We start from the raw sequence: 40384 nt of genomic DNA on the forward strand, positions 1-40384 counted from the left end.
TCCAGAACCCCCACCGTCACCCTCACCGCATGACCACCCCAAACAGCCCCATACCAGGCACCACGTCCTTGACGAAGGACATAGAGACACCCCCCGGCCCACAGGCTGCACCGCGTCCGCGTCCGCCCCCTCCCGGCCCACAGGCCACACCGCGTCCGCCCCCGCGCACCGGCCCCCGCGCCCCTCCCGCCGCCCCGCCCGCGCACCGCGTCCGGCCCCCCGGCCCACAGGCCCCCGCGTCCCGCCCACCGCCTCCGCGTCCCGGCCGGTCCTGGTCGCTCCGGCGGCGAGCGACAATGGACGGTATGCCTTCCGTACTGCCCGATGGTGAGCCCGTGCCCGACGACGGGGCGCTGCCCCGCCACGCCCTGGAAGGCGCCGCCGACCGCCCGCTCGGGTTCTACCTGCACGTCCCGTACTGCGCCACCCGCTGCGGCTACTGCGACTTCAACACCTACACCGCCACCGAGCTGCGCGGCTCCGGCGGCGCCCTCGCCTCCCGCGACAACTACGCCGCCCACCTCGTCGAAGAGGTCCGCCAGGCCCGCAAGGTCCTCGGCGACGACCCGCGCCCGGTGCGCACGGTCTTCGTCGGCGGCGGCACCCCCACCCTGCTCCCCGCCGCCGACCTCGTGCGGATGCTGGCGGCGATCAGGGAGGAGTTCGGGCTCGCGGAGGACGCGGAGATCACCACCGAGGCCAATCCGGAGTCCGTCGACCCGGCCTACCTCTCCGCCCTGCGCGAGGGCGGCTTCAACCGGGTCTCCTTCGGGATGCAGAGCGCCCGGCAGCACGTCCTGAAGATCCTGGACCGCACCCACACCCCCGGCCGCCCCGAGGCCTGCGTCGCCGAGGCCAGGGCGGCGGGCTTCGACCACGTCAACCTCGACCTGATCTACGGCACCCCCGGCGAGTCCGACGACGACTGGCGGGCCTCCCTGGACGCCGCCATCGGCGCGGGCCCCGACCACGTCTCCGCGTACGCCCTGATCGTCGAGGAGGGCACCCAGCTCGCCCGCCGCATCCGCCGGGGCGAGATCCCGATGACCGACGACGACGCGCACGCCGACCGCTACCTCATCGCGGACGAGGCCTTCGCCGCGGCGGGCTTCACCTGGTACGAGGTGTCCAACTGGGCCACCAGCGAGGCCGGCCGCTGCCTGCACAACGAGCTGTACTGGCGCGGAGCCGACTGGTGGGGCGCGGGCCCCGGCGCCCACAGCCACGTCGGCGGGGTCCGCTGGTGGAACGTGAAGCACCCCGGCGCGTACGCCCAGGCCCTGTCCGAGGGCCGCTCGCCCGGCGCGGGCCGCGAGATCCTCACCCCGGAGGACCGCCGGGTCGAGCGCATCCTGCTGGAGCTGCGGCTGCGCGAGGGCTGCCCGCTCTCCCTGCTCAAGCCCGACGGCCTCGCCGCCTCCCGCCGGGCCCGCGCCGACGGGCTGCTGGAGGCCGGACCGTACGAGGAGGGCCGCGCGGTCCTCACCCTGCGCGGGCGGCTGCTGGCCGACGCCGTCGTCCGCGACCTCGTGGACTAGGGGGCGTCCGGATCGTGCCGGGCCCTCGGGCCCCGGCACGTACGTCCGGGGCGTGTCGTCCGTGGTCCATGCCCTGCGGTGACTCCTCCGCCGCCTCGCGCCCGCACCGGTCCGCGCTCCCTGCTCCGCCCTGATCCGGACGCGAGGCGCCGGGCCCGCTCCGGCGGTCGTCGACGGCGTCGGCCGATTGAGGGCGGGGTCTCCCGGAGGCCGGCTGGAGTGCCAGGACGCACGAGGACGCCGCAGCGCGGGGCCGTATTCTGTCGCGGGCGGCGGGGGACGGCCGACGTTCCGCGGCCGCCCGCAGGAACCGGGCGCCGCGCCATTCAGGACGGCGGAGGCCCGGCTGACGATCGGGGGCGATCAGTGATCAGTCTGACGGCAGTGGGGGGAGTGGCCCTGGTCGCGCTGGGCATGGCGCTGACTCCGGGTCCGAACATGATCCATCTCGCTTCCCGTGCGATCACGCAGGGTCGCAGGGCGGGGCTGGTGAGTCTGGGCGGGACGGCCGCGGGGTTCGTGTGCTATCTCCTGGCGGCGGCCGCGGGCCTGTCGGCGTTGTTCGCCGCGGTGCCGCCGGCGTTCACGGCGGTGAAGCTCGCGGGGGCCGCCTATCTGGCCTACCTCGCCTGGGACATGCTCAGGCCCGGCGGCCGCTCGCCCTTCGCCCCGGCCCCGGACCTGCCTCCAATCTCCGACCTCCGCCTGTTCTCCACAGGGCTCCTCACCAACCTGCTCAACCCCAAGATCGCCCTCCTGTACGCCGCCCTCCTGCCCCAGTTCCTGGAACCCCAGGCAGGCCCGGCCTGGGCCCAACTCCTCCAACTCGGCGGCGTCCAGATCCTCGTGGGCGTCACGGTGAACGGACTGGTCATGCTGGGCGCGGCACACGTGTCCGGCTTCCTCGCCGCCCGCCCCCGCGTGATGACCACCCAACGACTCGCATCCGGCACCCTCCTCGGCTACTTCGCCCTGCGCACCGCCCTCTCCCGCACACCCACCCCCACCTGACCCCCACCCCGCGCGCCGCCCTGCGGCGAGGGCGCGGGGCAGCGGTCAGGGCCGGCAGTCCGCCTCCGTCAATGGCCGCGTCTCCCCGGCGGGCTTGCCGCAGACGACCGTCCGTACCGCGCGCGGTCCGCGGCGGACCACCTTGACGATGTCGAGACCGTGCACGTGGGCGGTGGCCGAGGAGTTCGCCCCGTTGAATTTGATCTTCCCCGTGGGCATTTCGGCGATGTTCACCGTGTGCAGTCTCGCCCACGTCTCGGCTGCGCTGCGGGGGGTGTCACCTGCCGTGGCGGCCTTGTAGAGGGCCGCCGTCGCACTGTAGGAGATGACCGTCTGCCCGCTGGCGAACAGCTCGTCCTCGTACGCCTTCTCCGCGAGCGCAGGGGCGGCCTCCTCGTCGGGGAGCAGCGCCCGCAGCGTATGGTGCGCGTCCGCGTAGAAACCGGGGTCCGCGCCCCTCCCCAGCGGCGCGAGCGAGCTGTGGTAGAGCGTGACGTCCTGGGCGATCGAGTCGCTGTCGTCGAACGTGCTCTTCGACAGATCGTCACCGGCGAACACGGTGAACGTCCGGTTCGCGCACCCGGCGGTGCTCTTCAACCCGTTCATCAGCGGCGGCACGTCCTCGACGCGTCCGGCGAAGTACAGCGCGTCCGGGACTCTCTCCTCGCCGCAGATCTCGGCCACCGAGCTGCTGAGCTGGGCGCCGCCCGCCACCTCGTACGTCGCGTCGGGCCCCAGCTCGAAGCCCGAGTCCACCAGCATCTCCCTGCCCGCGTTCCGCTGCTCGACGGTGTAGCGGTCCTTGTCCCCGTTACGCGTCTTGCGGGAGAACACGATCGCGTACGGGTCCTTGAGCCTCTTGGCGATCTGCCCGGCGATCAGCCCGAGCCCGTACGTCTGCTCCGCGTCCGTCGCCGCCAGGCCGAAGTAGACGTGTTTGAATCTGCGGTCCCTCGGCAGGTCGCTGCTGGAATTGGTCGTGTGCACCAGCGGCAGCCCGGCCACCCTCAGCAGGTCCGCCGCGTCGTCGCTCTCCTCGGTGTTGCGGCCGAGGCCCACGACCCCCACCACCGTCGGGTCCCGCCGGGCCACCTCGATGATCTTGCGGACGGCGGTGAGCTGCTGGAGCATGTCCTCCCCGCCGTTGGCGGTGAGCACGCGCAGCTTGACCGGCTCCGCGGAGGTCCTGTTCGTCTGCCGCTGCCGGAGGTAGACGCCGGTCAGCTCCTCCAGGCCCTTGCGGGTCGCCTCGCGGTCCTTGCCCGCCGAGGCCAGTGGACCGGCGTAGACGACGGTGACGTACGCGTCGTCCGGTCCGATGCCCGCGTTCTCCTCGCGGATCGCCTGCTCGATCCGCTCGAACGTGACGCCCTTCCCGGCCCCGCGCAGCTCCAGGTGGTTGCCCCGCGCGAAGAGCACCTCGGGCGCGGTCGCCACGCCGACGCACTCGCGGCGGCCCTCCGGCCCGGCCCAGACCGCGTCCGTGTTGCGGTCGGTCAGCGGGCCGTGGCAGTACGTCTGGCGCCAGTGCCCGGCCCACAGGAACGCCCCCAGCAGACTGCCCACGACGATCAGCGCGATGCTCGTCCGCGACATCACCCACCACGCCCAGGTCCGCCGCACCCGGTGGGTGACGAGCTGGGGGTGGGCGTGCTCGTGGTTCAGTTTCCCGGTGGACAGCGGCAGCCGCAGCACCCAGGCCAGGGTCGCCGCCGTCGCCGGCGACTGGCCCAGGCTCAGGTTCTCGACCCATCGCTCGTAGCGGACCCGGTCCGAGTCGGCGCCCGCCGCCTGCGGTTCGTGCGGCAGCGGCGGGGTGTGCCGCATGATCTGCGCGGCCGGCAGCGAGGCGAGCAGCAGCAGCGGATCGACCTCGCTGCGCCGCGACCGCACGTTGTTGATCGCGTTGATCAGCAGGATGCCGCCGTCGTCCTGGGTGGCCCGAGGCAGGAACAGCACCGGCGGGACCGTCCGCTTGCTGCGCCGCCAGTCCAGCGCGTGCGGCCGGTAGTTGTGCCGCAGGTCCTCCAGCAGCGCCTGCACCCGCAGCTCCAGATGGAACTGGCGCGCGTGCTCGTCGCCCGCCGCCGCGTCCGCCACCCGCTCCGCGACCGCCGCCGCCCGCGCCCGGATCACGCGCCACGAACCGCTCGGCGAGAACCACGACCAGCCGTCCGAGGGGTAACCGGTGCTGGAGGCGGCCAGCGAGGAGGTGGTGGCGAACCACCGGCTGGCCCGGCGCAGCCACAGCAGCGGTGGGGCGGCCCGCCCCACCAGGCCCACCACCGCGAGCCCGAGCAGGGCGGTGGCCGCCACCAGGGCCGTCAGCAGCCAGTCGATCTCCCCGAGCAGCACGCTGAGCAGGGCGATGAACAGCGCCCCGACGAAGGTCTCCGGCCGCACCGACTCGCGCAGCGAGTTCGGCAAGGAGCCCGGACGGGACCGGTCGACGCGCCAGCGCAGCCGGCCCAACTGCTCCAGGATCCTCTCCGCGCGGACCGCCGACGGCCCTCCGTCCGACTGCTCGACCACGTTCGCGGTCGCCTGCTCGATCGCCCCGAGCAGCCGTGAGCGGGGGAACGCGAACGGCTTGTACTGCGTGGTCTCGCGGGTCTCCCACGGCTTCCCGGAGAGCGTGCGCACCATGTCGAGCGCCGCGTCGTACGGGGTGGCGCCCTCCCCGGACAGCAACCGCACCGGCACCCGACGCAGCTCGTTGGCCCGGTGCACCTGGCGGACGATCTGCTCGACCCGGAGGTCGATCTCCGGCCCCGCGTCCGCGTCCGCCGCCTGCACCACCACCAGCGGCATCACCGGCCGGTTCACCCGGTACCGGTCGATCAACTGCTGTACCAGATGGAAGACGGCCGAGGCCGCCTCGTTCTCCGCACTGTCCCGCCAGACCTCGCGCGCCATCGGCCCGCCCTTCCCCCGTGAGCCCGTTGCCGTCCTCGACCTTCGATGGTGCAGGTGGGGCTCGGGGATTCCTAGGGGCTGATGGATGATCCTCTTCGCGGACCGGGGAACATCACTCCGGAAGGGTGACGAAGTCGATCAATTCCTCTACTCGGCCGAGGAGTTGGGGCTCCAGGTCCTTGTAGCTGCGGACTTTGGACAGGATGTGCTGCCAGGCCGCGCCGGTGTTCTCGGGCCACCCCAGCGCCCGGCACACGCCCGTCTTCCAGTCCTGGCCGCGCGGCACGGTCGGCCAGGCGTCGATCCCCACCGAGGACGGCTTCACCGCCTCCCACACGTCGATGTACGGGTGCCCCACCACCAGCACGTGGTCGCCGGTCACCCGGGCCGCGATCCGGGACTCCTTGGAGCCGGGCACCAGATGGTCCACGAGCACCCCGAGCCGGGCGTCCGGGCCCGGCGCGAACTCCGCGACGATCGCCGGGAGGTCGTCCACCCCCTCCAGGTACTCCACGACCACGCCCTCGATGCGCAGGTCGTCGCCCCACACCCGCTCGACCAGCTCCGCGTCGTGCCGGCCCTCCACGTAGATCCGCCCGGCCCGCGCCACCCGCGCCCGCGCGCCGGGCACCGCCACCGAACCGGAGGCCGTACGGGCGGGCCGCACCGGCCCGCCGGACGACGGGCGCACCAGCGTGACCACCTTGCCCTCCAGCAGGAAGCCGCGCGGCTCCATCGGGAACACCCGGTGCTTGCCGAAGCGGTCCTCCAGGGTGACCGTCGGCCCCTGGGCGGTCTTCTCGCAGCGGATCACCGCACCGCAGAAGCCGGTGGAGACCTCCTCCACGACCAGATCGGGTTCGGCGGGCACCTCGGGCACGGGGGCGGACCTCTTCCACGGCGGGGTCAGGTCCGGCTGGTAGCTGCGCATGGCACGACGATAATTCGCGGCCCGGACACGGCGGTTAGCGCCCCGCGCGCGACACGCGGGGCGGCGTGCGCCGGGCCCGCACCCACCGAGCCCGCGTGCCCCCGCCGGGTCCCCGCCGGGTCCCTACGCCCGTGCGCGTCCCACCGAGACCGCGCCCCACGCCCCACCGGGCCCCCATGCCGGCCCGACCGAGCCCGCGCCCTGACTCCCGCGCCGGCCCCACCGAGCCCGCGCGTCCCCGCTGGGCCCCCGCCGGGCCCCTACGCCCGCGCGCCCCCCACCGCGCCCCAAGCCCCACCGCGCCCCAAGCCCCACCGAGCCGCACGCCCCACCGAGCCCCCACGTCAGCCCCACCGGGCCCCCGCACCCGCTCTCACCGGGATCGCCCCCCCCCGCGTCCCCACCCCCCTCACCCCGCCGCGAACCGCTCCGCCAGCGCCGCGCGCTGCGCCCGGACGAACGCCGCGTCCACCACCGCCCCGTGCCCCGGTACGTACACCGCGTCCTCGCCGCCCAGCGCCAGCAGCCGGTCCAGCGCGGCCGGCCAGCGCGAGGCGACCGCGTCCGGGCCCGCCTGCGGCTCGCCGGACTCCTCGACCAGGTCGCCGCAGAGCACCACGGGCGGCTGCGGGCCCGCACCCGGCACCAGCACCGCGAGGTCGTGGCCGCTGTGCGCGGCGCCCATCCCGGCCAGCAGCACCCGGCGGCCCCCCAGGTCGACCCACCGCTCGCCCGCCACCTCGTGGCGCGGCGCCACCAGCGTCCCCACCGACCGGGCCGCCTCGTCCGGGGGCGCCCCGTGGTGCACCGCCGAGGCGTACAACTCCTCCGCCCCGTGCCGCAGCAGCGCGGCGAGGCCCGCCGCCCCGTACACGCGGGCCCCGGAGAAGGCCGCGGTGCCCAGCACGTGGTCGAAGTGGGGGTGGGTCAGTGCGATATGCGTCACTCTCCGGCCCAGCAGCCCCTCGGCCTGCCGCCGCAGCTCGACGCCCTCGCGGAGGGAGGAGCCCGTGTCGCAGAGCAGCGCACCCCCTTCCCCGGCGACCAGCGCGGCCGTGGCGTCCCAGCCCGGCAGGCGCCGGCGGCCGACGCCGTCGCCCAACCGCTCCCAGCCGAGGTCTTCCCAAGCGACGTCCATACGACGACGGTAAGGGTCCGGCCGCCCGGTCCGGCGGGGGCCTGGCCGGTCGCCCTTGCCCCGGCCCCACCCCACCCCCGTACACTGGCCGGTGGGATTGCTGGCACTCGAACGCACCGAGTGCCAGTCAGATGCCGGAGAACCCCAGCTTGGAGGTGTGCGCCCATGCTCAGCGAACGCAGACTGGAAGTGCTGCGCGCCATCGTCCAGGACTACGTCGGCACCGAGGAGCCCGTCGGCTCCAAGGCGCTCACCGAGCGGCACCGGCTCGGGGTCTCGCCCGCCACCGTCCGCAACGACATGGCGGTCCTGGAGGACGAGGGCTTCATCGCCCAGCCGCACACGAGCGCGGGGCGCATCCCGACCGACAAGGGGTACCGCCTCTTCGTCGACAAGCTCGCGGGCGTCAAGCCGCTTTCCTCGCCCGAGCGCCGGGCGATCCAGAACTTCCTGGACGGCGCGGTCGACCTCGACGACGTCGTCGGCCGGACGGTGCGGCTGCTCGCGCAGCTCACCCGTCAGGTGGCCGTCGTGCAGTACCCCTCGCTGACCCGTTCGACGGTGCGGCACGTGGAGCTGCTGTCGCTGGCCCCCGCCCGGCTGATGCTCGTCCTCATCACGGACACCGGCCGCGTCGAGCAGCGTATGATCGACTGCCCCGCGCCGTTCGGCGAGGCATCGCTCGCGGATCTGCGGGCCCGGCTCAACAGCCGGGTCGTCGGACGCCGCTTCGCGGATGTCCCCCGGCTGGTGCGGGAGCTGCCGGAATCCTTCGACAGCGAGGACAGGGGGACCGTCTCCACGGTCCTGTCCACCCTCCTCGAAACCCTGGTCGAGGAGACGGAGGAGCGGCTGATGATCGGCGGCACCTCCAACCTCACCCGCTTCGGACACGACTTCCCGGTGATGATCCGGCCGGTGCTGGAAGCACTGGAGGAGCAGGTCGTCCTGCTGAAGCTGCTCGGTGAGGCCACGGACCCCGGCATGACCGTACGGATCGGGCACGAGAACGCCCACGAGGGCCTCACCTCCACGTCCGTCGTCGCGGTCGGCTACGGTTCGGGCGACGAGGCAGTCGCCAAACTCGGCGTGGTCGGACCGACCCGCATGGACTACCCCGGAACGATGGGAGCGGTACGCGCAGTGGCACGTTACGTCGGACAGATCCTGGCGGAGTCGTAAGTGGCCACGGACTACTACGCCGTACTCGGCGTGCGCCGCGACGCATCTCAGGACGAGATCAAGAAGGCATTCCGCCGGCTCGCGCGCGAGCTGCACCCGGATGTCAACCCGGACCCGAAGACGCAGGAGCGGTTCAAGGAGATCAACGCCGCCTACGAGGTGCTCTCGGACCCGCAGAAGAAGCAGGTCTACGACCTCGGCGGCGACCCGCTGTCCGCCAACGGCGGCGCGGGCGGCGCGGGCGGTTTCGGGGCCGGCGGCTTCGGCAACTTCTCCGACATCATGGACGCGTTCTTCGGAACGGCCTCCCAGCGCGGCCCCCGCTCCCGCACCCGGCGCGGCCAGGACGCCATGATCCGGCTGGAGATCGACCTCACCGAGGCGGCCTTCGGCACCACCAAGGACATCCAGGTCGACACGGCGGTCGTCTGCACCACGTGCAGCGGCGAGGGCGCGGCCCCCGGCACCTCCGCCCAGACCTGCGACATGTGCCGCGGCCGGGGCGAGGTCTCCCAGGTCACCCGGTCCTTCCTGGGCCAGGTCATGACCTCGCGGCCCTGCCCGCAGTGCCAGGGCTTCGGCACGGTCGTGCCGACCCCCTGCCCGGAGTGTGCCGGCGACGGCCGCACCCGCTCGCGGCGCACCCTCACCGTCAAGATCCCGGCGGGCGTCGACAACGGCACCCGCATCCAGCTCGCGGGCGAGGGCGAGGTCGGCCCCGGCGGCGGCCCGGCCGGCGATCTGTACGTGGAGATCCACGAGGTGGCGCACGCCGTCTTCCAGCGGCGCGGCGACGACCTGCACTGCACGGTCACCATCCCGATGACGGCGGCGGCCCTGGGCACCAAGTGCCCGCTGGAGACGCTGGACGGCGTGGAGGAGATCGACATCCGGCCCGGCACCCAGTCCGGCCAGTCCGTCCCGCTGCACGGCCGCGGGATCACGCATCTGCGCGGCGGCGGCCGGGGCGACCTGATCGTGCACGTCGAGGTGATCACCCCGTCCAAGCTCGACGCGGAGCAGGAGCGGCTGCTGCGGGAGCTGGCCGTGCTGCGCGGGGAGGAGCGGCCCACCGGCCAGTTCCAGCCCGGTCAGCAGGGGCTCTTCTCCCGGCTGAAGGACGCCTTCAACGGTCGCTGACCCGCCGTCCGCCCGTCCCCGCACCGCCCGTCGGCCCCCTGCCGCCGGGCGGTGCGGGCGTACGCCGGGAGATCCGGCCGGGCCGCCGTCGGCTGATTCGGCCCCGTGCACCGGACATGGCACGATGCGGTCATGCCCTCCGACGTGACCGATCTCTGCCGGTATCCGATCGTGCAGGCCCCGATGGCGGGCGGCGCGTCCGGACCCCCGCTCGCCGCCGCCGTCGCCGAGGCCGGGGGCCTCGGCTTCCTGGCCGCCGGATACAAGACCGCGGACGGGATGTACCACGAGGTCAAAGAGGTGCGCCGGCTCACCGGCGGGCCGTTCGGCGTGAACCTCTTCATGCCGCAGCCCGCCCTGGCCGACCCGTGCGCCGTCGAGGTCTACCGCCACCAGCTCGCCGGCGAGGCCGCCTGGTACGAGACCCCGCTCGGCGACCCCGACACCAGCGGCGACGACGGCTACGAGGCGAAGGTCGCCATCCTGCTGGAGGACCCGGTCCCGCTGGTCTCCTTCACCTTCGGCTGCCCCACCCGCGACACCCTCGACGCCTTCGCCCGCGTCGGTACGCAGACCCTCGTGACGGTCACCTCGGCCGAGGAGGCCCAGGCCGCCCAGTGGGCCGGCGCCGACGCCGTCTGCGTCCAGGGCGTCGAGGCGGGCGGCCACCAGTCCACCCACCGCGACGACCCGCAGGCCGACCACACCGGCACCGGACTGCTCTCCCTCGTCACCCAGGTCCGCGCGACCGTGCAGATACCGGTCGTCGCCGCGGGCGGCCTGATGCGCGGCGCCCAGATCGCCGCCGTCCTCGCCGCCGGCGCGGACGCCGCCCAGCTCGGCACCGCCTTCCTGCCCTGCCCCGAGTCCGGGGCGCACCCGCTGCACAAGCAGGCCCTCACCAACCCCCTGTTCGTCCGCACCGAGCTGACCCGTGCCTTCTCCGGGCGGCCCGCCCGCGGCCTGGTCAACCGCTTCATCCGCGAACACGGCCCGTACGCCCCCGCCGCCTACCCCCAGGTCCACTACCTGACCAGCGGCCTGCGCCGGGCCGCCGCGGAGGCGGGGGACGCCCAGGGCATGGCGCTGTGGGCCGGACAGGGCCACCGGATGGCCCGCGAACTGCCGGCGGGCGAGCTGGTCGAGCTGCTCGCCGCCGAACTGGAGGCCGCCCGGACGGCCCTGAGCGTGAGGAGCCCCCGGTGACCGCACCGGTCTTCGTCGTCGAACGGATGCCCGGCGGGCCGGAGTTCGTCCTGGACGGCCCCGAAGGACGGCACGCCGTGTCGGTCCGCCGACTGGAGCCCGGCGAGGACGTCGTCCTCACCGACGGCCTCGGCCGCTGGGCCGAGGGCGTCGTGCGCGCCACCGAGGGCCGCGACCGCCTGCTGGTCACGGTCGGCGGGGTCCAGGAGGAGCCCGAGCCCGTGCCCCGGATCACCGTCGTCCAGGCGCTCCCCAAGGGGGACCGGGGCGAGCTGGCCGTGGAGACGATGACCGAGACCGGCGTCGACGCGATCGTGCCGTGGCAGGCGGCCCGCTGCATCACCCAGTGGAAGGGCGACCGGGGCGCCAAGTCCCTGGCGAAGTGGCGCGGCACCGCGCGGGAGGCGGGCAAGCAGTCCCGCCGGGTGCGCTTCCCCGAGGTGGCGGAAGCGGCCTCGACCAAGCAGGTCGCGGCGCTGCTGGCCGGGGCGGACTTCGCCGGGGTCCTGCACGAGGACCGGGACTGCGACAGCACCCCCCTCGCCACCGCCGCACTCCCCGCCGAGGGCGCGATCGTGCTCGTGGTCGGCCCCGAGGGCGGGGTCTCCCCCCAGGAGTTGGCCGTCTTCGCCGAGGCGGGGGCCCGCCCCTACCGGCTGGGCCGCAGCGTGCTGCGCACCTCCACCGCCGGGACGGCCGCCACCGCCCTCCTGCTGGGGCGCACCGGCCGCTGGGGCTGAGCCGCGACCACCGAAGCAACGCACCGCGCCCCGCACCCGATACCGCCGGGACGGCCGCCACCGCCCTCCTGCTGGGGCGCACCGGCCGCTGGGGCTGAGCCGCGGGGCGACCGGGGCGGGCGCACCGCGCCCCGCACCCCCCGGCGGCCCGGAGATACCATGCCCGTGTACTGATCACCAGCGACGAGGAGACCCGGCCATGGCGGGAGAACCGCAGTCCGACTGCCTGTTCTGCAAGATCGTCTCGGGGGACATCCCGGCGACCATCGTCCGCGAGACCGCGACCACCGTCGCCTTCCGCGACATCAACCCGCAGGCCCCGACCCACGTCCTGGTCATCCCGAAGGCCCACTACCCCGACGCCGCCTCCCTGGCCGCCGCCGAACCGCAGGTCGCCGCCGACGTGCTCCGCGAGGCCGGAGAGGTCGCCGCCCAGGAGAAGGCCGACGCCACCGGCTACCGGATCGTCCTCAACACCGGCGCGGGCGCGGGCCAGACCGTCTTCCACGCGCACGCCCACGTCCTGGCCGGCCGCGGCCTCCAGTGGCCCCCCGGATAACCAGGAGCGCACCCCCCATGTCCGTACGCGAGCTGGTGGTGCTCGGCACCGCCAGCCAGGTGCCCACCCGGCACCGCAACCACAACGGGTACCTGCTGCGCTGGGACGGCGAGGGCATCCTCTTCGACCCCGGCGAGGGCACCCAGCGCCAGATGCTCCGCGCCGGGGTCGCCGCGCACGACGTCCACCGGATCTGCGTCACCCACTTCCACGGCGACCACTCCCTGGGGCTGGCCGGGGTGATCCAGCGGATCAACCTCGACCAGGTGCCGCACCCGGTCACCGCCCACTACCCGGCGAGCGGGCAGCACTTCTTCGACCGGCTGCGGTACGCCACCGCCTACCGCGAGACCGTCGAGCTGACCGAGGCCCCCGTCGCCGCCGACGGGGTCCTCGCCGCCACCGGCGCGTACACCCTGGACGCCCACCGGCTCTCGCACCCCGTCGAGTCCTACGGCTACCGCCTCACCGAGCCCGACACCCGGCGTATGCTCCCCGCCCGCCTCGCCGAGCACGGCATCGCCGGACCGGACGTGGGCCGCCTCCAGCGCGAGGGCGTCCTCAACGGCGTCACCCTGGAGCAGGTGTCCGAGCACCGGCGCGGCCAGCGGTTCGCGTTCATCATGGACACCCGGCTCTGCGACGGGGTCCACGCGCTCGCCGAGGGCTGCGACCTCCTCGTCATCGAGTCGACCTTCCTCGACGAGGACGCCGCGCTGGCGGCCGACCACGGCCACCTGACCGCCGGGCAGGCCGCCCGCGCGGCGCGCGACGCGGGCGTGCGCCACCTCGTCCTCACCCACTTCTCCCAGCGCTACGGCGACCCGGAGCTGTTCGAGGCCCAGGCCCGCGCCGCCGGGTTCGACGGCGAACTGACCGTCGCCCAGGACCTGGCGCGCATCCCGGTCCCCAGCCGCCACCACTGACCTGCCCCACCCCCCCACCGGCACCACCGTTTGCGAGACACCGTGCACCTCCCCAAGGCAGAACTCCACCTCCACATCGAAGGCTCCCTCGAACCCGAACTGGCCTTCGCCCTCGCCGAGCGCAACGGGGTGGCCCTCCCGTACGCCACCACCGACGAACTGCGCGCCGCCTACCGCTTCGAGGACCTCCAGTCCTTCCTGGACCTCTACTACGCGCTGATGGCGGTGCTGCGCACCGAGGACGACTTCACCGAACTCGCCGACGCCTACCTCGCCCGCGCCGCCGCGCAGGGCGTGCGGCACGCCGAGATCTTCTTCGACCCCCAGGCCCACACCGCCCGCGGCGTCCCGATCGGCGCCGTCATCGAGGGGCTGGGCCGCGCCCTGGAGCGCAGCGAGGAGAAGCACGGCGTCTCCACCCAGCTCATCATGTGCTTCCTGCGCGACCTCTCCGCCGAGTCGGCCCTCGGCACCCTGGAGGCCGCCAAGCCGTACCTGCACCGCATCAGCGCCGTCGGCCTGGACTCCGCCGAGGCCGGCAACCCGCCCGCCAGGTTCCGCGAGGTGTACGAGGAGGCCGCCGCCCTCGGCCTGCGCAAGGTCGCCCACGCGGGCGAGGAGGGCCCGCCGGAGTACATCACCGAGGCCCTCGACGTCCTCGGCGTCGAGCGCGTCGACCACGGGCTGCGCTGCCTGGAGGACCCGGCGCTGGTGGAGCGGCTGGTCGCCGACCGGGTGCCGCTCACGCTCTGCCCGCTCTCCAACGTACGGCTGCGCGCCGTCGACACCCTCGCCGACCACCCGCTGCCGCGGATGATGGCCGCGGGCCTGCTGTGCACGGTGAACTCCGACGACCCCGCCTACTTCGGCGGGTACGTCGGAGACGCCTTCGACGCCGTCCGCGACACGCTCGCCCTGGACCAGGAGCAGTTGCGCACCCTGGCCCGCAACTCCTTCGAGGCGGCCTTCCTCGACCACGACGAGGAGCGCCGGGCGCGCTACCTGTCCGAGGTCGAGGCGTACGCGTTCGACTGACCGGCCCCGCCCGGACCCGCCGTCCGGATCGCGCTGCGCACCAGCCGTCCGCGGCGCAGCGCGGGCGCGGTCAGCTCCGTGACGGCCTGCTCCGGCGCACCGAGCTTCGGCACGGCGCCGGGCAGGCTGCCGGTGGTCGCGGCGAGCAGTGCCGCGGGGGCGCCGCCGCGGCGGCGGACCGAGCCCGGCACCAGCGGACGGCCGCCGGTGTGCAGCGCCACGGCGGTGACCGGGGCGGCGACCAGCAGGGTGGCCGCGCCCAGGATCAGCCCCATCGCCGGGTAGCCCGCCCGCTCCGAGAGCACGCTGCCCAGCAGCGGGCCGCAGGCCACGCCCATGGACGAGGCCGACCCCGCCAGGACCGCCCAGCGCCCCCGTACGTCCAGGGAGGCCGCCAGGCCGATCAGATACGACAGGACCACCGGGTAGACGGCGTTCCACAGCACCTCGCCGGTCGCGAAGGAGGCCAGGTCGCGGGCGGAGGAGCTGAGCCAGATGCTCGCCGCGATGACCACCGTCCCCAGCCCGATCGGCACCGCCCGGCCGACCCGCGCGCCGAGCATCCCCGCGCCCGTCACGCCGAGCAGCCCCGCGCCGAGCGCGGCGGCGAACACCGCGCCGACGGTGACCTCCGAGAGCCCCGCCTGGACCACGCCGATGCGGCTGCTGACGCCCCACAGCGCGTTCTGCGCCATGGACCACACGAGCATCCCGCCCGCCAGCACCAGACCGGACCGGCGGTGCGGGAGCCGCCCGGTGATCCGTGCCGCCGACTCCTCCGGCGCGTTCGGACCGCCGAGCCGGGCGGTCGCCGGCCACACGAGGAGCGCCACCAGGGCGATCGCGGCGAACGGGAGCCGGTGCCCGCCGCCGAGGTGGGGGATCGTCAGGTAGAGGGCGCCCGCGGTCGCGGAGACGGCGAGCAGCCCGAGCGAGGAGGTCCGGTGCGGGTCGCGCTGGGCGGCGATGCCCGCCGCGGCGACCGCCGTCGCCGTGCCCGAGCCCAGACCGCCGACCATCACGCCCAGTACGACCAGGGGCACCGATCCGGCCAGCGCCGCGCAGCCGTACCCGGCGGCGGCGAGCACCAGCCCGGCGCGCGCCGGGGTGCGGGCCCCGTACCGCTCGACCCGGCCCGCCAGGGCGAACCCGGCGGCGGCCGAACTGAGCAGCAGGGCGCTGCCGACCAGGCCCGCCTGGGCGGGGGTCAGGCCCAGATGGGCGCTGAGCCGGCCGACGACGGTGGGGAGCAGGTAGGAGGCGAGGTAACCGGCGGTGAACACGGCGACCAGAGGCCACGCGGCGCGCGGGCGCGAGGACATGGGCGTTCCTGATGAGGACATGCCTGAGCAGGCGGGGGAGGGGAGGGAGACGGGGGTGAGGCAGGGGAACGCACCGCGATACCCAGCGGGGAGACACGGGGAGACACGGGGGAAACCGGAGAAAGAGGGGAATGCGAGAAGGTGCGGCTCTCGTCGGACAACGTCCCCGAAGGTGCGCGCGGGCAATTTGTATCAAGCGCCCCCGGCCAGGAGAAAGCCGCCTCGCTGTGATCCGGGCCACTTATCGGTTTATGGGTCGAACGCGCGGGTAGCGGCCCCCGTTTGCGCAGGTCGGAGCGGGCTGCGCCGAACGGGGGAGTACCCCCGTCCGTGCACCCGGATCGGGCAGACTGGCGGCATCGCAGACTGTCCGAATCCCACGGGGTTCGCCGCACGACCGGGAGCGCACGGTGAGCACAGACACTCCGGGCATCGACCCCCTGCTGGCGCTGCGCGCCCCGCGGGACCCCGCCTGCGACGTCTTCCTGACGGGCCCGGTCTTCCTCGACATCGTCTTCACCGGCCTGGACAGCGCCCCCGTGCGCGGCACCGAGTCCTGGGCCCGCGGGATGGGCTCCAGCCCCGGCGGCGTCGCCAACATGGCCACCGCCCTCGCCCGGCTGGGCCTGCACACCTCGCTCGCCGCCGCCTTCGGGGACGACCACTACGGGGAGTACTGCTGGGACGCCCTCCAGCAGGGCGAGGGCATCGACCTGTCGATGTCCCACACCGTCCCCGGCTGGCACTCCCCGGTCACCGTCTCCATGGCGTACGAGGGGGAGCGCACCATGGTCTCGCACGGCCACGAGGCCCCGCTGCCCGACGGCGCGGCCGTGCCCGGCCAGGACTTCCCCCGGTGCCCGCCGCGCGCCCGCGCCGCGATCGCCTCGCTGACACCGGGCCGCGCCGAGCCCTGGGTCGCCACCGCCGCCCGCGACGGGGCGCGGATCTTCGCCGACGTCGGCTGGGACGAGACCGGCCGCTGGGAGCTGGACGCCCTGCCCGACCTGGAGCACTGCGAGGCCTTCCTGCCCAACGCCGAGGAGGCGATGCGCTACACCCGCACCGACTGCCCGCGCGCCGCCGCCCGCGCGCTCGCCGACCGCGTGCCGCTCGCCGTGGTCACCCTGGGGGCCGAGGGCGCGTACGCCGTCGACGGGCGCACCGGCGTCGACGCCGAGGTGCCCGCCATCGAGGTGGAGGCGCTCGACCCCACCGGGGCCGGCGACGTCTTCGTCGCCGGATTCGTCACCGGGACCCTCGCGGACTGGCCGCTCGCCGACCGGCTCGCCTTCGCCGGACTCACCGCCGCCCTCTCGGTCCAGGAGTTCGGCGGCTCGCTCTCCGCGCCCGGCTGGGCCGAGATCGCCGCCTGGTGGCAGCGCGTCCGCACCTGCGCCGACCAGGACCCGGCCGCACTGGAGCGCTACGCCTTCCTGGACGAGCTGCTGCCCACCGCGGCGCGCGCCTGGCCGCTGCGGCGGGCGGTCCCCACGATCGGCTTCCGCCAGTGAGCGGGCGCGGGGCCGGGGCGGGGCGGTCGGTAAAAGCCCTCGGGGTTGTCAGCGGCAGGTCGTACGCTTGGTGGTCCAGAGGTTGTCGAGCAGCGAGAACCCTGCAACGGGAGGTATGCGCAGGCCATAGGGCCGGCCCATGACTCACTCACCCATACCGCAGCCGCAGGCGAGCGCCCAGATCAGGGTCCCGGCCGCACACCCCATGGTGATGCTCCTCGGATCGGGCGACTCACTGTTGCGCGCGATCGAAAGGGCCTTCCCGGCGGCCGACATCCATGTCCGGGGCAACGAGATCAGTGCCACGGGCGAGGCCGCCGACGTCGCTCTCATCCAACGCCTGTTCGACGAGATGATGCTCGTGCTCCGCACCGGAGCCCCGATGACGGAGGACGCAGTGGAACGGTCGATCGCCATGCTCAGGGCGAGCGGCGACGGGACGGCGGGCCCCGCCGGCGAGACGCCCGCCGAGGTGCTCACCCAGAACATCCTCTCCAACCGCGGTCGCACCATCCGCCCCAAGACGCTCAACCAGAAGCGGTACGTCGACGCGATCGACCAGCACACGATCGTCTTCGGCATCGGCCCCGCCGGCACGGGCAAGACCTATCTCGCCATGGCCAAGGCCGTCCAGGCCCTCCAGGCCAAGCAGGTCAGCCGGATCATCCTGACCCGCCCCGCGGTCGAGGCGGGGGAGCGGCTCGGCTTCCTGCCGGGCACCCTGTTCGACAAGATCGACCCGTATCTCCGCCCGCTCTACGACGCCCTGCACGACATGCTCGACCCCGACTCGATCCCGCGCCTGATGGCGGCGGGCACGATCGAGGTCGCGCCACTTGCATATATGCGGGGCAGGGCGCAACCCGTCTTCACCAAGGTGCTGACCCCCGACGGCTGGCGCCCCATCGGCAGCCTCGCGGTGGGCGACCTCGTCATCGGCTCCAACGGTGAGCCGACCCCTGTCCTCGGGGTGTACCCGCAGGGTGAGAAGGACATCTACCGCGTCAGCGCGCAGGACGGTTCCTGGACCCTGTGCTGCGGCGAGCACCTGTGGACGGTCCGGACCGCCTCCGACCGCCGCAGGGACAAGCCGTGGAGGGTCCTGGAGACGAAGGAGATGATCGGCAACCTCCGCGCGGCGCACGCGCGCCGGTACGAGCTGCCGATGCTGACCGCGCCCGTCAGCTTCCCGGAGCGCGAGGTCCCGATGGACCCGTACGCACTGGGCCTGCTGCTCGGCGACGGCTGTCTCACCGGCTCCACCACGCCGTCGTTCGCCACCGCGGATCCTGAGCTCGTCGAAGCTCTGCAGGGAGCGCTCACCGGCGTCACCCTGCGGCACAAGGGCGGGCCGGACTACGTGCTGAACCGCACGAAGGCGCCGGGTGACGTGGTGACCCTGGAGAATCCCGTCACCGCCGCCCTGCGGCAATTGGACCTCCTCGGGACCCGGTCCTGCTCGAAGTTCGTTCCGGACGCCTATCTGCACAATGCGGCCGAGGTCCGCCTGGCGGTGCTCCAGGGTCTTCTGGACGCCGACGGCGGCCCGGTCACCCAGTCGGACCGGACCTGCCGCGTTCAGTACTCGACCTCCTCGATCCTTCTGCGCGACGATGTGATCGCGTTGGTGCGCTCGCTCGGAGGAGTCGCGTACACGCGCCGCCGGCCGGCGGAGGGCCGGGCGCCGGGGCTGGCCCGGGGACGGGCCGTCCACCACCGCTACGACGCCCACATCGTCGACATCCGTCTGCCCGAGGGCATCGAGCCCTTCCGCCTCGCCCGCAAGGCCGAGAAGTACCGCGCGGCCGGGGGCGGCGGACGCCCGATGCGGTTCATCGACAGCATCGAGCCGGCCGGACGCGAAGAGGCGGTCTGCATCCAGGTTGCGGCGGAGGACTCGCTGTACGTCACCCAGGACTACCTGCTGACGCACAACACGCTCAACGACGCCTTCATCATCCTCGACGAGGCGCAGAACACCAGCGCCGAGCAGATGAAGATGTTCCTCACCCGCCTCGGCTTCGACTCCAAGATCGTCATCACCGGTGACATCACCCAGGTCGACCTGCCGAGCGGCACCAAGAGCGGGTTGCGGCAGGTCCAGGAGATCCTGGAGGGCCTGGACGACGTCCACTTCTCCCGCCTCACCTCCCAGGATGTCGTCCGGCACAAGCTCGTCGGCCGTATCGTCGACGCGTACGAGAAGTACGACAGCCGAGACGGTCAGCAAGACGGTCGGGCGGACGGCCGGGCGGACGGCCGACGCGACCGTCGCAACGGGAAGTAGTCGCAGCGCACCATGTCGATCGACGTCAACAACGAGTCCGGAACCGAGGTCGACGAGCAGGCGATCCTCGACATCGCCCGCTACGCGCTGGCCCGGATGCGGATCCACCCGCTGTCCGAGCTCTCGGTGATCGTGGTGGACGCCGAGGCCATGGAGCAGTTGCACATCCAGTGGATGGACCTGCCGGGCCCGACCGATGTCATGTCCTTCCCGATGGACGAGCTGCGCCCGCCGGCCAAGGACGACGAGGAGCCCCCGCAGGGACTCCTCGGTGACATCGTGCTCTGCCCCGAGGTCGCGAAGAAGCAGGGCGAGGAGGCGCCGACCCAGCACTCCATGGACGAGGAGCTCCAACTCCTGACCGTCCACGGAGTGCTGCACCTGCTGGGGTACGACCACGAGGAGCCGGACGAGAAGGCCGAGATGTTCGGTCTCCAGGCCGCGATCGTGGACGGCTGGCGGGGAGAGCGCGGGCTCACCGGCGCCTCCCCCGCCCCCACCGTCTCGTGAGCGCGCCCCTGGTCGTCGGCGTCGTGCTGCTGGTCGTCGTCGGCTGGCTGGCCGCCTGCGCGGAGGCGGGCATCGCCCGCACCTCCAGCTTCCGGGCGGACGAGGCGGTCCGCTCCGGCCGCCGCGGCAGCGCGAAGCTGGCGCAGATCGCCGCCGACCCGACCCGCTACCTCAACGTCGCCCTGCTGGTGCGGGTCGCCTGCGAGATGTCGGCCGGGGTGCTCGTCACCTACGCCTGCCTCCAGGAGTTCCCCGAGACCTGGGAGGCGCTGGCCGTCGCGATGGGCGTCATGGTCCTCGTCAGCTACGTGGCCATCGGGGTCTCCCCGCGCACCATCGGCCGCCAGCACCCGCTGAACACCGCGACGGCCTCGGCGTACGTGCTGCTGCCGCTGGCCCGGATCATGGGACCCATCCCGCAACTGCTGATCCTCGTGGGCAACGCGCTGACGCCGGGCAAGGGGTTCCGCAAGGGGCCGTTCGCCAGCGAGGCCGAGCTGCGCGCCATGGTGGACCTCGCCGAGGCGGAGTCCCTCATCGAGGACGACGAGCGCCGCATGGTGCACTCGGTCTTCGAGCTGGGCGACACCCTGGTCCGCGAGGTCATGGTGCCGCGCACCGACCTCGTCTGCATCGAGCGGTACAAGACGGTCCGCCAGGCCCTCACCCTCGCCCTGCGCTCCGGGTTCTCGCGGATACCGGTCACCGGGGAGAACGAGGACGACGTCCTCGGCATCGTCTACCTCAAGGACCTGGTCCGCAAGACGCACATCAACCGGGAGGCCGAGGGCGACCCGGTCTCCACCGCCATGCGCCCCGCCGCGTTCGTCCCCGACACCAAGAACGCCGGGGACCTGCTGCGCGAGATGCAGCGGGACCGCAGCCACGTCGCGGTCGTCATCGACGAGTACGGCGGCACGGCGGGCATCGTCACCATCGAGGACATCCTGGAGGAGATCGTCGGCGAGATCACCGACGAGTACGACCGGGAGCTGCCGCCCGTCCAGGAGCTCGGCAGCGGCTGCTACCGCGTCACCGCACGGCTCGACATCGGCGACCTCGGGGACCTCTTCGGGCTCGACGAGTACGACGACGAGGACGTGGAGACCGTCGGCGGCCTCCTGGCCAAGGCGCTCGGCCGGGTCCCGATCGCCGGCGCCTCGGCCGTCGTCGAACTCCCCGACGGCCGAAGGCTCCGCCTGACCGCCGAGTCCCCGGCGGGCCGCCGGAACAAGATCGTCACGGTGCTGGTGGAGCCCGAGGAGCAGGCGGCCGAGGAGAAGGACGAGGAATGACGCCCGACCGGCTGCGCGCCTTCTGCCTGGGGTTCGACGCGAGCGTGGAGGAGTTCCCGTTCGGCCCGGAGACCTCGGTCTTCAAGGTCTGCGGCAGACTCTTCGCCCTCACCGCGCTGGACGCGCGGCCGCTCACGGTCAACCTCAAGTGCGACCCCGACGAGGCGGTCCGGCTCCGCGCGGCGTACCCCGCGATCGTCCCCGGCCGGCACATGAACAAGCGCCACTGGAACACGGTGACCGTCTCCGGCGTCCCGGAGAAGCTGCTGCGCGAACTGATCGAGGACTCCTACGACGCGGTGGTCGCCGGCCTCCCCAAGGCGCGGCGGCTGCGGCTCGACCGACCGTAGGACGGCCGGGCAGCGCCCGGTGGCGCGGGGGTGAGCGTCCCCGTGCCGCCGGGCGCTTCGTATGCTCGTGCCATGACTGAGACCACCGGCCTCGACGCCGAGGACAGCAAGATCGTCACGTTGGCGCGCAGCGCCCGCGCCCGCAACGGGGTGCCCGAGGGCGCGGCCGTACGGGACGAGACGGGGCGTACGTACGTCGCGGGCACGGTGGCGCTGGAGTCGCTGAAGCTGAGCGCCCTGCAGACCGCCGTCGCCATGGCGGTGGCCAGCGGCGCGACGTCCCTGGAGGCCGCGGCGGTCGTCTCCGCCGCCGGGGAGCTCTCCGCGGACGACCTGGCCGCCGTGCGGGACCTGGGCGGAGCGGGGACACCGGTGCTGCTCGCGGGCCCGGACGGCGCGCTGCGGCTCCGCGCGACGGCGGGCTGAGACCGGGCGCCGCCGACCCCGTGCGCGGACGTCCGGAGGCGTCCCGCGGGGGGCGGGCGCGGCCCACTGTGCGGCAGTGCCGCCGCGATCGGGGAGAATGGTCGCCATGAGCGCTCGACCGAACCAAGAAGCCGCTGCCCAGCAGGCGGAGCACACCTCCCCCCACCGGGCCGGCTTCGCCTGCTTCGTGGGCCGTCCCAACGCCGGCAAGTCCACCCTCACGAACGCTCTCGTCGGTCAGAAGGTGGCGATCACCTCCAACCGCCCCCAGACGACCCGGCACACGGTGCGCGGCATCGTGCACCGCGACGACGCGCAGTTGATCCTGGTCGACACCCCCGGCCTCCACAAGCCGCGCACCCTCCTGGGCGAGCGGCTCAACGACGTCGTGCGGACCACCTGGGCGGAGGTCGACGTGATCGGCTTCTGCCTGCCCGCCGACCAGAAGCTCGGCCCCGGCGACAAGTACATCGTCAAGGAGCTCGCGGGGATCAGGAAGACCCCCAAGATGGCCATCATCACCAAGACCGACCTGGTCGACTCCAAGACGCTCGCCGAGCAGCTCATCGCCGTCTCCGCGCTCGCCGACGAGCTGGGCTTCGAGTGGGCCGAGATCGTGCCGGTCTCGGCGGTCAAGGACCAGCAGGTGAGCCTGCTCGCCGACCTCATCGCCCCGCTGCTCCCCGAGAGCCCGCCGCTCTACCCGGAGGGCGACCTCACGGACGAGCCGGAGATGGTCATGGTCGCGGAGCTGATCCGCGAGGCCGCGCTCGAAGGCGTACGCGACGAGCTGCCGCACTCCATCGCGGTCGTCGTCGAGGAGATGCTGCCGCGCCAGGACCGCCCGGCGGACCGGCCGCTGCTGGACATCCACGCCAACGTCTACATCGAGCGGCCGAGCCAGAAGGGCATCATCATCGGCCCGAAGGGCCAGCGGCTGAAGGACGTCGGCACCAAGTCGCGCAAGCACATCGAGGCGCTGCTCGGCACGCCGGTCTTCCTCGACCTGCACGTGAAGGTCGCCAAGGACTGGCAGCGCGACCCGAAGCAACTGCGCAAGCTGGGGTTCTGAGCCGGGCCCCGTCGGCCGGTCGGAGGGCGGCGCGGCCGTGCGGAGCCGCTGAGGCCCCTGGGGTTGAGGGGCGCGGGGACGGCCGCGGGGGCCCGAAACGACTGCGCGGGCCGGAGCGCCGAGCCGGGCCGGGACCGCGCGCGCCGCGCTCGGAGCCGGGCCCCGTCCGGGGGGCGGCGCGGCCGCGCCGCCCCCCGCGCCCTGTCCTCACCCCGCCACCGGTCTCACGCGCCCTCCTTGAGGACGCGTGAGACCAGCGTGCGCTGCGCCTCGGTCAGGTCGGGGTCGGCGCAGTGCACGGTGCGGTCGTCGATGGTGATGCGGTAGCGGAAGCCGTCCGGCGTCCCCGGCGGCGGGGTCCGGGCGGCGGAGTCGAGCGCCGCCTCGGCGAGCGCGTGCCACTCCGCGGCGTCCGCCCGCCCCTCGGTGTCGACCTCATGGGTGCGGGCGATGCCGGCGAAGCCGCCGGTCCGGCTGACCTGGATACGCATGGGGTCCTGTCTATCGGGGGCCGGGCGGGCGCTCAACCCCGCCTCGCGGGCGGTCCGGCTCACGCCCGTGTCGGGACGCCCACCTCCGACCATGCCTTCAGGACCGCCTCCCGCTCGTCCCCCTCGCCGAAGCGGTCGCCCGCCGCCGCCACCGTCAGCCGGGCGAACTCCGCGAAGTCCGCGGTGGCCGTCAGCTCGCCGCCGGTCAGCACGTCGAACCAGATCTGCCCGGCGCGCTCCCAGGCGTTGCCGCCGAGCGCGGTGGCCAGGAGGTGGAACGCGCGGTTGGGGATGCCGGAGTTCAGGTGGACCCCGCCGTTGTCCTCCTCCGTCTCGATGTAGTCGGCCATGGACGCGGGCTGCGGGTCCTTGCCGAGCACGTCGTCGTCGTACGCCGTGCCCGGCGCCTTCAGCGAGCGCAGCCCGTCCCCGTTGACGCGGTCCGCCAGCAGCCCCGCCCCGATCAGCCAGTCCGCCTGCTCGGCGCTCTGGCCCAGGGAGTACTGCTTGACCAGCGAGCCGATCACGTCGGACACGGACTCGTTGAGCGCGCCGGACTGGCCCTCGTAGCGCAGGTTGGCGGTGTACTGCGTCAGCCCGTGGGCCAACTCGTGGGCGATGATGTCGACCGCGACGGTGAAGTCGAGGAAGACCTCGCCGTCGCCGTCCCCGAAGACCATCTGCTCGCCGTCGAAGAACGCGTTGTTGTACTCCTGGCCGTAGTGCACGGAGCCCGTCAGCGGCAGGCCCTTGCCGTCGATCGAGCTGCGCCCGTACGCGGAGAGCAGCAGGTCGAACGTGGCGCCCAGTCCGGCGTACGCGCGGTTGACGCTGGCGTCGGAGGTGGGCTTGTCGCCCTCGCCGCGGACCCGGCGGCCGGGCAGGGCGGTGCCGTTCTCGCAGTCGTACAGGGTGCGGTGGGGCTTGGCGGGGACCGCGCCCGCGCCGGGGGCGGCCGGGGCGGCGGTGCGCGCGTGCATCAGGCGGCGGGTGCGGCGCAGGCCGTCCGCCTCCAGGGTGCGGCGGGCCGGGTCCGCGAGCCGGGCGTCACCGGACCGGGCGAGGTGGTCCAGGACGTGGGGCGGAACGATGGTGCAGAAGACGGGATGGCGTGCGTCGTCGGTTCGAAGGTGCATAGAACGACTGTGGCACTCTGTCACTCCACTGTCACCGGTTGCGACCGGGATTGACGAAATAGAGTGATGAGTCACCGTTTCCCCTCCCTCGTCGCCCGGTCCCGCATACTGATACGGGCCGACACCCCGGAGCACACTCGGTTACGCTCACGGCATCATGCGTTTCGGGCTGCTTCTCCTTAGCTGCCGCGGCGAGGGCCTGTAGTCGTAGGCCGACCCCCTCCCCGCGGAGTCTGGTGCTGCAGTGGCACAGTCGGCCGCCCCCGAGCCTCCTTCCGAGGAGTCGGGGGGACCCCCTCCGTGCTGGACCCGAGGAGCCCCACGCCATGACCACCGTGAATCCCACCGGTAATTCCGTCGGCCGCCCCACCCCGATCACCAACGCGACGCAGCTCCAGAAGCCGTCCGGGATGCCGGTCCACAAGTACCGCGGCTACGAGGCCGTGGAGATCCCCGACCGCACCTGGCCCGACAACCGGATCACCGTGGCGCCGCGCTGGCTCTCCACCGATCTGCGCGACGGCAACCAGGCGCTGATCGACCCCATGTCGCCCGCCCGCAAGCGCGAGATGTTCGACCTGCTCGTCACGATGGGCTTCAAGGAGATCGAGGTCGGCTTCCCCTCCTCCGGCGAGACCGACTTCGCGTTCGTCCGCTCCATCATCGAGGAGGGGGCGATCCCCGAGGACGTGACGATCTCCGTCCTGACGCAGGCCCGCGAGGAGCTGATCGAGCGCACCGTCGAATCGCTGGTCGGCGCGCACCGGGCCACGGTCCACCTCTACAACGCCACCGCCCCGACCTTCCGCCGCGTCGTGTTCCGGGGCTCGCGCGAGGAGGTCAAGCAGATCGCGGTGGACGGTACCCGGCTGGTCATGGAGTACGCCGACAAGATCCTGGGCTCGGAGACGATCTTCGGCTACCAGTACAGCCCGGAGATCTTCACCGACACCGAGCTGGACTTCGCCCTGGAGGTCTGCGAGGCCGTCTGCGACGTCTGGCAGCCCGAGGAGGGCCGCGAGATCATCCTCAACCTGCCCGCCACCGTGGAGCGTTCGACGCCCTCCACCCACGCGGACCGGTTCGAGTGGATGTCCCGCCACCTGACCCGCCGCGAGTTCGTCTGCCTCTCCGTCCACCCGCACAACGACCGGGGCACCGCCGTCGCCGCCGCCGAGCTGGCCGTCATGGCCGGCGCCGACCGCGTCGAGGGCTGCCTGTTCGGCCAGGGCGAGCGCACCGGCAACGTCGACCTGGTCACCCTGGGCATGAACCTCTTCTCCCAGGGCGTGGACCCGCAGATCGACTTCTCGCAGATCGACGAGATCCGCCGCACCAGCGAGTACTGCAACCAGATGGAGATCCACCCGCGCCACCCCTACGCGGGCGACCTCGTCTACACCGCCTTCTCCGGCTCCCACCAGGACGCCATCAAGAAGGGCTTCGACGCCATGGAGCGCGAGGCGGCGGCCCAGGGCCGGACCGTGGACGACCTGGAGTGGGCCGTCCCGTACCTGCCGATCGACCCGAAGGACGTCGGCCGCTCGTACGAGGCCGTCATCCGGGTCAACTCGCAGTCCGGCAAGGGCGGCATCGCCTACGTCCTGAAGAACGACCACAAGCTGGACCTGCCGCGCCGGATGCAGATCGAGTTCTCCCGGATCATTCAGGCCAAGACCGACGCCGAGGGCGGCGAGGTCACCCCGACGCAGATCTGGACGGCCTTCCAGGACGAGTACCTGCCCCACCCGGACGACGCCTCCCGCTGGGGCCGGGTGCAGATCCGCTCCGGCCAAACCACCACCGACGCCGAGGGCCGGGACACGCTGACCGTCGAGGCCACCGTCGACGGCACGGACACCGTGCTCACCGGCATCGGCAACGGCCCGATCTCCGCGTTCTTCGACGCGTTGCAGGCCATCGGCATCGACGCCCGTCTGCTCGACTACTCGGAGCACACGATGAGCGAGGGCGCCAGCTCCCAGGCCGCCTCGTACATCGAGTGCGCGATCGACGGCAAGGTGCTGTGGGGCATCGGGATCGACGCCAACACCACCCGCGCCTCGCTCAAGGCGGTCGTCTCCGCCGTCAACCGCGCCGCGCGCTGACCCCGCCGGGCCCCCCTTCGTACGGAATCCGGCCCGCCGCGGGCCCGGCCCGAGGACCCCGACCGCCCGCACGGGCGGTCGGGGTTCGGCCATATACCGGGGCCGTGACGTCCTGGAGGCTGACGCCGTGTCGCCCATGTGGCTAACATCACGTCCACACACGGCAGTGTTGCCGGAGCGTTACGGAGGTGTGCCACGTGCGGTCAGTCAAGGGACAACGCGCTCTGAGTCCGGTCTTCTGCGGCATCCGCACCGTCTGGGACGCCGTCGGCGACGGCGCCTTCTTCTGCCCCGACTGCGGCGGGGACCGCAACTACCGGCGCCTCGCGGGCCGCCGCCGCCTCACCGTCCTCGGCGTCCCGGTGGTCCGCCGGGGCGAGGCCGGGTCCGTCGTCGAGTGCGCCTCCTGCCGCGCCCGCCACGCCCTGGACGTCCTGGACCACCCGACCACCACCCGGTTCTCCGCGATGCTCCGCGAGGCCGTCCACACGGTCACCCTGGCCGTCCTCGCCGCGGGCGGCACCACCTCCCGCACGGTGCTGGACGCCGCGGTCGCCACCGTGCGCGACGCCGGGCTGGACGACTGCACCCAGGAGCAGCTCTTCACCGTCGCCGAGGTGCTGGCCGCCGACACCGCGCACGACGGCGGGGCCGACCCGGCCGCGGAGGCGTGCGGCGCGACCCTCGCCATCGAGCTGCACGAGGTGCTGGCCCCGCTCGCCCCGCACCTGGCCACCGCGGGCCGGGAGTCCGTCCTGCTCCAGGGCGCCCGGATCGCGCTCGCCGACGGCCCCTACCGCGCCGCCGAACGCCAGGTGCTGTCGACGATCGGCAACGCGCTGGAGCTGCCCGCCGACGACACCGCCCGCCTGCTGGCCGCCGCCGCCCGCACGCCCACGTAGCCGGCCCGGCCGCCCCGCCCGCCCGGTGGGCGACAATGGGCCCATGAGCTTGTTCCGGGACGACGGCGTCGTACTGCGTACGCAGAAACTGGGCGAGGCCGACCGGATCATCACGATCCTCACCCGCGGCCACGGCCGGGTCCGCGCCGTCGCCCGCGGGGTGCGCCGCACCAAGTCCAAGTTCGGGGCGCGGCTGGAGCCCTTCTCCCACGTCGACGTGCAGTTCTTCGCCCGCGGCGCCGAGTTGGTCGGCCGCGGGCTGCCGCTGTGCACCCAGAGCGAGACCATCGCCCCGTACGGCGGCGGCATCGTCTCCGACTACGCCCGCTACACCGCGGGCACCGCGATGCTGGAGACCGCCGAGCGGTTCACCGACCACGAGGGGGAGCCGGCCGTCCAGCAGTACCTGCTGCTCGTCGGCGGACTGCGCACCCTCTCCCGCGGCGAGCACGCCCCCCACCTCATCCTCGACGCGTTCCTGCTGCGCTCGCTCGCGGTCAACGGCTACGCGCCCAGCTTCGAGGACTGCGCCCGGTGCGGGATGCCCGGCCCGAACCGGTTCTTCTCGGTCGCGGCCGGGGGCGTCGTCTGCGGTGACTGCCGGGCCCCCGGCAGCGTCGTACCCTCGGCACAGGCCCTCGGGCTGCTGAGCGCGCTGCTCAGCGGCGACTGGGCGACGGCGGACGCGTGCGAGGCACGCCATGTCAGGGAGGGGAGCGGGCTGGTGTCCGCCTATCTGCACTGGCACCTGGAGCGCGGCCTGCGCTCGCTGCGGTACGTAGAGAAGTGACACAGGGAGACTGAGAAGCTCATGGCAGTACGCGGGATACTGGGCGGCCGCAACCGGCGCACGTACAAGAACCCCGAGCCGCACCCCTCGGGCGCGACCCCGCCGAAGATCCCCGGTGAGCTGGTGCCCCGGCACGTCGCCGTCGTGATGGACGGCAACGGCCGCTGGGCCAAGGAGCGCGGCCTGCCCCGCACCGAGGGCCACAAGGTCGGCGAGGGCGTCGTGCTGGACGTGCTCAAGGGGTGCATCGAGATGGGGGTCAAGAACCTCTCGCTGTACGCCTTCTCCACGGAGAACTGGAAGCGCTCGCCGGACGAGGTGAAGTTCCTGATGAACTTCAACCGCGACGTGATCCGCCGCCGCCGCGACGAGATGGACGAGCTGGGCATCCGCATCCGCTGGGTCGGCCGGATGCCCAAGCTGTGGAAGTCCGTCGTCCAGGAGCTCCAGGTCGCCCAGGAGCAGACCAAGGACAACGACCGCATGACGCTGTACTTCTGCGTCAACTACGGGGGCCGCGCCGAGATCGCGGACGCCGCGCAGCGCCTGGCCCAGGACGTCGCCGCCGGCCGGCTCGACCCCGCCAAGGTCAACGAGAAGACGTTCCAGAAGTACATCTACTACCCGGACATGCCGGACGTGGACCTCTTCGTGCGCCCCAGCGGCGAGCAGCGCACCTCGAACTACCTGATCTGGCAGAGCGCGTACGCCGAGATGGTCTTCCAGGACGTTCTGTGGCCGGATTTCGACCGCCGGGACCTGTGGCGGGCCTGCCTGGAGTACGCCCAGCGCGACCGCCGCTTCGGCGGGGCCGCGGAGGCGGAGGCCGCCGCCCCGCGGTGACGCGCGAAGGCGGCTCCGGGGTGCTCGCGCACTCCGGAGCCGCCGGGGGCGTCCGTCACTCCTTGGTCGCGGCGCACTCCGCGCAGGTGCCGAAGACCTCCACCGTGTGCGCGACGTTGACGTAGCCGTGCTGGGCGGCGATCGTCTCGGCCCACTGCTCCACGGCGGGCCCCTCGACCTCGACGGCCTTGCCGCAGAGGCGGCACACGAGGTGGTGGTGGTGGTCGCCGGTCGAGCACCGCCGGTAGACGGCCTCGCCCTCGGAGGTGCGCAGCACGTCGACCTCGCCCGCGTCGGCGAGGGACTGCAGGGTCCGGTAGACGGTGGTCAGGCCCACGGAGTCGCCGCGGTGCTTGAGGACGTCGTGCAGCTCCTGGGCGGAGCGGAATTCGTCGACCTCGTCGAGCGCCGCCGCCACCGCCGCCCGCTGCCGGGTGGACCGGCCGCGTACCGGCGCTGCGTTCGTGCCACTGATCGGCGCCGTGGCCACAGGTGCCTCCTCGTGTCGCCCGTATGTGTCGGGCCATTGTGCCAGTCCGGACGGGCCGTGCCCTCAGACCCGCACGTCGTCCGCGTCCCGCCGGGCGGCCGGTACCTCCAGGGTGCACGCGGCCCCCTTCGCCTCGCTCGCCCGCGCCCGGCGCCGGGCCAGCGGGGCGGCGAGCAGGGTCAGCGCGACGAACACCGCGATGGCCAGCAGCACGATCGTCGCGCCGGGCGGGACGTCCTGGTAGTAGGAGGTCACGGTGCCGGAGAGGGTGACCGCCGTGCCGATCACCACCGACAGCACGAAGGTGGCCCGGAAGGAGCGGGTGATCTGCTGGGCGGCCGCCACCGGCACCACCATCAGCGCGCTGACCAGCAGCAGGCCGACGACCCGCATCGCGACGGTCACCGTGACGGCGGCCGTGACCGCGATCAGCAGGTTCAGCACCCGCACCGGCACCCCGGTGACCCGCGCGAACTCCTCGTCCTGGCTGACGGCGAACAGGTGCCGGCGCAGCCCCACGGTGACCAGGACCACGAACGCGGCGAGCGCGCAGATGGCGATGACGTCCGTGTCGGAGACCGTGGAGAGCGAGCCGAAGAGGTACGAGGTCAGGTTGGCGTTGGAGCCCGTGTCGGACAGGTTGATCAGCATGACGCCGCCCGCCATGCCGCCGTAGAAGAGCATCGCGAGCGCGAGGTCGCCGCGGGTGTGCCCGTACCAGCGGATCAGTTCCATGACGACCGCGCCGGCCACCGCGACGGCCGTGGCCATCCAGACGGGGCTGGTGGAGAGCAGGAAGCCGAGGCCGACGCCGGTCATCGCGATGTGCCCGATGCCGTCGCCCATCAGGGCCTGGCGGCGCTGCACCAGGTAGATCCCGATGGCGGGGGCGGTGATGCCGACGAGGACGGCCGCGAGGAGCGCCCGCTGCATGAAGGGAGGGGTCAGGAATTCCAGGGTCATCAGGTCAGCAGTCCCGTCCGGACGGGCTCGGAGGCCGCGTGGGGGTGTACGTGGTCGTGGCCGGGCAGCGCGTGCTGGCCGAGCGCCTCGGGCGGCGGGCCGTCGTGCGTCACGCAGCCGTCGCGCAGGACGACGGCCCGGTCGATCAGGGGCTCCAGCGGTCCCAGCTCGTGCAGCACGAGCAGCACGGAGGCCCCGCGGGCCACCTGGTCGCGCAGGGTCGCGGCGAGGATCTCCTGGCTGGCCAGGTCGACCCCGGCCATCGGCTCGTCCATGATCAGCAGCTCCGGCTCGGCGGCCAGGGCGCGGGCGATCAGGACGCGTTGGTGCTGGCCCCCCGAGAGGGCGCTCACGGAGTCCCCGGCCCGGTCGGCGAGCCCGACCAGCTCGATGGCGCGGTCGACGGCCGCCCGGTCCGCCTTCCCCGGCCACCGCAGCTTCGTCCGGGCCAGCCGCCCGGAGGCGACGACCTCGCGGACGGTGGCGGGCACGCCGCCCGCGGCGGTGGTGCGCTGCGGGACGTACCCGACCCGGCCCCACTGGCGGAAGCGGCGCAGCTCGGTGCCGAACAGCTCGACGGCGCCGCCGGTCAGCGGGACCTGGCCGATGGCCGACCGTACGGCGGTGGACTTGCCGGAGCCGTTGGCGCCGAGCAGGGCGACGACCTCGCCCCGGCGCACGGTGAGGTCCACCCCGCGCAGCACGGGGCGCGCGCCCAGGGTGGCCGTGGCGCCGCGCAGGGCGATCACGGGCTCGCGGGTGCTGGTGTCACGTTCCGGCATGAGCGCCTCCGCTCCGGGTGGGGTACGGGTCACTTCGCGCCGAGCGCCTTCTTCAGCGCGGCCAGGTTGGCCCGCATGACCTCGAAGTAGTCAGCGCCCCTGGAGGCGTCGGTGATTCCCTCCAGCGGGTCCAGGACGTCCGTCCGCAACCCGGTGTCCTTGGCGAGGGTCCGGGCGGTCCGGTCGCTGGCGAGGGTCTCGAAGAAGACGGTGGTGGCCTTCTCCTTCTCGGCGACGGTGTGCAGCTCCTGGACGCGGGCGGGGCTCGGCTCGGCCTCGGGGTCGATGCCCGCGATGCCGTGCTGGGAGAGCCCGTAGCGCTCGGCGAGGTAGCCGAAGGCGGAGTGGGTGGTGATGAAGGTCCTGGTCGCGGTGGTCTTCAGGCCGGTGGCGTACGCGGTGTTCAGCTCGCCCAGCTCGGCGACCAGGGCGGTGGTGTTCTTCCGGTAGGCGGCGGCGTTGTCCGGGTCGGCCTTCTCCAGGGACTTCCCGACGCCCTCGGCGGCCTCGGCGTACTTCAGGGGGTCCAGCCAGATGTGCGGGTCCGCGCCGCCCTCCTCGCCGTGGTTGTGCCCGTCGCCCTCGGCGTGGGCCTCGCCCTCCTCCTCGTGGGCGTGGTCCTCCTCGCCCTCGTGGCCGTGGACGTCGGCGCCGTGGTTCTCCAGCGTGGTGAGGGTGGCGGCGTCGACGGTGTCCTCCACACCGGACTGCTTGATCGCCTCGTCCACGGCGGGCTGGACGCCCTTGAGGTACAGGACGTAGTCGGACTCGCTGATGGAGCCGATCTGGCGCGGGGTGAGCTCCAGGTCGTGCGGCTCGACGCCCGGCTTGGTGAGGCTGGTGACGGTGACGTGCTCGCCGCCGATCCGCTCGGCCAGGAACTGCATCGGGTAGAACGACGCCGTCACCTTCAGCCTGCCGTCGCCGCTCCCGTCCGCGGCGTCGGAGGCGGAGCAGGCCGTGAGGGCGGTGAGGCCGAGGGCGACGGCTCCGGCCACGGCGGTGGTGGGTATCAGGCGGCGTACGTTCATGACAGTCATTTTCAACAAAAGTGGAAACGATTGTCAACAAGGCTGATGAGATGCCCGGAACGCCAGAGAGATCCGATGGGAAGATCACGCGACCCCCCTCCGATTTGATCCGGGGGGTGCGCCCGCCGGTAATCTGGGGCATTCGCCCGCCCGCGTGGGAGCACCGCCCCCACCGAGGCGCCCCGCGCCACCCCTGTCCAACTTTCGCCGTCGCAATGAAGAGAGCACCGTGGCCGCCGACAAGATCGACACCATCGTCAGCCTGAGCAAGCGCCGTGGCTTCGTCTACCCCTGCAGTGAGATCTACGGCGGCCAGCGGGCCGCCTGGGACTACGGGCCGCTGGGCGTCGAGATGAAGGAGAACCTGAAGCGCCAGTGGTGGCGCTACATGGTCACCTCGCGCGAGGACGTGGTCGGTCTCGACTCGTCGGTCATCCTGGCCCCCGACGTCTGGGTCGCCTCCGGCCACGTCGCCACGTTCTCCGACCCGCTCACCGAGTGCACCTCCTGCCACAAGCGCTACCGCGCCGACCACCTGGAGGAGGCGTACGAGGAGAAGCACGGCAAGCCCCCGGTGGGCGGGCTCACCGACCTCAACTGCCCCAACTGCGGCAACAAGGGCACCTTCACCGAGCCCAAGCAGTTCTCCGGCCTGCTCTCCACCCACCTCGGCCCCACCCAGGACTCCGGCTCGGTCGCCTACCTGCGCCCCGAGACCGCCCAGGGCATCTTCACCAACTTCGGCCAGGTGCAGCAGACTTCGCGCAAGAAGCCGCCGTTCGGCATCGCGCAGATGGGCAAGTCCTTCCGGAACGAGATCACTCCGGGCAACTTCATCTTCCGCACCCGCGAGTTCGAGCAGATGGAGATGGAGTTCTTCGTCAAGCCGGGCGAGGACGAGGAGTGGCAGCAGTACTGGATGGACCAGCGCTGGAACTGGTACACGGACCTCGGTATGCGCGAGGAGAACATGCGCTGGTTCGAGCACCCGCAGGAGAAGCTCTCCCACTACTCCAAGCGCACCGCCGACATCGAGTACCGCTTCCGCTTCGGCGGCAGCGAGTGGGGCGAGCTGGAGGGCGTCGCCAACCGCACCGACTACGACCTCAAGGCGCACTCCAAGGCCTCCGGCACCGACCTCTCCTACTTCGACCAGGAGAAGGGCGAGCGCTGGACGCCGTACGTCATCGAGCCCGCGGCCGGCGTCGGCCGCGCGATGCTGGCGTTCCTCCTCGACGCCTACATCGAGGACGAGGCGCCCAACGCCAAGGGCGTCATGGAGAAGCGCACGGTGATGCGGCTCGACCCGCGCCTGGCGCCGGTCAAGGTCGCGGTCCTGCCGCTCTCCCGCAACCCGCAGCTCTCGCCGAAGGCCAAGGGTCTGGCGACCGACCTGCGCAAGAACTGGAACATCGAGTTCGACGACGCCGGCGCCATCGGCCGCCGCTACCGCCGCCAGGACGAGATCGGCACCCCGTTCTGCGTGACCGTGGACTTCGACACCCTCGACGACAACGCGGTGACCGTCCGCGAGCGCGACACCATGAAGCAGGAGCGCGTCTCCCTGGACCAGATCCAGGCGTACCTGGGCGCCCGCCTGCTCGGCTGCTGACGCCCCCCTCCCGACGGCGAGGCCCCCGGTTCCGGCTGCGGAACCGGGGGCCTCGCCGTCGGCGGCGACCGGAAAACCTGGTGCGGGGCGTTCGCGGAGCGGGGTACGGTTTCCGGCATGTTCTCGTTCTTCCAGATCTACGAGTGAGCGCGCGGCGGGCGCACGACCCGCCGCCCACCGGATCGATCACGATCACCTCCCCCCTCACTTCACACCACGAATGGGAGAACGCCGTGGCCAAGAGCCGCAACAACCTCCTCGGCGTCGGCGGACAGCGCAAGAAGCTGTCCCGCGCCGAACAGCAGGGCGCGGGTTCCGCGCGGGACGCCGACCGCAAGGTCGCCGAGGACAAGAAGCAGGAGCTGGTGCGCAAGATGCGCGAGCGCGCCGCCGCCTCGGACACGGCCCCCGCGTCCGACGCCCCGGACGCCTCCGCGCGGGGCTGACGGCCCGGAGCACGCCCCGTACGGCCTGAGCGCCGTCCGTGCGGCGTGAGCACCACCCCGTACGACCGTGTGGGCCCGGATCATCCGTGATCCGGGCCCACTGGCGTGGAGGCGGGGGAGCCCCGGCCCCGGCGCGCCTCGGTAGGATCGGCCGATCATGAACATGTTCGTGGGAGACGAGATGATCGCCGTGCCGCCGGGGCGGGTGGCCCTGTCGGACCGGCGGACGCAGCGCCGGTGGACGGTCGAGCTGCCGTCCTACGAGCTGGCCGCCGTCCCCGTGACCCAGGCGCTGTACGCCGAGGTCACCGGCGGGCGGCCGAGCGTCGCCCAGGGCGGCCGGCTGCCCGTGGAGTGCGTCTCCTGGTGGGACGCGGCCCGGTTCTGCGACGCCCTGTCCGCGCGCGACGGGCTGACGCCCGCCTACCGCTTCGCCGGGGAGGGCGCGGGGGACACCGGCGGCGCGGGTGGCGAGGACATCGTGTGGGACGCCTCCGCCGACGGGTACCGGCTGCCGACCGAGGCCGAGTGGGAGCACGCCTGCCGCGCCGGGACGACGGGGCCGCACTACGGGCCGCTCGACGAGATCGCCTGGTACCGCGCCAACTCCGGCGAGCGCGTCCACGCCGTGGGCGGCCGGCGCCCCAACGCGTGGGGCTTCCACGACATGCTCGGCAACGTCTGGGACTGGTGCTGGGACGTCTACGACGCCGAGGTCTACGGCGACTACCGGGTGCTCCGCGGCGGGGGCTGGTTCGACGAGCACTGGAGCTGCCGCGCCTCCGCGCGACGCCGCAGCCATCCGACGTTCCAGGTCGACGACGTGGGGTTCCGCGTCGCGCGCTCCCTCGTGTGACGGCCGCCCCTCCGGGGTCCGCCGGAGGGGGCGCGGGGCCGGTCAGCCCAGCGACCACAGCCGCACGTCGCCCGTCAGGTCGCGCGCGTTGCCGATGCTGCTGCCGGCGAGGGTCTTACCGTCCGGGCTGTACGCCACCGAGGTGACCGCGTCGGCGTGGCCGGTGAGGGTGGTCGTGTTCTCGCCGGTGGCGACGTCCCACAGCCGTACGGTCTTGTCCTCACTGGCGCTGGCGAGCGTCTGCCCGTCCGGGCTGAAGGCCAGGGAGTAGATGACGCCGGTGTGGCCGGTGAGGGTGGCGGTGGTCTTGCCGCCGGCGACGTCCCAGAGCCGTATGTGCGCGTTCGAGCTGTCGATGGCGCCGCTGCTGCTACTGGCGAGCGTCTTCCCGTCAGGACTGAACGCGACCCAGAAGACCGTGTCGGTGTGGCCGGTGAGGGTGGCGGTGTTCTTGCCGGTGGCGACGTCCCACAGGCGCACGGTCGCGTCGCCGCCCCCGCTGGCGAGGGTCTTCCCGTCCGGGCTGAACGCCACCGAGGAGACCGTGTCGGTGTGCCCGGTGAGCGTGGCCCTGACCCTGCCCCCGGCGACGTCCCACAGCAGCAGCGACGTGCCCCCGGTGCCGAGGGCGCAGCTCGCCAGCATGGTGCCGTCCGGGCTGAACGCCACGGAGACGACGGTGCCGGTGTGGCCGGCGAGGTCGGCCTTGACCGTGCCGTCGGCCACCTCCCACAGGCGCACGGCCTGGGGTCCGCTCCTGCCGTTCCCGCCCCTGTCGCCGCTGGTGGCGAGCGTTGCGCCGTCAGGGCTGAACGCCACCGCGTAGATCGTGCCGGCGCCGCCGGTGAGGGTGGCCCGGCTCTTGCCGCCGGCCACGTCCCACAACTGCACCGCCTGCTTGTCCTGGCCGAAGGCGGTGCCGCCACTGGCCAGCGTCTTCCCGTCCGGGCTGAAGGCCACCGAGTAGACGGAACCTCTGTGGTTGAGCACGGCGGGGTCGGCGGAGACGTCGTCCCCGCCCCGCCCCGCGTCGTCCTCTCCCCGCCCCGCGTTCTTCAGCGCGTACGACACGGGTACGGCGCCCGCGGCGAGCGTGCCCACGCCCGCGAGGAGGAGCGTGCGGCGGGACGGCCGCCGACGCGTGGGCTCGGCGGGCGGGGCCGGCGGAGTGGGCGGGGCGGTCGCGGGGGCGGCGGTGACGGTCGGCTGGTCGGCGAAGTGCGCGCGGGGCGGCTCAGGTCGCGGTCGGGGCGCGAGCGAGGGACGGGCGTCCTGTACGGTCCCGCCGCGGTGGGGCTGGTGGCCGTCGGAGGCGGCGCGCGCAGCGGGCAGGAGCGAGGCCAAGGCGCGGGCCGTGTCCTGCGACGTAGCGCGCCGGGCGGGGTCCTTGACGAGCAGCTTGGACAGGACGGCTCCCAGCGGCCCGGCGTGCTCGGCGGGGCGCGGTTCCTGGGTCAGGATGGCGACGTAGAGGGCGGTGAGCGTGGCCCCGTCGAACGGAGGCCGCCCCTCCGCGGCCGTGTACAGGGTCGCGCCGAGGGACCACAGGTCGCCCGCCGGTGTGGCGGGCTTGCCGTCGAGCTGCTCAGGCGCCATGTAGAGGGGCGTGCCCAGGATCGTTCCCGTACCGGTCAGGGCGGTGGTCGCGTCGGCGGTGCTGGCTATGCCGAAGTCCGTGAGGACGACCCGCCCTTTGGTGAGCAGGATGTTGTCGGGCTTCAGGTCGCGGTGTACGACACCGGCCTCGTGCGCCACCGATAGGGCGTCCAGGACCGTGCTGCCGATCTCCGCCACCCGCGGCGGCGGGAGCCTGCCCTGCTCCCGGACGGCTGCGGTCAGCGACTGGCCGGCGACGAACTCCATGACGATGACCGGGGCGCCCTGGTGCTCCACCACGTCGTGCACGGTGACGATGCCGGGGTGGTTGAGCCGGGCGGCGGTGCGCGCCTCGCGCGTCATGCGCTGGATGATCAGCTCCCGCTGCCGGTCATCGAGTCCGGGCGGCAGCAGGACCTCCTTGACGGCGACCTCGCGGCCGAGCGTCTCGTCCAGGCCGCGCCACACCCGGCCCATGCCGCCCTGGCCGACCGGTTCGACCAACCGGTAGCGCGCGCCTATCAGTTCCCCGTGTTCCGTCACAGGCGACAGGGTAGAGGCAGGAAAAGTCGGCAACGGATCTCCCCCCTTCCTCACGTTCACAACACCTGCAACGGAAGCGCGGACGGCGGTCGTTGGGCACCGGCCGCGGGCATCGCGGCCGTCACGGCTCGTCGGGCTCGTGGGGGCCGGGGGAGTCGCCCTCCGCTATCAGGCGTTCGGCGAGCAGGTCGCCGAGCGGGTCCGTCACCTCCCAGGAGTGCCCGGCGGCGTGGCGGTCGAAGAACGAGCACCGCCGCACCGTGCCCGTGTCGAGGTGCCGGAGGACGGCCGGGCACCACGGCGTGGTGGCGAGCCGGTGGGAGCGCCGCTCCTCGGAGCCGACCCAGAAGAGCCACAGATCGGGGCCGTCCGGGGTCTCCGCGACGCCCAGCCGCGCGGCGTGCTCGGGGTGCGGGTCGTGCTCACCGAGTTCGCACAGGACGAAGTGGTCCAGGACGAGCGTGTCCGGAGGGGGCCCCTGGTCGTCGTCCGCGCTCATGAGGGCCACCAGCACGTCGACGAGGGGGACATGGGTGACGGCGGTGCACTGGAGCACGTCGGTCTCTCCGTGGGGTGTGCGGGGCGGTGCGGAGCCCCGGCGGTGGGGTGCGTCGGGGACCGGTGGGCGGTGTGGGCCCGTGGGCCCTCGGCGGCCGGGTGCGCCCCCGTCCCGCGTCCGGCCCGTCGCCGGGGGAGGCGGTCGCAGCCGGGGGCCGTACGGGTGCGGGAGGCCGGGGCTCGGGCGCACCGGCGCACCGAACGGTTCCGGGCGTCCGGGCGGGCGCGGGGTGAGGGCCGACATGATCCGGGGGAAGCCTAGCCGCAGCCGTACCTCCGTCGCCCCCAGGGCGAGGACGACCCGGACCCGTAAGCGTGCGAGGGGGCCGGACGGCGGGGAGGGTTTCGGCGGGGAGGGCTTCACAGCACCTCCCCCCGGCTGCGGGCGTTGAGCCGCGCGGTGCGGGCCCAGAGCTGCTCCCTGACGAGGGCGGGGCGCACGTACCGGGGCTCCGCCTCCCATTCGGCCCCGCCGCCCACGGGGCGCAGGGACCAGTACGGGCCGGCGACCCCGCGGAACTCCCCCACCCGGTCGCCGCGGCTGGTGTCCGCCAGGAGGGCGCCGAGGGCGGGGAGGCCCGGAGGCTCCTCGGGATTAGGACAGGCGTTCACTCCATGCACCTATCGCTCCTCTGCGTAGCTGTTTGACTACCGTGGAGCATCAGCGTGGCCTACCGTGAAAGCTCCTTCAACTAGCCGAAAACGAAGGAAGGGGAGGGCCACAGCATGGTCAATCGCAAGGAGTTGAACCCCGGCAGCGGTCCGGTGGCGGCCTACGGGGCCCGCATCCGGCGGTTTCGTGAGGCGCGGGGGTGGAGCCAGGACGGGATGGCGCCGCGTGTCGGGTACTCCAGCCAGCACATCTCCGCCGTGGAAACTGCTCGCAAGCCGCCAACCCTGCGGTTCTCGCGCCGGTCTGACCAGGCATTCGGTACGACGAACACCGCCGAGTCGTTCGTGCGCGAGTGGGCCAACATCCGGCAGGGCTCGCTGCTGGAGGGCTTCCCGGAGTACGTGGGGTACGAGGGGCGGGCGGTGGAGATCAGGCTGTTCGACGTCGGCCTGATTCCGGGGCTGCTCCAGACGCCGGAGTACGCGCGGGCCGTGGCGTATGGGCACGTGGAGCGCGGGACCATCACCGCCGAACAGGCCGACGAACGCGTCGCGTTCCTGGCGCAGCGGCAGGCGGCCCTGGTGCGGCCGCGGCCGCCCATGGTGTTCGTCGTCATGGACGAGAGCTGCCTCCACCAGGCGGTCGGCGGTCCGGAGGTCATGGACGCGCAGCTCCAACGGCTGGAGGAGATGGCCGCGCTGCCCAACTGGATCATCCAGGTCGCCCCGTTCAGCCTGGGCGCGCGCCGGGCGTTCTATCTGCCGGTCAACCTGCTGACCATGGCGGACCGCTCCATCGTCGCGTACGCCGAATCGCAGTCGCAGGGGCACGTCGAGCGGGAATCCTCACTCGTGGTGCCGATGCTCACCGCCTACCATCAACTGCAGGGCGAGGCGCTGTCGAAGGCGGCGTCCGTGGCCAGGATCAGCCAGTTGCGAAAGGGCACTCCGTGATGACCGAATCCCCCCGTTGGTGCAAGTCCTCGTACAGCGACAACGGCGGCAACTGCGTCGAGGTAGCCGCCAACCTCGCCGCCTCGCGCGGCATCGTCCCGGTCCGTGACTCCAAGGTGGTGGACGGCCCGATGGTCGAGGTCCCCGCAGCCGCGTTCTCCGCGTTCGTGGCGGGCGTGCGGGCCGGGACGTTCGGCGCCGTCTGACCAAACCGGTACGCCGTCGCCCCACCATGCCGGGTCCTGTGCCGGGCATGGTGGGGCTTCGTGCTGTTCCGGCGCCGCGCGACCGCCAACTGGCCGGTGTCCGGGGGACATCGACCGAAAAGGCGCTCCTGCCCGGCTGTCGCCCGCTGGCTACCATCGGCTACAGGCCCGATCACCGCCTGGGCGCACTCCGCGGCCGTGATCGCTGAGGTAGGAAGGGGCACCCCTGTGACCACCGCATCCCCCCGCTGGTTCACGTCCTCGTACAGCTCGAACGGCGGTGCCTGCGTCGAGGTGGCCGCGAATCTGGCCGCCTCGCACGGTGTCGTTCCGGTCCGTGACTCGAAGGTGGTGGGCGGTCCGGTGG

39 protein-coding genes are annotated in these 40384 nt (G+C 73.1%); 26 read left to right on the plus strand and 13 right to left on the minus strand.

Annotated features, from left to right (window positions below):
- The first annotated feature begins 305 nt into the window (after positions 1-305).
- Entirely contained in the window at positions 306-1538 is a 1233-nt protein-coding gene (gene hemW / locus ACZ6EJ_RS04405) for a radical SAM family heme chaperone HemW (protein ID WP_469264522.1), read from the plus strand.
- 366 nt (positions 1539-1904) lie between these two features.
- A complete protein-coding gene (locus ACZ6EJ_RS04410; RefSeq protein WP_469264524.1) occupies positions 1905-2549 on the plus strand; it encodes a LysE family translocator in 645 nt (214 codons plus the stop codon).
- A gap of 45 nt (positions 2550-2594) precedes the next feature.
- On the opposite strand, the gene ACZ6EJ_RS04415 is transcribed toward ACZ6EJ_RS04410, so the two are convergent.
- The 3 genes from ACZ6EJ_RS04415 to ACZ6EJ_RS04425 form a co-directional block, all read right to left on the minus strand.
- The gene (locus tag ACZ6EJ_RS04415; protein WP_469264526.1) at positions 2595-5465 is read right to left on the minus strand and encodes a type 1 periplasmic-binding domain-containing protein; all 2871 of its coding nucleotides are present in this window, start codon (positions 5463-5465) and stop codon (positions 2595-2597) included.
- A 112-nt stretch (positions 5466-5577) separates the two neighbouring features.
- Positions 5578-6396 carry a DUF3097 domain-containing protein gene (locus ACZ6EJ_RS04420; protein ID WP_469264528.1) on the minus strand — a complete coding sequence of 273 codons (819 nt, stop codon included), beginning with the start codon at positions 6394-6396 and terminating at the stop codon, positions 5578-5580.
- A gap of 409 nt (positions 6397-6805) precedes the next feature.
- Positions 6806-7534 (minus strand): MBL fold metallo-hydrolase, encoded by a 729-nt coding sequence (locus tag ACZ6EJ_RS04425; protein WP_469264529.1) that lies wholly within the window; start codon positions 7532-7534, stop codon positions 6806-6808.
- A 165-nt stretch (positions 7535-7699) separates the two neighbouring features.
- On the opposite strand from ACZ6EJ_RS04425, the gene hrcA reads away from it, so the two are divergent.
- The 7 genes from hrcA (at position 7700) to ACZ6EJ_RS04460 (ending at position 14322) form a co-directional block, all read left to right on the plus strand.
- A complete protein-coding gene (gene hrcA / locus ACZ6EJ_RS04430) occupies positions 7700-8716 on the plus strand; it encodes a heat-inducible transcriptional repressor HrcA (RefSeq protein ID WP_469264530.1) in 1017 nt (338 codons plus the stop codon).
- Positions 8717-9856: a molecular chaperone DnaJ gene (gene dnaJ / locus ACZ6EJ_RS04435; protein WP_469264532.1), complete on the plus strand. Its 1140-nt coding sequence runs from the start codon at positions 8717-8719 to the stop codon at positions 9854-9856.
- A gap of 132 nt (positions 9857-9988) precedes the next feature.
- On the plus strand, positions 9989-11062 hold the full coding sequence (locus tag ACZ6EJ_RS04440) for a nitronate monooxygenase (RefSeq protein WP_469264534.1): 1074 nt from the start codon (positions 9989-9991) through the stop codon (positions 11060-11062).
- Positions 11059-11802, plus strand: coding sequence for a 16S rRNA (uracil(1498)-N(3))-methyltransferase (locus ACZ6EJ_RS04445; protein WP_469264535.1), 744 nt, complete (start codon positions 11059-11061; stop codon positions 11800-11802). The genes ACZ6EJ_RS04440 and ACZ6EJ_RS04445 overlap by 4 nt, the downstream gene beginning before the upstream one ends.
- A gap of 199 nt (positions 11803-12001) precedes the next feature.
- Entirely contained in the window at positions 12002-12361 is a 360-nt protein-coding gene (locus ACZ6EJ_RS04450; protein WP_469264536.1) for a histidine triad nucleotide-binding protein, read from the plus strand.
- A gap of 17 nt (positions 12362-12378) precedes the next feature.
- The gene (locus ACZ6EJ_RS04455; RefSeq protein WP_469264537.1) at positions 12379-13287 is read left to right on the plus strand and encodes a ribonuclease Z; all 909 of its coding nucleotides are present in this window, start codon (positions 12379-12381) and stop codon (positions 13285-13287) included.
- Between the two features lie 42 nt (positions 13288-13329).
- Complete coding sequence (locus ACZ6EJ_RS04460; protein WP_469264538.1) at positions 13330-14322, plus strand: adenosine deaminase; 993 nt, start codon at positions 13330-13332, stop codon at positions 14320-14322.
- Here ACZ6EJ_RS04460 and ACZ6EJ_RS04465 read toward each other — a convergent pair.
- Positions 14286-15644, minus strand: a complete 1359-nt coding sequence (locus ACZ6EJ_RS04465; protein ID WP_469264539.1) for an MFS transporter — start codon at positions 15642-15644, stop codon at positions 14286-14288. The genes ACZ6EJ_RS04460 and ACZ6EJ_RS04465 overlap by 37 nt on opposite strands.
- A gap of 410 nt (positions 15645-16054) precedes the next feature.
- Here ACZ6EJ_RS04465 and ACZ6EJ_RS04470 point away from each other — a divergent pair, with 410 nt between their 5' ends.
- The 7 genes from ACZ6EJ_RS04470 (at position 16055) to era (ending at position 23098) form a co-directional block, all read left to right on the plus strand.
- A complete protein-coding gene (locus ACZ6EJ_RS04470) occupies positions 16055-17158 on the plus strand; it encodes a carbohydrate kinase family protein (protein WP_469264540.1) in 1104 nt (367 codons plus the stop codon).
- A gap of 139 nt (positions 17159-17297) precedes the next feature.
- Entirely contained in the window at positions 17298-19445 is a 2148-nt protein-coding gene (locus tag ACZ6EJ_RS04475; RefSeq protein WP_469264541.1) for a PhoH family protein, read from the plus strand.
- A gap of 12 nt (positions 19446-19457) precedes the next feature.
- A complete protein-coding gene (gene ybeY, locus ACZ6EJ_RS04480) occupies positions 19458-19955 on the plus strand; it encodes an rRNA maturation RNase YbeY (protein ID WP_469264543.1) in 498 nt (165 codons plus the stop codon).
- Positions 19952-21250, plus strand: a complete 1299-nt coding sequence (locus tag ACZ6EJ_RS04485) for a hemolysin family protein (protein WP_469264545.1) — start codon at positions 19952-19954, stop codon at positions 21248-21250. The genes ybeY and ACZ6EJ_RS04485 overlap by 4 nt, the downstream gene beginning before the upstream one ends.
- Positions 21247-21600, plus strand: a complete 354-nt coding sequence (locus tag ACZ6EJ_RS04490) for an MmcQ/YjbR family DNA-binding protein (RefSeq protein WP_469264546.1) — start codon at positions 21247-21249, stop codon at positions 21598-21600. The genes ACZ6EJ_RS04485 and ACZ6EJ_RS04490 overlap by 4 nt, the downstream gene beginning before the upstream one ends.
- 72 nt (positions 21601-21672) lie before the next feature.
- Entirely contained in the window at positions 21673-22026 is a 354-nt protein-coding gene (locus tag ACZ6EJ_RS04495) for a cytidine deaminase (RefSeq protein WP_469264548.1), read from the plus strand.
- 97 nt (positions 22027-22123) lie between these two features.
- Entirely contained in the window at positions 22124-23098 is a 975-nt protein-coding gene (gene era / locus ACZ6EJ_RS04500; protein WP_469264550.1) for a GTPase Era, read from the plus strand.
- Positions 23099-23322: 224 nt separating this feature from the next.
- On the opposite strand, the gene ACZ6EJ_RS04505 is transcribed toward era, so the two are convergent.
- Positions 23323-23589 carry a protealysin inhibitor emfourin gene (locus ACZ6EJ_RS04505; RefSeq protein WP_469264552.1) on the minus strand — a complete coding sequence of 89 codons (267 nt, stop codon included), beginning with the start codon at positions 23587-23589 and terminating at the stop codon, positions 23323-23325.
- A 59-nt stretch (positions 23590-23648) separates the two neighbouring features.
- Positions 23649-24725, minus strand: coding sequence for a M4 family metallopeptidase (locus ACZ6EJ_RS04510; protein WP_469264553.1), 1077 nt, complete (start codon positions 24723-24725; stop codon positions 23649-23651).
- Positions 24726-25051: 326 nt separating this feature from the next.
- Here ACZ6EJ_RS04510 and leuA point away from each other — a divergent pair, with 326 nt between their 5' ends.
- From leuA to ACZ6EJ_RS04530, 4 genes are all read left to right on the plus strand, one after another.
- A complete protein-coding gene (gene leuA, locus ACZ6EJ_RS04515; RefSeq protein ID WP_469264555.1) occupies positions 25052-26833 on the plus strand; it encodes a 2-isopropylmalate synthase in 1782 nt (593 codons plus the stop codon).
- 197 nt (positions 26834-27030) lie between these two features.
- The gene (locus ACZ6EJ_RS04520) at positions 27031-27735 is read left to right on the plus strand and encodes a TerB family tellurite resistance protein (protein ID WP_469264556.1); all 705 of its coding nucleotides are present in this window, start codon (positions 27031-27033) and stop codon (positions 27733-27735) included.
- Between the two features lie 43 nt (positions 27736-27778).
- On the plus strand, positions 27779-28525 hold the full coding sequence (gene recO / locus ACZ6EJ_RS04525; protein ID WP_469264557.1) for a DNA repair protein RecO: 747 nt from the start codon (positions 27779-27781) through the stop codon (positions 28523-28525).
- 21 nt (positions 28526-28546) lie between these two features.
- On the plus strand, positions 28547-29368 hold the full coding sequence (locus tag ACZ6EJ_RS04530) for an isoprenyl transferase (RefSeq protein WP_469264559.1): 822 nt from the start codon (positions 28547-28549) through the stop codon (positions 29366-29368).
- Between the two features lie 55 nt (positions 29369-29423).
- Here ACZ6EJ_RS04530 and ACZ6EJ_RS04535 read toward each other — a convergent pair whose 3' ends face one another.
- The 4 genes from ACZ6EJ_RS04535 to ACZ6EJ_RS04550 all read right to left on the minus strand — a co-directional run bounded on the left by ACZ6EJ_RS04535 (position 29424) and on the right by ACZ6EJ_RS04550 (position 32634).
- The gene (locus ACZ6EJ_RS04535; RefSeq protein ID WP_469264560.1) at positions 29424-29858 is read right to left on the minus strand and encodes a Fur family transcriptional regulator; all 435 of its coding nucleotides are present in this window, start codon (positions 29856-29858) and stop codon (positions 29424-29426) included.
- Between the two features lie 63 nt (positions 29859-29921).
- Complete coding sequence (locus ACZ6EJ_RS04540; RefSeq protein WP_469264562.1) at positions 29922-30821, minus strand: metal ABC transporter permease; 900 nt, start codon at positions 30819-30821, stop codon at positions 29922-29924.
- Positions 30821-31603 (minus strand): metal ABC transporter ATP-binding protein, encoded by a 783-nt coding sequence (locus tag ACZ6EJ_RS04545; protein WP_469264564.1) that lies wholly within the window; start codon positions 31601-31603, stop codon positions 30821-30823. The genes ACZ6EJ_RS04540 and ACZ6EJ_RS04545 overlap by 1 nt, the downstream gene beginning before the upstream one ends.
- Before the next feature lie 29 nt (positions 31604-31632).
- On the minus strand, positions 31633-32634 hold the full coding sequence (locus ACZ6EJ_RS04550; RefSeq protein ID WP_469264565.1) for a metal ABC transporter substrate-binding protein: 1002 nt from the start codon (positions 32632-32634) through the stop codon (positions 31633-31635).
- Positions 32635-32863: 229 nt separating this feature from the next.
- On the opposite strand from ACZ6EJ_RS04550, the gene ACZ6EJ_RS04555 reads away from it, so the two are divergent.
- The 3 genes from ACZ6EJ_RS04555 (at position 32864) to ACZ6EJ_RS04565 (ending at position 35548) form a co-directional block, all read left to right on the plus strand.
- Positions 32864-34246, plus strand: coding sequence for a glycine--tRNA ligase (locus tag ACZ6EJ_RS04555; protein WP_469264566.1), 1383 nt, complete (start codon positions 32864-32866; stop codon positions 34244-34246).
- Between the two features lie 233 nt (positions 34247-34479).
- Positions 34480-34692: a DUF6243 family protein gene (locus ACZ6EJ_RS04560; RefSeq protein WP_469264779.1), complete on the plus strand. Its 213-nt coding sequence runs from the start codon at positions 34480-34482 to the stop codon at positions 34690-34692.
- Positions 34693-34849: 157 nt separating this feature from the next.
- Positions 34850-35548 carry a formylglycine-generating enzyme family protein gene (locus ACZ6EJ_RS04565; RefSeq protein ID WP_469264568.1) on the plus strand — a complete coding sequence of 233 codons (699 nt, stop codon included), beginning with the start codon at positions 34850-34852 and terminating at the stop codon, positions 35546-35548.
- Positions 35549-35590: 42 nt separating this feature from the next.
- Here ACZ6EJ_RS04565 and ACZ6EJ_RS04570 read toward each other — a convergent pair whose 3' ends face one another.
- The 3 genes from ACZ6EJ_RS04570 to ACZ6EJ_RS04580 all read right to left on the minus strand — a co-directional run bounded on the left by ACZ6EJ_RS04570 (position 35591) and on the right by ACZ6EJ_RS04580 (position 38866).
- Positions 35591-37687, minus strand: a complete 2097-nt coding sequence (locus tag ACZ6EJ_RS04570) for a WD40 repeat domain-containing serine/threonine protein kinase (RefSeq protein ID WP_469264570.1) — start codon at positions 37685-37687, stop codon at positions 35591-35593.
- A gap of 121 nt (positions 37688-37808) precedes the next feature.
- Complete coding sequence (locus tag ACZ6EJ_RS04575; protein WP_469264572.1) at positions 37809-38243, minus strand: hypothetical protein; 435 nt, start codon at positions 38241-38243, stop codon at positions 37809-37811.
- Between the two features lie 362 nt (positions 38244-38605).
- Entirely contained in the window at positions 38606-38866 is a 261-nt protein-coding gene (locus tag ACZ6EJ_RS04580) for a hypothetical protein (protein ID WP_469264573.1), read from the minus strand.
- A gap of 105 nt (positions 38867-38971) precedes the next feature.
- Here ACZ6EJ_RS04580 and ACZ6EJ_RS04585 point away from each other — a divergent pair, with 105 nt between their 5' ends.
- The 3 genes from ACZ6EJ_RS04585 to ACZ6EJ_RS04595 all read left to right on the plus strand — a co-directional run.
- Positions 38972-39811 (plus strand): helix-turn-helix domain-containing protein, encoded by an 840-nt coding sequence (locus ACZ6EJ_RS04585; protein WP_469264575.1) that lies wholly within the window; start codon positions 38972-38974, stop codon positions 39809-39811.
- Positions 39808-40017, plus strand: coding sequence for a DUF397 domain-containing protein (locus ACZ6EJ_RS04590; RefSeq protein ID WP_469264577.1), 210 nt, complete (start codon positions 39808-39810; stop codon positions 40015-40017). The genes ACZ6EJ_RS04585 and ACZ6EJ_RS04590 overlap by 4 nt, the downstream gene beginning before the upstream one ends.
- 228 nt (positions 40018-40245) lie before the next feature.
- A partial coding sequence (locus ACZ6EJ_RS04595) for a DUF397 domain-containing protein (protein ID WP_469264780.1) occupies positions 40246-40384 on the plus strand: 139 nt, incomplete at its 3' end.

The sequence above is a fragment of the Streptomyces sp. NPDC041970 genome (assembly GCF_055588985.1).

Coding starts and splice junctions, on each gene's coding strand:
- hemW (WP_469264522.1), top strand. CDS start 306: ATGCCTTCCGTACTGCCCGATGGTGAGCCCGTGCCCGACGACGGGGCG.
- ACZ6EJ_RS04415 (WP_469264526.1), bottom strand. CDS start 5,465: ATGGCGCGCGAGGTCTGGCGGGACAGTGCGGAGAACGAGGCGGCCTCG.
- ACZ6EJ_RS04420 (WP_469264528.1), bottom strand. CDS start 6,396: ATGCGCAGCTACCAGCCGGACCTGACCCCGCCGTGGAAGAGGTCCGCC.
- ACZ6EJ_RS04425 (WP_469264529.1), bottom strand. CDS start 7,534: ATGGACGTCGCTTGGGAAGACCTCGGCTGGGAGCGGTTGGGCGACGGC.
- hrcA (WP_469264530.1), top strand. CDS start 7,700: ATGCTCAGCGAACGCAGACTGGAAGTGCTGCGCGCCATCGTCCAGGAC.
- ACZ6EJ_RS04440 (WP_469264534.1), top strand. CDS start 9,989: ATGCCCTCCGACGTGACCGATCTCTGCCGGTATCCGATCGTGCAGGCC.
- ACZ6EJ_RS04450 (WP_469264536.1), top strand. CDS start 12,002: ATGGCGGGAGAACCGCAGTCCGACTGCCTGTTCTGCAAGATCGTCTCG.
- ACZ6EJ_RS04455 (WP_469264537.1), top strand. CDS start 12,379: ATGTCCGTACGCGAGCTGGTGGTGCTCGGCACCGCCAGCCAGGTGCCC.
- ACZ6EJ_RS04465 (WP_469264539.1), bottom strand. CDS start 15,644: ATGTCCTCGCGCCCGCGCGCCGCGTGGCCTCTGGTCGCCGTGTTCACC.
- ACZ6EJ_RS04475 (WP_469264541.1), top strand. CDS start 17,298: ATGACTCACTCACCCATACCGCAGCCGCAGGCGAGCGCCCAGATCAGG.
- ybeY (WP_469264543.1), top strand. CDS start 19,458: ATGTCGATCGACGTCAACAACGAGTCCGGAACCGAGGTCGACGAGCAG.
- ACZ6EJ_RS04490 (WP_469264546.1), top strand. CDS start 21,247: ATGACGCCCGACCGGCTGCGCGCCTTCTGCCTGGGGTTCGACGCGAGC.
- ACZ6EJ_RS04495 (WP_469264548.1), top strand. CDS start 21,673: ATGACTGAGACCACCGGCCTCGACGCCGAGGACAGCAAGATCGTCACG.
- era (WP_469264550.1), top strand. CDS start 22,124: ATGGTCGCCATGAGCGCTCGACCGAACCAAGAAGCCGCTGCCCAGCAG.
- ACZ6EJ_RS04505 (WP_469264552.1), bottom strand. CDS start 23,589: ATGCGTATCCAGGTCAGCCGGACCGGCGGCTTCGCCGGCATCGCCCGC.
- ACZ6EJ_RS04510 (WP_469264553.1), bottom strand. CDS start 24,725: ATGCACCTTCGAACCGACGACGCACGCCATCCCGTCTTCTGCACCATC.
- leuA (WP_469264555.1), top strand. CDS start 25,052: ATGACCACCGTGAATCCCACCGGTAATTCCGTCGGCCGCCCCACCCCG.
- recO (WP_469264557.1), top strand. CDS start 27,779: ATGAGCTTGTTCCGGGACGACGGCGTCGTACTGCGTACGCAGAAACTG.
- ACZ6EJ_RS04530 (WP_469264559.1), top strand. CDS start 28,547: ATGGCAGTACGCGGGATACTGGGCGGCCGCAACCGGCGCACGTACAAG.
- ACZ6EJ_RS04540 (WP_469264562.1), bottom strand. CDS start 30,821: ATGACCCTGGAATTCCTGACCCCTCCCTTCATGCAGCGGGCGCTCCTC.
- ACZ6EJ_RS04545 (WP_469264564.1), bottom strand. CDS start 31,603: ATGCCGGAACGTGACACCAGCACCCGCGAGCCCGTGATCGCCCTGCGC.
- ACZ6EJ_RS04550 (WP_469264565.1), bottom strand. CDS start 32,634: ATGAACGTACGCCGCCTGATACCCACCACCGCCGTGGCCGGAGCCGTC.
- ACZ6EJ_RS04565 (WP_469264568.1), top strand. CDS start 34,850: ATGAACATGTTCGTGGGAGACGAGATGATCGCCGTGCCGCCGGGGCGG.
- ACZ6EJ_RS04585 (WP_469264575.1), top strand. CDS start 38,972: ATGGTCAATCGCAAGGAGTTGAACCCCGGCAGCGGTCCGGTGGCGGCC.